Genomic DNA, 57,212 nt, shown 5'->3' with positions numbered 1-57,212 from the left:
CCGTCCGTCAGCGGCTAACGTCATAAGCGGCAACCCTTACCGGAAGGAAAAGTCCCCTTCCTTCGGGTGTGCCCGCTTATGTATATACTGCAAAGCGGGCGGCCTCCCCTTTGCTATTGCCCGTTGCGGGATCTGGCTTCGTCGGGGCCTTCCATTCTGGCTGCGCCTTTGTATGATTGCTGCTGATCCCTGTCTGATTCAACCCGGCGTGCCTTTTTTAATTTTTTCTCCTGGCGGTCCTGTCCCATGTCAATATCCCTCCTTCACCTATAGCTTCCAGTCGTTAGGCCTTTTTTATGCAAAGCTGTTCCCTGGCAGGGTTAAACTTACATAATCTGCACCATAATGGAAACTATAGGGTGGTGAATTAAGTTGGAAGGCATCTTTTTCTACTGGTTTTTTTGGATGTTCTGGATTATCGCGGCCTTTTTTATGAAACAGGGTGCCTCGAGCCGGTTAATGAGTGCAGCAGTCCTGTTTGTGCTGGCAGCCAGCGGGAGCGAAATAACAATCGGCGGAAGGGAAATCAATGCAGCCGCGGCTGTACTGCTTCTGATTTCTGTAGGGACAGCTGCTTCCTCACCACAGGAGCGCACCCGGCTTTTTGCGGCAGCAATGGTTTCTACACTTCTGATGGCAGCAATCCGGTTTCTTCAGCTAGTCGATCCTGCAATCATATTATTAAATGAATCGCTGATTCCTGCAGTTGCCGGTAGTATGATTCCTTTCTTTTTCCTGCGAGCGCCTTTAATAAGAGCTGCTGCTTTTTCCATCTCAGCTGCACAGGCCGAGATGATTTATGAACTTCAGCTTGGACGAATGGGATTGCAATACATTCCCGGCACACTGGGGTTTCTTGATTTGGCGGCAATTGGCTTAGCAGTCATCATAACGTTGTCAGTTTTCGAATCTGCAGCCGCATTTTTTGAACAGTCCTTGCAAAAATATAACAGACAAAGGCAGGGGAAAATATGAATGAGTATACATATCCAATATTATTGGGCGTTATAATCGGCACAGCTACTAGAATCTATATGCTTAAGACAGATTATCGCCAGTATCCTACATATTTGCACGGAAAAATTATCCATGTAGCCCTTGGATTCATTGCGGCGGGCCTGGGGACAGTTGCAGTGCCTGCAATCATGGAGCAGGAATTCACGGCCATAACTTTTTTGGCACTGGCTGCAAGCCAATTCCGTGAAGTGAGGAATATGGAGCGGAATACACTTACCGGCCTGGACGGGTATGAGCTTGTCCCCCGGGGAGAGGCTTATATTGAGGGCATTGCCATTGCGTTTGAAGGACGTAACTATCTTGTCATCTTCACTTCGTTTTTGACGACGCTTTTTTATCTTGCATTTAACATATGGGCTGGCCTTGCTGCCGCGGCGATAAGTTTTTACATTACCAATAAAATGATGAGCGGAGGCAAAATGAGGGATATTGTAGAGATTGAACAGGCACCCCTGACATTTGAAGGAGCAGGACTGTATGTTGATGATATTTATATCATGAACATTGGTCTGCCGGCACGCCAGCAAGAAATCATCGAAAATGGACTCGGTTTCATTATGAAGCCGAAAAATTTCGATGTGCGGTCAACGATCGCCAACCTTGGCCAGCGCCAGGCGATTCTGCATGATATCTCTGTGTCATTAGGCGTATACAGGGATTCGGGGACCCCGGCACTTGTGCCGCTGATCAAACGAGATTTGGATGATGGGAGGATTGGAATTTTCATCCTGCCGCAGGCAAAAGATGTGGAAAAGGCCATCAGCATACTCGGGGCTGTGCCGATTCTCGAAAATGCCATCCGGATGCCCACTGAGTCAAAAGCGAACAAAAAGGGGCGTAAGCTGAAGTGAATTTAGAAAAATATATATTAGCCGTTATTACAACCAATCCTAATAAAGTTTCCGGAGGGACTGCGTCGTTCATCTGTGAAACGAAAGAAGAAATGGAATTTGTGGCAGGCAACCTGGAAGCTATACTCGATGGGATCGCACATGGACTTGGCGAAGAGATGTACGTCATTGTAAAGCATTGACGGCAGTAAATTGTGCCGGCGCCTTTTTTCTGTTATGATAATTTGGATGTGAATCCCTTCTTGGCAAAGAAGGGTTTTCTTTGCTTTTAAAGAAGTTTATTCGGGAATAGTTATGTATATCGTCCGAATACATAGTGAAAGGAATGGTCTTGATGCCAAAACCAGTCGTAGCCATTGTCGGAAGACCCAATGTGGGAAAATCGACCATTTTCAACAGAGTTGTGGGAGAGCGGATCTCCATTGTGGAAGATATACCGGGTGTTACCCGCGACCGCATATACAGTAAAGCCGAATGGCTGAACAGAGATTTCAATCTGATTGATACAGGCGGCATAGAAATCGGCGATGAACCTCTCCTCGTACAGATGCGCCAGCAGGCTGACATTGCAATTGAGGAAGCGGATGTCATCATTTTCTTGGTGAATGGACGAGAAGGGATTACGGCCGCCGATGAAGAAGTGGCTACCCTCTTGTTTAAATCGGAAAAGCCGGTCGTCCTGGCTGTCAATAAGATGGACAACCCGGAAATGCGGGCTGAAGTTTACGAATTTTTTTCCCTTGGTTTCGGGGAGCCTTATCCGATTTCAGGATCGCACGGCACCGGGCTTGGTGACCTTCTCGATGCTGTCATCTCTCATTTTCCCGGTGAAGAGGAGGATGGCCTTGATGAGCACGCCATTAAGTTTTCCCTGATCGGGCGCCCTAATGTCGGCAAGTCATCGCTAGTCAATGCCATCCTCGGAGAAGAGCGTGTGATTGTAAGCAATATACCGGGGACGACCAGAGATGCAATCGATACGACGTTTGAAAAAGAAGACAATGAATATGTCATCATTGATACCGCGGGAATGCGGAAACGCGGCAAAGTTTACGAAAGCACTGAAAAATACAGCGTTTTGCGTGCGTTGAAAGCAATTGAGCGATCTGATGTCGTACTTGTCGTCATAGACGGAGAAGAAGGGATCATCGAGCAGGATAAAAAGATTGCCGGTTATGCTCATGAAGCCGGCCGGGCCGTCGTCATTGTCGTGAACAAATGGGATGCAGTAGAGAAGGACGACAAAACGATGCGGAATTTCGAACAAAAAATCCGTGATCATTTCCAATTCCTTGATTATGCACCAATCGTATTTCTGTCGGCAAAGACGAAAAAGCGTGTACAGACCCTGCTGCCGATGATCGATCTCGCTGCAGAAAATCATGCGCTGCGCGTGCAGACCAATATATTGAACGAAGTGGTCATGGATGCTGTTGCAATGAATCCGACACCTACTGAAAACGGCAGAAGGCTGAAAATTTATTACAGTACCCAGGTTTCGGTGAAGCCGCCCTCATTTGTCGTTTTTGTAAATGATCCGGAGCTTATGCACTTTTCCTACCGGCGCTTTCTCGAAAACAGAATCCGGGAAGCGTTCGGATTTATTGGCACGCCAATCAAAATTTTCGCAAGGGCAAGAAAATAATAAGATTTGGAGTGGTAAAAATGGAAAAAGCGGCGATACTCGGAGCAGGAAGCTGGGGGACTGCTCTTGCAATGGTGCTTGCAGATAACGGCCATGACGTCAGGCTTTGGTCACACAGAAGTGAACAGGTTCGTGAAATAAACGAAAATCATACCAACGAAAAATATTTGCCGGGCATTGAACTTCCTGAGAATATTGAAGCGTTTGAGGATATGAAAGAAGCGGTTCTCGGTGCTGACTATATCGTTCTTGCAGTGCCTACGAAAGCGATGAGGGAAGTGGCCGGCAAATTGAAAAACACGCTTGACGGCCCAAAAACAATCGTCCATGTAAGTAAAGGCATCGAACCAGGCACCTTCCTCAGGGTTTCAGAAGTAATCGAACAGGAGCTGCCGGAAAAGCTGCGCTCCGGTGTGGTTGTCCTATCTGGCCCAAGCCATGCCGAAGAAGTGAGCCGCAGGCAGCCGACAACTGTTACCGTCTCTTCCAAAAATTTAAAAGAGGCTGAAAAAGTGCAGGACTTGTTCATCAACCAGCATTTGCGGGTGTATACCAATCCTGACATCATCGGTGTTGAAATTGGGGGGGCATTGAAAAATATCATTGCGCTCGGCGCCGGCATCTCTGACGGACTCGGTTACGGGGATAATGCGAAAGCGGCACTAATCACCAGGGGGCTGGCTGAAATCGCCCGTTTGGGGACAAAATTGGGAGCAAATCCAATCACGTTTTCAGGACTGGCCGGAATCGGGGACTTGATCGTAACCGGAACGAGCCAGCATAGCCGCAATTGGCGGGCCGGAAATCTGATTGGAAAGGGTAAGTCCCTTGATGAAGTGCTGTCAGGCATGGGGATGGTCGTAGAAGGCGTCAGAACGACGAAAGCCGTATATGAGATGGCACGGGAATATGACGTGAAAATGCCGATAACAGATGCGCTCTATCATGTGCTGTTTGATGCAATGGATCCGAAAGAAGCAGTCGACGGATTGATGACACGGATGCGCACCCACGAGATGGAGGATTTATCGGCAATGTATGGAGAGATAATAAAGTAAGATCTGGGTGTATTCACCAATTCTGCCGTCCGTTCATACACTATCTTTGAACATTACAAAGAGGAGGACGTAGGACGGTGCAGCAGAATAACGGAAATTTCTTCGACTTTATTGAAAATAAGGCTAACGTGAAACAGCAGGATATTTTCCAGATCGCTGATTCAGTAAAAAACGCAGATTTCAACGATGACCAAACCATTCGCCAGCTTGTCCGCCAGCTTTCTGCACTGACAGGAATGCCGGTCACAAAAGAAAAGGAAGACGAAATCGTCAAGGCGGTAACACAAAAGAATATGCCCCTGAACTTTGGCTCGCTTAGCCAAATGGTAAATCAGGATAACAATGATAATAAAATGGGCTAATGAAGAGGCAATCAGAAAAGGAATGCATAAGTTAGAGTGAAAGGCTATGAATGTCAAGGGAATCGTTAGTCAACTAGACTGGAGCAAGACCGCCCTCTTGCTTCAGTCTTTTTCTGTGCAGTGATAAACTGGAAGTTTTTTGCGGCAGTTAAATGCAGGGGCAAAAAACCAGTTTTGAAGCCGGAGAGTAGACATGCCAATCTTTGTGCTTCTTATAACTGGTTTTGTGGTTCAGTGCCTGTATTTTGTTCATTCAGCTGATTAACAGCACTGAATGGAGGTTCAGTGCGTTTACTTGCGGGTTTTAGCTAATTAGAGGTACTGAATTTTGGTTCAGTGCCTGTATTTTGTTCATTAAGCGGATTAACAGCACTGAATGGAGGTTCAGTGCGTTTACTTGCGGGTTTTGGCTAATTAGAGGTACTGAATTTTGGTTCAGTGCCTGTATTTTGTACATTCAGCGGATTAACAGCACTGAATGGAGGTTCAGTGCGTTTACTTGCGGGTTTTGGCTAATTAGAGGTACTGAATTTTGGTTCAGTGCCTGTACTTTGTACATTCAGCTGATTAACAGCACTGAATGGAGGTTCAGTGCGTTTACTTGTGAGTTTTGGCTAATTAGAGGTACTGAATTTTGGTTCAGTGCCTGTATTTTGTTCATTCAGCTGATTAACAGCACTGAATGTAGGTTCAGTACGTTACCTTGTGTTTTTCTCCTAATTGGAGGCAGTTAGGTGCGCTCTCTTGTTCAAGATCTCAAGCGCTAAAACTCCTTCGGTTCTTTCGTTTCGATAATTTATACTCATCAGACCTCCTCCTTTACCTTTAATTTTACCCTCTCGTTAACAACAGTTACACCGCTATAACTGATAACAATACTGCGATCATTATCAATACCGGATTATATTTAGAAAACAGGACCGGATAGTCACCGGCATGATTGCCGTGCGGTATTCAGCACTTTTTCACCTCCTTCACGTTACTGCCTGAGGATCTTATCAATTCGTCAACGTCAACCCGGACCTCGCATTTTATGTGAAAGATCCAGCGGGTGACATCTCATGAAAATGCCCTTTCCGAGCTCGCATATCTCGTATGTAATCGTGCAACACGCCCTTCTCCGTATCTCCATTGTCAGGTTCCAGGTCTAGCATGCCCTCGCCATAAGCCGTGCCGCTACAGAAAAACCACCTTCTCGCGGGCGTGTCCGCTTATAATGTAAGCGGCCAAACGGAGCCTGGCACATTTCATTTTTCCTGCATAGAAAAAAATGTGCTATAATTTAACCCGTACTTAAGGGATGTGTGGGATGAAAGGAAGAGGTTAATGTCAATTGCATTACTGAAGATGTGGTTTTCACTCGGCGCAATATTCGCCATGTTCATATCCGTTGTGCTGATACTTATCAGCAGGACTAAACTAAAAGGGGTATTCCGATTTGTTGTATCATTTATAGCATATGTGCTGGTCTTTTTAGCTGGGATTGTCATGATTTTTGTCGTCTTCAGCGGACCGGTGCCTGAATAGAAGGATGGTAGCATGATGAGATTTGCACTTTTACTGATAATGTTGTTATCTACAGCGATGTTAAGCGGATGTCTTTATCCCGAAGAAGAACGTGCAGGAAACCGGGTTCCGTATGAGGACCAGCTGGCAGCGGTGCAAAAGGCGGTGGATCAATACAGGGAAACGGAGAACGGCCTTCTTCCAATTAAAACAAGGGACATGTCGACTCCGGTGTACCGGAAGTATCCGATTGACTTCAACAAGCTTATTCCTGCCTATATGCAGGACGCACCCGGTAATTCTTTTGAAAGCGGAGGCATTTATCAATACGTGTTGATAAATGTTGAGACAGATCCTGAAGTGAAGCTCATAGATTTACAGACCGCGGAATATATACGGGAGCTTAAGGTCAATCTCAATTTGCACCGGAAAAAGCACGGCTATCCGCCGTTCAGCGAAGTACTTGCCAACGGCCGTTATACGCTGGATTATGAAAAACTGGGATACAGCAGTCCTCCAAAGGTGCCAAGCCCATTTTCGGACAGTTTCCTGCCGCTGATTATTGATAACAAAGGTGAAGTATTCGTTGATTATCGGATTGACCTGAACAGGAAGCTTCAATCCGGGGAATACGATTTCGAGTATGGGGACGATATCAGAAGCATACTGGTGGAAGATAGTCCGTTTGTCCCTGCTTTTTCGGTTCCATATACCATTAAAGACGGGGAGCCGGTTTTTCTGACAGAAGATGCCGGGAACGCTGATAAACATAAGTAGGGGGACCCGTTCATCCGGTAAGAGCTTAAGACGTGGAGAATAAGCGAAAAAGCAATTTAAGAGCACCACTAATGACACATAACTTGCATTTTATAAACATAAGTTACACTACAAACGCCTGGTAAATAATCCAGGCGTTTTTTATTATGAATAGGGATAATTTTATCGAAGTATCCTTTTACATCTTACATTCAGATAAATAGGCGTGAACAAACAAGCCCGCACATCGGCAAAAAGGTCACGAATAGAGTTATGCGTGTCCGAAAAAAGCCTCCCCATCAGCCAAAGGACCACAATCCAGTTCTTCTTTTGAAAATCTTCCTCTTTAATTGACAACACAATACTCAAGACACTTATAAAATATAACCTCTTTGCCATAACACCCTCCTATTAATACAATAAACAACAACAGGATGAATGCCCGGCCCCGATTAGCGCCACGACAACATATATGACAGCAATGCTATTTTGCAGGCTGCAAATAACTCGCTATGTGATATCAGGTGTTTCGCCAGATTAACGAATCTGCTTTGTTTCTTCTGGTCATTTTCTTTTTTTGTCATAATAGGCGGATCCTGAAATAAAATACAGTAGGTGCCGGCATGTTCTATTTTCATTAAAAATTCAGTCATAAGAGAGTAGGACAACGTCATAGATATATAATGTCTTAGATTAGCTGTGGCCTTGGATTTATAAATCCCTAATTTCGGACCGGGAGGGATCACATGGAAAAGGTAGATATTTTTAAAGATATTGCGGAACGAACGGACGGAGATATATATCTCGGTGTCGTGGGAGCCGTCCGGACAGGCAAATCAACATTCATTAAGAAGTTCATGGAGCTTGTCGTTCTGCCAAATATCGAAAGTGAATCAGACAGGGCGAGGACCCAGGATGAGCTGCCTCAATCAGCTGCCGGGCGGACGATCATGACGACAGAACCGAAATTCGTCCCAAATCAGGCAGTGTCACTGGATGTAGACGAAGGGCTGGAGGTGCGGGTGCGCCTTGTCGATTGTGTCGGGTATACCGTGCCGGGAGCAAAGGGCTATGAAGATGAAAATGGGCCTAGAATGATCAATACCCCATGGTACGAAGAACCGATTCCGTTCCATGAAGCGGCGGAAATCGGAACCCGAAAAGTTATTCAGGAACATTCGACGATCGGTGTTGTCATCACAACTGACGGCACGATCGGCGAGATACCGAGAAGCGACTATTTACAGGCGGAAGAGCGGGTCATTGAAGAATTGAAAGAGGTTGGAAAGCCGTTCATTATGGTCGTTAATACTGTCCAGCCCCATCATCCGGATACTGAGGCACTCCGTCAGAAGCTGAACGAAAAGTATGACATCCCGGTTCTTGCGATGAGCATTGAATCGATGAGGGAACAGGATGTGAATAATGTTCTGCGGGAAGCGCTTTATGAATTCCCTGTACTTGAGGTGAATGTCAATCTGCCGAGCTGGGTAATGGTTCTGAAAGAGGATCACTGGCTCAGGCAAAGTTATCAGGAAGCGGTCCAGGATACGGTCAAGGATATTAAACGGCTCCGCGATGTCGACTTTGTAGTTGGCCAGTTCAATGAGTATGAGTTCATCGACAGAGCTGGTCTCGCCGGCATCGAAATGGGGCAGGGCATAGCAGAAATCGACCTTTATGCACCTGATGACCTTTATGATCAGATATTGAAAGAAGTGGTCGGTGTCGAGATCCGCGGAAAAGACCACTTGCTTGAAATCATGCAGGATTTGTCTCATGCCAAGTCGGAATATGACCAGGTTGCCGACGCATTGAAGATGGTAAAGCAAACAGGCTATGGCATTGCCGCTCCAGCCCTTTCTGACATGAGCCTCGATGAACCTGAGATCATCCGCCAGGGTTCAAGGTTCGGAGTCCGCTTGAAAGCGGTCGCGCCGTCCATTCATATGATTAAAGTGGATGTGGAATCGGAATTTGCGCCGATTATTGGCACCGAGAAGCAGAGTGAAGAGCTTGTACGCTATTTGATGCAGGACTTTGAAGATGACCCGCTTTCCATCTGGAGCTCCGATATTTTCGGCCGTTCTCTGAGCTCAATTGTGAGGGAAGGCATTCAGGCGAAGTTATCGCTCATGCCGGAAAATGCGCGCTATAAGTTGAAAGAAACTCTTGAACGAATCATCAATGAAGGATCCGGAGGCTTGATCGCGATCATACTTTAAATAGAGAAGATTCCTTTTCACAGTAAGTGGTTCCGTTTCGATAGAGAATAAGCATCCGAATAAACTGACCAAATCGCCTATGATTTGGTCTTTCCTTATTTCTATACATCAGCGATTATTAGGTTTAAATAGATGAAACATAGTAAATACGCAACCAATATAACACGTTGACAACAGCTGCGTGTTATTTTCTATGTTGATGTCAATATTGAAAAAGTCAAGGTGTAAATCCAGGGCTGGATGGGCTTCTTCGAATCATTATCTCAAGAAGGAAATACAGAGCATTTCCGAGGTGTCTCATGATTTTTGCTTCAATCCACTAAGTTTGTATATTCCTATTGGCAAAAGATATACTGAATAGCTGTGATAATGGGGTCCCTCCTGCCATACCCTTGTTTTTTCGGATATTCAAGAAAAAACAATGCCAACTATCTTAGAATAAGTGCCTAATAAGAATACTATTGAATTGAAAGATTATCGTTTGAATTTCAACAAACCAGATTTTTTCGGTAACAGAGTGTCCTTTTCAATACAATAACCGTTACATGTGGTGCTTAATTTTCTATGTTGTAGTATGATATTAAACTGTTATGTTACATTTTCTCGATAGTATCGGAACTGCTTTTTTTCACAGAGGGCCTTTATTTCTCCTAAATGCTGCACGGTCGACTCTGCGGATTTCATCAGGCGCGTATCAGAGGGAACGTGATGCTAAATGCGGGGAGAAGCATTTTATGCAGAAATTTCGAGAATAATGTGTAAAAAGAGAAATTATTGGCAAATATGTAAAAAAACGCACCATTCCTTTGATAACCGCTGATTTAGCTATTGCAAAGGCTTCCGCTGTTGTGATATGTTTTATACGTAATGTGCGGCAATGCTGGAAATTTTTTTTAGAAAAACGGTGAATATTGTTGAAAGTTATTGAATTTCCTTTTATTCTCGTTTATTATAAGGCTTGTCAGCATTTAGCCTGCACAGTTTTAAAGCTTTTTCTTGAAAAGTGAACAGAATGGAATAACCTCAACTTAATTGGGAGGAGGTGAATTGGCATGAACAAGACAGATTTGATCAACACAGTAGCTGAGCAAGGAGAACTTTCCAAAAAGGATGCTACGAAGGCTGTAGATGCAGTTTTCGATGCCATCACTGGAACTTTGCAAAAAGGCGACAAAGTACAATTGATCGGTTTCGGTAACTTCGAAGTTCGTGAACGTGCTTCCCGTAAAGGACGCAACCCTCAAACTGGTGAAGAAATCGAAATTCCAGCCAGCAAGGTACCGGCGTTCAAACCGGGCAAAGCCCTTAAGGATGCTGTAAAATAATACATAAAAGGGCTGAAAAGGCTGCACACTGTGTGCAGCCTTTTTTACTGTTAAGGAAATTATAAAATAATTGCGTTCTGGATAAAAAGCGAGAAGGGAGTCATCCAGCTCCAGGCACCAGCGGCTTCCTTGCCCTTGCTTGCCGCATCATGAGCGAGGAAGTATTTCAACGCAGGGGCCATTTTTTAAGAATATCGATTAAGTGCAGCTGCCCCTCTGTCATCGCCTAAAGGCTTTCCAATCGGAGGTTTTCTTCACTAAACAGCTTAAAGGTGCGATCGGGCGAGGGTGCTGCGGAATCAGGGAGCAGGTGACATCCTGCCGAAGTGACGGCTATGGCGGGGCTCAAATAATTAGAAGGCACCTATGCTGAGCTGCCGTGTAAGTGCAGCGATAGACCGGCACATCCTTTAAAAGTGAAAAGAGCGAGTACCCGCAGCAGAATTCCCCCCCTCTTTTTGAAATAGCAACAATGGTGACGAAACAGCCTTTTAATCTGCTGTTTCACACAACAGGACAGGAAGAAGGTGCACATACAGTGTTTTTGTTCCATAGGGGCGGGATTTATCACGAAAGCGGATCAAGCCGTGTCGGGACATACGCCAACTTTACCAATCGTTGGCCCTGTGCTAGAATCATCTTGTCGACTTTTGGAGACATTCTTTGAGAGCGGGGGAAAAAGAGCATGTCAAATGTTAATCATAAACAGATTGAAGAAGCAGTCAGGTTGATCCTGGAAGCGATTGGAGAAGACCCGAACCGTGAAGGGCTGCTTGATACACCAAAACGGGTGGCGAGAATGTATGGAGAGGTCTTCGAAGGACTGAACCAGGATCCTTCTGAGCATTTTGCCACGATCTTCAGTGAAGACCATGAAGAACTAGTGCTTGTGAAAGATATTCCGTTTTACTCAATGTGCGAGCATCATCTTGTTCCGTTTTTCGGCAACGCACACGTCGCCTATATTCCAAAAGGCGGTAAAGTGACAGGGCTTTCAAAATTGGCTCGTGCCGTTGAGGCGGTTGCGAAACGTCCACAGCTCCAGGAAAGAATCACTTCCACGATCGCAAACACCATTGTCGAAAAGCTTCAGCCGCATGGTGTCATGGTTGTAGTTGAAGCTGAACATATGTGCATGACCATGCGCGGTGTCAAGAAGCCGGGTTCAAAAACCGTAACTTCTGCAGTCAGAGGTATTTTTGAGCATGATCCGGCTGCAAGAGCGGAAGTTTTATCCCTTATTAAAGAGTAAGCCGGCAAACCTGTTTCCAGTTCGCAAAACGTTGACAATTTATTGTAGTTACGAGATATTTAAATATGTATAGTTAAGGGGGCTGCATGTATGAAACAGGAAGACAAAACCGATTTTTTTGTCGTGAAGGCGAAAGAGGACGGCGTGAATGTAATCGGATTGACCCGGGGCTCGGACACGAGATTCCACCATACCGAAAAGCTGGACAAAGGTGAAGTGATGATCGCCCAATTCACAGAGCATACATCAGCCGTCAAGATCCGCGGCCGCGCGGTCGTTCAGACCAGCCACGGCGAAATGGATACAGAAGTCAACGATTAATCCAAACAAGAAGAGACAAGGATGATGATTGTGCAGGCATTCAAAAAACGGGAAAGGGACATCCAGGAACTTAAAGGCGACCTCTTTGACAAGATTAAGCATCCCTATCTTATGAAGTTCATCACCGAGCCTGTAGTGGATGTGGATAAATTACATCTTCTCTATTATATGTACAGGGACACGGCTTTCAGCAAAGAAGAAAGCCGGTCATATATAATACCTACCATGCTTGTTCAGGTTGCACTTGATACGCACGAAGCCGTTCAGACCGGCACTGTCAAAAACAGCAGTGATAAAACCCGCACCCGTCAGCTCACCGTCCTTGCCGGTGATTATTACAGCGGGCTTTATTACCACCTGCTCGCACAAATGAATGATATATCCATGATCAACCGGCTGGCAGGCGCCATTAAAGAAATGAATGAAGCAAAAATACTTCTGTACAGGCGTGATGCCTCCACAATCAGGGATTTACTGGCGGGCGTCAGGGCTATTGAAGCGCGGCTTCTGCAGAACACAGCAGATTTTCTCGATTTGCCAGGGTTGAAAGAGGCGGCGGGCGAATTTTTCTTTATCAAGCGCGCCCAGCAGGAAATGCAGCTTCTTGCCGAACGTTCCTTTTCACCGTTTTTTGCCGCACTTTCAAGCATCCTCGGCATGCCGGGGCCAGACATGCAAACGGCCAGTGAAAGGGCCGAACTGGAAGGGATTGCCGGTCATCTTATAGAAGACAGCAAAGAAAGGCTCCTTGCTGCAGTTCCTGCTGAAGGAGAGTTGTATCATTATGTACGAAAGCGCCTGGTAGAGCTTGAAACCGGGCTGGAAAAAGTTGCGGAAGAAGGGTAGCCATGGCACAGTCAAAAGAAGAACGTGTTCATCAAGTGTTCGAAAAAATTTATGAAAACTATGACAGCATGAATTCTGTGATCAGTTTTAACCGCCACAAGGCCTGGCGTAAAGATACAATGAAACGAATGGGTGTCAAAAATGGCGCAAAAAGCCTCGACCTCTGCTGCGGTACAGGGGACTGGTCCATCGCAATGGGTGAAGAAGTCGGGCCGAACGGCGAGGTGGTCGGTCTCGATTTCAGTGAAAACATGCTGAAGATCGGAAAAGAAAAGCTTAAGGGTATGGACATGGATAATGTCTCCCTGATTCACGGTAACGCGATGAGCCTCCCTTTTGAAGATAACAGCTTTGACTATGTAACAATCGGTTTCGGTTTGCGTAATGTGCCGGACTATATGCAGGTCCTGAAAGAAATGCACCGTGTTCTGAAGCCTGGCGGAAAGGCGGTTTGCCTGGAGACGTCCCAGCCGACAATGCCGGTATTCAAGCAATTTTACTATTTTTATTTTAAGAAGGTCATGCCGGTCATGGGTAAATTGCTGGCCAAAAGCTATCAGGAGTATTCGTGGCTGCAGGAGTCAGCGAGTGAATTTCCCGACAGCCGCAAGCTGGCGGAGATGTTCAAGGAATCCGGATTTGTGAATGTGGAAGTGAAACAATATACAGGCGGCGTAGCCGCAATGCACCTCGGCTATAAACCGAAGGCGTGACAGCGGACCGGACCGCCCTTTCTATTTATGTATATACTGCAAAGGGCATCCGATAAGGGTGTCACTGGCTGAATGGTGAAGAGGAGTGCCGGATTCTGCCGGTATTCTTCTGAAAAATCGTATTGGACGGATTTTAGGTGATTCCAGATGAAATTAAAAATGTTATATGCTTATCTTAATTCAGATTTAGATGCCATTGAAAAAGAGCTGTATCAAACTATCCAGGCGCGGCATCCCCTCCTCCGTGAAGCATCTGAGCATTTATTGAGTGCAGGCGGAAAACGGATCCGGCCTGCTTTTGTTTTGCTTTCAGGGAAGTTCGGCGATTACGATATCGAGACGATGAAAAAAGTCGCGGTTTCCCTGGAGCTCATTCACATGGCTTCCCTCGTCCATGATGATGTTGTGGACGATGCGGAACTTAGAAGAGGCAAGTTGACGATAAAGTCAAAATGAGATAACCGGATTGCGATGTATACAGGTGATTACATATTTGCCAGATCCCTTGAAATGATGACAGAGCTAAACAAACCTGAAGCGCACCAGATTTTATCTAAGACGATTGTGGAAGTCTGTATCGGTGAAATAGAGCAAATCCGCGACCAGTATAACTGGAATCAAAACTTGCGAAATTATTTGCGCCGTATCAAACGGAAGACGGCTTTACTAATTGCGGTCAGCTGTGAGCTGGGCGCTGTCGCTGCCGATGTATCGAAGCAGGAGCAAAGGCTGTTGTATCAGTATGGATACAATGTCGGAATGGCATTTCAGATTACCGATGACATTTTGGATTTCACCGGGACTGAAAAAGAGCTCGGTAAGCCTGCAGGCGGGGATCTTAGGCAGGGAAATATCACCCTTCCGGCCCTATATGCAAGGCAAGATGACAGGATCCGCGCTGAACTGCTTAAAGTGGGGCCCGACCCGGCATCATATGATCTTGATCATGTCCTCTCCCTGATCAGGTCTTCCGGAGGCATTGAATACGCGCGGGAAATCAGTGACCGGTACCTTGCCAATGCATATGAAGCCCTTGAGCTGCTGCCTGAGAACAGGGCCAATCAAACGCTCAGAAAGATAGCTGAATTTATTGGGAAACGCAAGTATTAGACCGGTTGCATCTGTTCAAGTTTGATAATGTTGAGAAAATTTGATAAAATCTACAAGGGTTTAACCCATGGGAAAACCCTTTCTTTACATAGTTTTTAAAAGGATAGGAGAGAAAATCATGGAAAAAACATTTGTAATGGTAAAACCTGACGGCGTCCAGCGCAACCTGGTCGGTGAAATTGTCTGCCGTTTTGAGAAAAAAGGGTTTCAGCTTGCCGGTGCCAAACTGATGCAGATTTCCCAGGAGCTTGCAGAAGAACATTATGGTGAGCATAAAGAGCGTCCGTTCTTCCCTGAACTGGTTGAATTTATCACATCCGGTCCGGTTTTTGCAATGGTATGGCAAGGCGAGAATGTCATCTCTACTGCCCGCCAGATGATGGGGAAAACAAACCCGGCGGAAGCTCTTCCTGGAACGATCCGCGGTGATTTCGGACTTACAGTAGGCAAGAATGTGATTCACGGCTCTGATTCAACTGAGAGTGCCGAAAGGGAAATCGGATTGTTCTTCAAAGGGGACGAACAAATCGACTACAAAAAGAATTCCGACAGCTGGATCTATTAATTTTATAATTTGTAACCGCTTAACCTTGCCTTTCCGTTATGGAAAGGCATTTTTTCGTATAGGAAAGTATATTTTATCAGCAAGGAAGCTTCAACGCCGCTCCTCTGTTTTCACCTTACGCTCGCCAATCGGTGAGTTTTCTTTAATAGGTAAGAAAGTATTCCTTTTTTAGTTTTTAAGTAAGATTAATGTCCAGCTGCGAGCCCTAGCGGCTATCGTCATAAGCATTGCCGCCCCATGAAGGGGAAAAGCGCCCTTCCTGGTGCAGCCCTGCTTATGCGTACGCCGCTGAGCAAGGGCTCTCCGCATCTCTTTTGCCATGGGGATTGCAGGATTGCCGCATCCAGTTCGTGTGCAGAAAGCGAGTCCAGGCCGCGGAGATCGAGAGAGACGTTTTATCCTTTGTTTATCGGAACTGCCTAAAAGGAATTCCGATAAATATGTAAAATGTTCTGGATAATCTTCCGGAAGTGTGATAAATATTAGAAAAGCATTTTTCATTCATGTAAGGGAGACGGACTGATGGCAGGAAACGATTACAGCAGGTTTGTTGAAAAAGTGAAAAGAAAAAGCGGGATTGATTTGTCGCTGTATAAAGAAGCGCAGATGAAGAGGCGCCTGACATCGCTCAGGGATAAAAAAGGCTTTGCATCTTTTGATGAGTTTTTCGATGCGATTGACAGGAATGTTCCGCTGTTTGAAGAGTTCCTGGACAGAATGACGATCAATGTTTCAGAGTTTTACAGGAACTATAAACGGTGGGAGGTCCTCGAGAACAAAATCCTGCCGATGCTCATTCGGGACGGAAACAGGCTAAAAGTATGGAGTGCAGCCTGTTCAACAGGGGAAGAACCGTATACACTGGCTATTATGCTGTCAAACCTGCAGCGGCTGCATCAATTTGATATACTTGCGACTGACCTTGATGAAAACGCATTGCAGCGTGCCCGCCTTGGCGTATATCCGGAAAGGTCGCTTCAGGAAATGCCGAACCCACTGAAGGAAAGATATTTTACAAGGGACGAGTCCGTATATACAATTGGAGATACTATAAAGCAGGCGATATCCTTTAAAAAGCATAATCTGCTGGCAGATTCCTTCGATTCAGGCTTTGATCTCATCGTTTGCAGGAATGTGATGATCTATTTTACCGAGGATGCGAAAGATGAGCTGTACCGGAAATTCAGCAGTGCGCTAAGGCCGGGCGGTGTTTTATTTGTCGGCAGTACAGAGCAGATCTTTAACCCGGGACATTATCAATTGGAGTCGGAAGATACGTTTTTTTATCGGAAAGCAATGCCAGAAAGGGTTCACTTTTAAAAAGTGATGCCTTTTTTTCTATATCGGTACATATTAAACAAGCAAAAGGAGTTGGTCGTATGCGTTACATAACAGCCGGAGAATCACATGGCCCCCAGTTGACCGCCATTATTGAAGGATTGCCCTCGCTGATGCCGCTAGCCGAAGAAGATATAAATTACGAATTGCAGCGGAGGCAAAAGGGTTATGGGAGAGGAAGGCGGATGCAGATTGAAAAGGACCAGGCCCGTATCTTGAGCGGTGTCAGGCACGGCCGGACGCTCGGGTCGCCCGTTACGCTTGCCGTCGAAAATAAAGATTGGACCCATTGGACGCATGTCATGGGCGCCGAGCCTATCAGTGAAGAAGAGGAACAGGATGTGAAAAGGAAAATCTCAAGGCCGCGCCCGGGGCACGCCGATTTGAACGGTGCAATCAAATACGGCCACCGCGATTTGCGCAACGTCCTCGAGCGTTCTTCTGCGCGTGAGACAACGGTACGTGTCGCAGCAGGAGCAGCAGCCAAGAAGCTTCTGAAGGAATTGGGGATATCTGTTGCCGGCCATGTCGTGGAAATCGGCGGTGTGAAAGCAGGAGAAGAGGGTGTGCAGTCAATGGATGAAATCCGGGAACGGACAGAAGCATCGCCGGTCCGCTGTCTCGATAAGAAAGCTGAGCAGTCCATGATGGAAGCCATTGATCAAGCGAAAAAAAACGGAGATTCGATCGGCGGCATCGTTGAAGTTATTGTCTCTGGTGTACCGGCAGGAATCGGCAGCTATGTCCATTATGACCGGAAACTTGACGCGAAAATCGCGGCGGCCATTGTAAGTATCAACGCCTTCAAAGGTGTTGAGTTCGGGATTGGCTTTGAAGCGGCCCGCTTGCCGGGCAGCAAGGTGCATGATGAAATCACCTGGAGCGAAGAAGGCGGCTATGAACGGAGCACAAACCGGCTTGGCGGTTTCGAAGGCGGGATGACAACCGGCATGCCGGTTGTTGTACGCGGCGTCATGAAGCCGATTCCGACACTTTATAAGCCTCTGAAAAGTGTCGATATCGAAACGAAGGAACCATTTGAAGCGAGCATTGAACGCTCGGACAGTTGTGCTGTTCCAGCCGCTAGTGTTGTTGCTGAAGCCGTGGTAGCATGGGAGATTGCAGCTGCGATAGTTGACCAGTTTGAAAGCGATAGGATGGATGTGCTGAAAAAGCATATCGATGAAGCGAGGGAGAGGGCGAGAGACTTTTAAAATGGAAAAATTACTGATTGAAACACCTTCGTCAACCTACCCTGTCTATATTGGTGCCGGCATCAGAAGAAACTCAGCCGGCCTGCTCGGGTCCGCTCTTGCCGGCGCTTCCTCTGTGCTGATAATAACTGATGCGAATGTAGCGCCCTTATATTTGGAAGAGGTAAAGGCCAGTTTTTCTTCATATGCAAAGATCCATGTACACATTGTGGATGCAGGAGAACAGGCTAAATCGTTCGAATCCTATTACGGCTGCCTGACCGCAGCCCTTGAAGCCGGTCTGGACCGTAATTCGCTCATCGCGGCTCTTGGAGGCGGTGTGATCGGCGACCTGGCTGGATTTACAGCGGCAACCTTTATGCGAGGTATCCGGTTTGTTCAAATTCCTACGACACTTCTTGCCCATGACAGCGCAGTCGGCGGCAAGACCGGCATTAACCATCCGGCTGGGAAAAACCTGATTGGTGCATTCCATCAGCCGATTGCTGTCGTTTATGATGTCGAAACATTCCGAACGCTTCCGGAACGGGAATGGCTGTCCGGATTCGCCGAAGTCATCAAACACAGCTTGATCGGAAGCAGATCATTTTATGACCATCTCAGAAATCAAATTTCCGATCTCGAAGATTTGAAAAGCGGCGGCCTGGCCTCTATTCTGAAGCAGGCGATCGCGATCAAAGCGGATGTTGTAAGACAGGATGAAAAAGAGCAGGGGGTCCGCGCCTATTTGAATTTTGGCCATACGCTCGGTCATGCAGTCGAAGCTGAATTAGGTTATGGCGGAATGTCTCATGGAGAGGCTGTAGCGATCGGAATGAAATACGCACTTTCATTAAGTAAAACGATAAGGGGGATGGGGACGGAAGCGGATGAAGCCGTGCGCTGGATCGATTCCTTTCCTTTTCCGGAGTTTCCGAAAAGTCTGGATGCCGGAAAAATGATTGATCGGATGAAAAAGGATAAAAAATCGACATCAGGAAATATCAACATGGTCCTGCTTGACGAAATCGCGAAGCCGGTGAAACAGCCGGTTTCGGAAGACGTGCTTTCAGATGCCATCAACAATCTGGGGGAGGAATGACATGATACGGGGAATCAGAGGAGCAGTTACGGTAAAAGAAAACAATGGTGAAGAAATCGTGGAAAACGCCCGGCGCATGCTTGAAGAAGTCATAAAGCAGAACGGGGTGAAGGCGGAAGAAGTCGTGCATGCTGTCTTTTCTGTGACGAATGATTTGAATGCAGAGTTTCCGGCGAGGGCACTTCGCGCCGTCGAAGGCTGGAAATTCGTGCCGGTCATGTGTACAAGAGAAATTCCTGTACCTGGTTCACTGCCTATGTGCATCCGCCTGATGCTGACGGTAGAAACCGAGGCGAAACAGCATGAAATCAATCATGTTTATTTGGAAGGCGCAGTCAACCTGCGCCCTGATTTAACTAAGCAGTGACAATAAGGCTATGTTAAAGTATGTTGTTGATTTTGCCCGGTATGAATGGAGTGCATGAGCAGCGGAAATATGGATCAAACAGGAAAAATGTACATTGGGAAAGTTGCACTTTTTCGCTTTACCATAACAAAGAATGTGCTACAATGAAACGAAAAGCATCCTTCTCGGGCGGTAGATGCGTGAGAAAAGGGAAGGTGGATAACTGTGGAAGTAAAAAGCAGCATTACGAAGTTAAATCCTTATCAGCCCGGTAAATCGGTGAAAGAAGTAAAGGATGAATTAGGGCTCGACACGATCACGAAACTGGCGTCGAATGAAAACCCGTTCGGCTGTTCCAGCTATGCAAGCAGCGCTGTGAAAAAAGCTGCAGACATGCTTGCCGTATATCCGGATGGATCTGCACAGGATCTCCGGAAAAAAGTGTCGTCAAGATTGGGTGTTTCCGAAGGGCAGCTCATTTTCGGAAACGGCTCCGATGAAGTGATTCAAATCGTATGCAGGGCTCTGCTTGACGGCAATTCGAATACGATCACGGCTTCACCGACTTTTCCGCAGTATCGGCATAATGCGGTAATTGAGGGTGCCGAAGTAAGGGAAGTCACGAACGTTGACGGTGAACATGACCTTGATTCGATGGTGGAGGCCGCCGATGCAGAGACGAAAATCATCTGGCTCTGTTCCCCGAATAACCCGACGGGCACTTATATCGGCGAAGAAAAGCTTCAGCGTTTCCTGGAACGGGTTCCTTCTGATATTCTTGTCGTCCTGGATGAGGCGTATTATGAATACGTGACGGCAGAGGATTACCCTGAATCCATCCCGCTGCTTGACAAATACTCGAATCTGATGATTCTCAGGACATTTTCAAAAGCTTACGGACTTGCCGGACTCCGTATCGGCTATGGCGTCGGTAATGAAGAGTTCATCCGCCGGCTTGAGCCGGCAAGGGAGCCGTTCAATGTGAATTCGATCGCTCAGATTGCGGCCGCAGCTTCTCTCGACGATTCAGGCTTCTTGCAGGAAACCAGGGATAAGAACCGGGATGGAATCACGAAACTAGAGGCGTTTTGTAAGCGGGTCGGCCTTGATTACTTTCCGTCTCAGGGGAATTTCGTGCTTGTTGATTTTCACCGGAGCGGTGATGAAGTATTCGATTACCTTCTTAAAAATGGTTTTATCGTCCGTTCTGGATCTAAACTCGGGTATCCCACCAGCGTCCGCATTACAATCGGGGATGAAAAGACGATGGATGATCTGATCAGCGTGCTTGAACCGTTTGTGTTGGAGAAAGCCGGGAACAGCGTTGACTAAAAAGGTACTCATCATCGGATTGGGATTGATAGGCGGATCCATTGCGCTTGCTATTAAAAAAGCGCATCCTGATGCGGATATATGCGGCTATGATGTGAACGAAGAACAGCTGCGGCTTGCTGCTGCGGGCCATGTCATTGACCGTTACGAGATGAGTCTTGACCGGGCTGCCCCGGATTCGGACTTGATCGTCATTTCCGTGCCTGTCTTGCAGACAGAAGAAATTATCGACAGACTTGCCGGCCTGCCTTTGAAAAAAGATGCGCTTATAACGGATGTGGGTAGCACGAAACAGCGCATAATGGAGCAGGCGGCTATTTTCGAAGATAAAGCGGTCTTTTTTGTCGGCGGTCATCCTATGGCAGGCTCACATAAAAGCGGTGTGTCGGCAGCAAGGGCACACTTGTTTGAAAATGCCTATTATATCCTGACCGCTGCTGCGGGCGAGAATGAGTACGTATATGACCGGATGGAAGAATGGCTGAAAGGAACCGGAGCTAAGTTTCTTCGGCTAAATCCGGAGGAACATGACTATGTTGCGGGAGCCATCAGCCATTTCCCGCATATTGTCGCAGCAGGACTCGTTCATCAGATCGAGAAACTGAACGGCCGCAATGCACTCGTAGCCCGGCTTGCAGCTGGCGGATTCCGTGATATCACAAGAATCGCATCAAGCAGCCCGGTCATGTGGAGGGATATCCTTGTACATAACAGAGATGCGCTTCTGTCGATGTTCGAAGATTGGAAACGGGAAATGACAGCTATCGAGAAAATGGTTGCAGAAGGTGACAGCGAGAGTATTCACAATTATTTCAAGGAAGCGAAAGGGTTCCGGGACTCCCTGCCAAGCCGTACCAAGGGAGCGATTCCATCCTATTATGACCTTTATGTGGATGTGCCAGATTACCCGGGGATCATCTCTACGGTGACAGGCATCCTGGCCAGAGAAGAACTGAATATCACCAACTTAAGAATTCTTGAAACGCGTGAAGACATTCTCGGCGTCCTCCGGATAAGTTTCCGGTCAGATGAAGATCGGAGCAGGAGCCAGAAACTGCTCCGGCAAAACGGTTATGATACTTTTATTGAAAGTTGAAGGGGGATAAAATTGAAAGCGATCCGTTTAAAGCCTGCTGAAGCCGGCTTGCATGGAACAATCCATATACCAGGTGATAAATCCATCTCACACCGTGCTGTCATGCTCGGTTCCATTGCCCGGGGGAAAACCGTCATCACAAACTTCCTGGCGGGTGCAGACTGCCTGAGCACGATTTCCTGTTTTCAAAAGATGGGCGTAGACATTCAGCGGTTCGGAGACAGGGTCGAAATTTCCGGTTCCGGCAGAGAAGGCCTAAAAGAACCGGAAGAGGTTCTGGATGTTGGAAACAGCGGTACAACGATAAGGCTGATGCTGGGAATTTTGGCGTCCAGGCCGTTTCATGCCGTTATAACTGGAGATGCGTCAATTGCAGGGAGGCCGATGCGCCGCGTTACCGGTCCGCTTGAACAGATGGGCGCCGTTATAGACGGCAGGAAAAACGGCGGTTTCACCCCCCTTTCCATTAGAGGAGGAAGTTTGAAAGGTCTGAACTACACATCTCCTGTTGCCAGTGCCCAGGTCAAGTCAGCCGTAATGCTGGCCGGACTTGGAGCAGAGGGGGTTACTTCTGTCACGGAGCCGTTCCAGTCCAGGGATCATACCGAACGGATGCTCGCTGCATACGGTGTGAACATAGCGAAAGACGGTTTGACTGTCAAAGTGTCCGGCGGCCAGACGCTGCAGGGAAGAGTGATAAATGTTCCCGGGGACATTTCTTCGGCCGCATTCTTTCTTGGTGCCGGCGCCATCACTCCTGACAGTGAAATCATCTTGAAAAACGTGGGGATTAATCCGACAAGAGCTGGTATTCTTGAAGTTTTGGACAAGATGGGTGCAAACCTCACTGTAACAAATGAACGGTCACAAAATGAAGAGCCCGTTGCAGATCTGCACATCAGGACTTCCGACTTGAAAGCAGTGGAAATCGGCGGTGATCTTGTACCTCGTTTAATCGATGAAATCCCGATGATCGCCCTTCTTGCAACCCAGGCGGACGGTCAAACGGTAATCAAAGACGCATCAGAGCTGAAAGTGAAAGAAACAAACAGGATCGATACCGTTGTAAGTCAGTTGAAAAGGCTCGGTGCAGACATCCGGGCAACCGAAGGCGGAATGGTCATAAACGGTAAAACCCCATTGACAGGTGCTGTTACGGACAGTTTCGGCGACCACCGGATCGGAATGATGAATGCCGTCGCTTCATGTATCGCAGACGGGGTTGTCACAGTCATGAACAGTGATGCCGCCGCTGTCAGTTACCCGGATTTTTATGAAGACTTCGCGTATTTAAAAGGAGAATGATCGGTACAGCTGCAATTTTTGCAGCTGTTTTTTTCGGCAGCATTTCATGTTGTCCGGCTCCAGGCGCCAGCGGCTATCGTCATAAGCGCTGGCCACTTCAAAGCAAAGAGTGCCTTCGGGCAGATACCTCCCGCTTATGAACACACCGCTGAGCAGACGCCTTCCGCCTACCTTTTTTGACCAGAATGATCTAATTCCCTCATAGAATACGGAAAATTCTCATATTTTTTCATTAGGGAAGTGTATTTGGACAAGGAGGGCTATATGGAGATTATTCTGGAAAAGGCAGAAGGTACTGGCAGTGACCGGGGGCTCAGGTGTTTAATCAAAGGTGAGAAAGTGATCATGCGGCGGACCCATGATCTGCGGCTGAATCATTTGAAAGTGGACCTGTCATCTTTTAGGATAGAACCTGGCATCGTATCATATGTTCCGCAAATTAATGAAGGAATGTCACCGACAAGCTTCAAACAGGAACAGGCGTCCTTGATTAAACACGGAGTAACAACTGTCGTCATAACGGCTGAAGTCCGGCGGGAACGGGAATTGGAGAGGGCTGGAAAAATCGCCAGACACCGGATGGTGAACAGTTCGCTCGACTATGTGATCGGTGTGTCGGTCCCATTAAAAACGCTGACACCGTCTTTCATCAGAAACTGCAGGAAAAACGCCATTCCGTTTATCCAGGTTTGCATTCACTCGCATGATGAGATCAATTCGGCAAAATGGGGCTGGATTAAACAAGCGCTTTATCCCAATCCTCCCGCACTTTATCCTCATTTCAAAAACATACCATCAAAGCGGGGCAGGATCAGGATAGAAAAAGAATGGGACAAGCAAATGGACGACCATGGGATAAACGGGAAGCTGCGCCTGCAGGAAGGCCCGCTTCGAAAACCGGTTCTCAAGCAAATCGGAATCTATCCGCATAAAGGGGAATTGATTCAGCAGGCGGATCTGGATTACAATTTATATTATACAGGTGACCCGGTGAAGAACGGGGCTGATGGGGCATCGGAAGCAGACATCCCGGACTCCGTCTCTCCTGATGTCACCTATTTGCGTGGTGTCATGCTTCGAGCTGGACAGGATGTCAGGCTCCGCCCGGGTTACGGAAAGGAACTCACCATTCGGCTGCCGGGGTACTTCGCAAGCTACTGACACGGCAGCATGGACATTGAAAGGAAGTCGGATATGGCACGAATAGAAGAAGCATTGCAATTCATTCAACAGGGGGATGCCGAAAAAGGACTGTTTCTCCTTGAAGAGATCAATAAAAATGGAACCCATGAAGAACAGTATGAAATAGCGAGAACGTATTATGAACTCGGTCTGGCGGATCGGGCAAAAGCGATTGTCGAAAGCTTGCTGCTCCTCTATCCGGATGAAGGTGAATTATATATGTTCTCAGCCGAACTATTGATTGACCTCGAACAGGAAGATGAGGCCCTGGATATGCTGAATGAAGTGAAGGAATCTGATCCTGTATATGTCCAGGCACTGCTTTTGATGGCAGATTTGTATCAGATGCAGGGACTTGACGAAGTGGCAGAGCAGAAGCTGCTCGCCGCCCGTCGGATTATGCCGGACGAGCCGATCATCGATTTCGGACTCGGGGAGTTTTATTTGGCCCAGGGGGATTACCAAAAAAGCATACCCGCTTATCGGAGAGTGCTCGAAAGCCAGGATAAAATCGGCGATGTCAATGTACACCTCCGGCTTGCCGAAGCATTGAGCACCGGCGGGGATTTTGATGAAGCGCTTGCTCATTATGAGAAGGGCCTTGGCGATAAACTCGAAATCAACGCTCTGTTCGGTTATGCGTTCACCGCCTTCCAGGCAGAGCGGTACAGAACAGCTATCCAGAAATTTGAAGAGTTGAAAGACATCGATCCGGCGTATACACCGCTGTATTTATTTCTTGCCAAAGCGTATGAAGAAGAGGGGGCAAATGATGAAGCTTATGAAACAATCAAAGCCGGCCTTGAACAGGATGAGTTCAACAAGGAAATGTATTATTACGCTGCCCAGGCCGCTGTCAGGATGAAGAATCAGCAAGAGGCAGAAACATTCCTGAAACAGGCAATCGCGCTTGATCCGGGCTATACTGATGCGCTGATCATGCTGTCTGACCAGTATTTCAAGGAAGACCGCCATGAAGACGTGATCGATCTGCTCGAGCATGCCGGATCATTCGGCGAAACAGACCCCCGTTTCGAATGGTACCTGGCACGCGCGAAAAATCAGATGGAATATTATGGGGAAGCATTAAACCATTATGAGTCTGCATATACTTTCTTTAAAGAAAACGCATCTTTTTTGGCGGAGTATGGAGCTTTCCTATTGGAAGAAGGGCGCCGCCCCGAAGCGCTGAAAGTGATGAAGAGCGCGTCAGCCATCGATCCGGATAATATGGAAATCCAGGATATTGTCCGCAGGCTGACTGATGAATTAAACAACTGAAGAAAAAGAAGGAATTGCCGGTTGTCCATCGAATTATTATTCTAAGAGGGTTGGACGAGGAGGGAAGAGGAATGACCAGTTCAGTCACCGTGAGTGAAAAGAAGGATTTCATTCGCTGGTTTTTGAATCACCATCAGCTGAAAAAAAGAGAATGTGTGTGGATTTTGAACTACTTAATGAGTCACGAACAGCTTTTGCAGCAAGTTCATTTTGTTGAAGAAGCTCGCTATACACCAAGAGGAATTGTCATGTCAACGGATGATGTGGAAGATGTGCCGTTCCGGTTCTATAAAGAAAACATTATGACTACAGACGTAGAAAAGTCCTTTCACGATATTCGCCTAAACCGGGATGAACCGGTATATATCCAGTTGAATTTTCAAGGAGCCTTCCACTCTCCTCATTACGTACTCGTGTTAGAAGATAACCCTTATGTACCTTCCATAGCTGTCACTACTGAAAAGGACAGGATCGTCGCCGAACAGTTCCTGCAGGAATCAATCAATTCTTTCCGCAAAAAGGAAATTTTGAGAGAAATCGATGATGCACTGGACAAAAATGACCGCGATACGTTTAAAAAGCTGACCAGGGAATTAAGAATGCTTTAAGCCTCCGGATGAAGCCGGGGGTTTGTTTTTTGTCTTTGCACATGGTTAAATGGAGAGGAAATGATGTCAGCAAGGGGCGAATGAAATGAATTGGAACCCGAAAGATGTAGATATGTTTTTGCAGGCGAAGGAGTATGTCGACACAGCAGTCATTCCGCTATTGCCCGTTTCTCTTGGGAAAAGAGCCAGGGAAACAGCGGTGATGGGCGAATTCACTGCAGCACTTGCTGCGGAAGTCGAGCGCGAATACAAGGGACGCATTTTACACATGCCGCCATTCACTTATTTGAGCAGCGAAGGCCGGGAAGAGCTTATGAGCCGTCTTAAAGCATGGGAAGGCGAAACACATGCGGAAGATGTCTCGCACATTTTTTACATAACAGCTGACGGTATGTGGAAGAGTATGGAAGACGAGCTTGCCGGTGATTTGATCTGGGTCCCATCAGTGGATCTCGGGTCAATTGAAGGAGCGGCCGCCCGTCAGCTTTTAACCGGGCAGGCCGCACAACTGCAGCAGCTCATCAGGGACACGTGGAAAGAAAAGGAAACATCTTCAAATTAATGGTTTCCATCGTTAACGGCATGATAATATTATTGACCGATAACAAATATTGCGCTATCATAGGTATGTCCTAGTTATATGTGTGTTGTTGAACAGTGTCCGACCGGACTTATTTCAGCAATAGAGGGGGGAAAACCATGAGCGAAAAACAGCATCGGGTATCGAGACGCCAATTCCTGAACTACACGCTGACAGGTGTGGGCGGTTTCATGGCTGCCGGTATGTTAATGCCGATGGTCCGTTTTGCCGTTGACCCTGTTTTGAAAAAGGGAGAAGGCGGCGATATGGTTGCGGTGATGGACGTGGAAAAGATCACCACCGAGCCGCAGCGTGTCGATTTTAAAGTGGAACAGGTCGATGGATGGTATGAATCTGAAGAACCGAAATCCGCATGGGTGTTCAAGCAGGAAAACGGTGATATCCTGGCGTTATCTCCGGTCTGTAAACACCTTGGCTGTACGGTCGACTGGAATACGGATCCTGCCAATCCAAATATGTTCTTCTGTCCGTGCCACTACGGCCTATATGAAAAGAACGGCGACAACGTGCCTGGCACTCCGCCTCTGCAGCCGCTGGATATTTTTGAAATGAAGGTACAAGACGGCAAACTTTATCTTGGTCAACCAAAAGAACGAGAGGAGGTGTAATGCACAATGCTTACAAAGATCTATGATTGGGTTGATGAACGGCTTGACATTACACCGCTATGGCGTGACATTGCCGATCATGAAGTGCCTGAGCACGTCAATCCAGCCCATCACTTTTCCGCATTCGTATATTGCTTTGGCGGGCTGACCTTTTTCATTACGGTTATTCAAATTTTATCAGGTATGTTTTTGACCATGTATTATGTGCCGGATATCAAAAATGCTTGGGAATCCGTATATTACCTTCAAAATGAAGTCGCATTCGGGGTAATCGTCCGCGGAATGCACCATTGGGGCGCGAGTCTAGTCATTGTCATGATGTTTTTACATACACTGCGCGTCTTTTTCCAGGGAGCGTATAAAAAGCCGAGGGAGCTTAACTGGGTTGTAGGGGTGCTTATTTTCTTTGTTATGCTTGGCCTTGGGTTCACAGGTTACCTCCTGCCATGGGATATGAAAGCGTTGTTTGCGACAAAGGTAGGCCTTCAGATTGCCGAGGCGACTCCTGTAATCGGTACGGCGGTCAAAACGCTGCTTGCAGGTGACGCGACAATTGTCGGCGCCCAGACGCTGACACGTTTCTTCGCGATCCATGTATTCTTCCTGCCGGGAGCTTTGCTGGGCCTGATGGCGGCACATTTCCTGATGATCCGCAAACAGGGCATTTCCGGTCCGCTATAAGAATCGGTTTTCAATCATAAAGGAGGGAAGAATATGCACCGAGGTAAAGGGATGAAGTTTGTAGGCGATTCCCGTATTCCGGCTGAGCGCAAGCCGAATATCCCGAAGGATTATTCTGAGTATCCCGGGAAAACGGAAGCCTTTTGGCCAAACTTCCTCTTGAAAGAGTGGATGGTTGGCGCTGTATTTTTAATAGGGTATTTAAGTTTGACAGTTGCACACCCGTCGCCGCTGGAACGTGTGGCCGACCCGACGGATACCGGGTACATACCGCTCCCGGACTGGTATTTCCTGTTTCTGTACCAGCTTTTGAAATATGAGTTCGCTGCCGGACCGTATACAATAGTAGGTGCGATTATTATGCCGGGTATCGCTTTTGGTGCCCTTATGCTGGCTCCCTGGCTTGACAGGGGCCCTGAACGGAGGCCGTCCAAACGCCCGGTTGCCGTAAGCTTGATGCTCCTTGGTCTTGTTTCAGTCGTTTTTCTCACATGGGAGTCCGTTGTTACACATGACTGGGAGCAGGCTGAAGCTCAGGGGCAGATCGTCACCGCAGAAATCGATAAAGAATCCGAAGGGTATCAAATATACAGCCAGCAAACATGTTTAGGCTGCCATGGTGATAATCTTGGCGGCGGTGCTGCCGGCCCATCTTTGATCGGTACAGGGCTTAGTCCTGAAGAGATTGCCGATATCGCCGTAAACGGTAAAGGCAGCATGCCTGCAGACCAATTCGAAGGGTCGGAAGAAGACCTGAAGAAACTTTCAGAGTTCATTGCAGGTCTGGAAGAATAAAATGACGCATGATGGAAAAGCTGACTGAAAAAGTCAGCTTTTTCCTTGTTGGGAAACACTGCCGAACATTTTCATGTTTTCATAAGGGATTTTTTTCAGGCGCAATAAAGTTCCTGTTCCATAAAGCAAGTTCAAAATAAAGGAGATTGAAGATGGCATCATACATACAGTTTTTAAGCCGCCGGCCGATCCTGCTCGCCCTGCTGGCGGTGAATATTGCCGGAACGGTATACGGATACATATGGTACGGCTACCAGCTCGCTGATACACCGCCGCTGTTTCTCATATTTGTGCCTGACAGTCCGACGGCAAGCCTGTTTTTTGTCTTCGTACTGGCTGCTTTTTTATTCAAAAAAAATGTTCCGCTTATTGAAGCGCTTGCGATACTGACACTTTTCAAATATGGGATATGGGCCGTGGTCATGAATATTCTCGTCCTGAATGTTTCCGGAAGCCTGCCCTGGGAAGGGTATATGCTGATTGCATCGCACTTCGCAATGGCTGTACAAGGAATCCTGTATGCACCTTTTTACCGGATCAAAATCCCGCATCTGATCATCGCGGCTGTCTGGACTCTCCATAACGATGTGATCGATTATGTTTTCGGGATGATGCCCAGATACAGCAGACTGAGCGAGTTCACGGCTGAAATCGGCTATTTCACATTCTGGCTCAGTATTGCGGCGATCATCATCACTTATTATTTCGGGGTGAGGGAAAACAGGCTTAAACTCAAGTTTCTTTGAAACCGGTTATATTATAGCTTATTGTATATTTAGTGTGTTGTTGATCGGTGCAGAAGGCGGGAGGCTTTTTGAAACTGCATTCGGATTTTTTCGCATGGTGAGTGATGTAACAAAAATGCCCTAAGTAGGAAGCGGATCAGGGGCGGTCCGGGACGCTCCCTGGCCCGGGTGAGACCGATCGCCTGCCGAGATAAAAACAGCAGTATGCAATAGAACGTAAATATGAGGTCTACTCTTGTCCACCTCCTCATACGATGTAGTAATCTGGAGGAGGGACAAGTATGCGAATGATAATAGCGGCCATTATCGTTATTGGATTGATAGCAGGATCATATTCCGCGTTGGCTGCGGCACCGGAAAAGTCCGACGGCATGCAGGCGGAACAGCTCAATAAACTGGCCGACCAGGCCCTAATGCTTGCTAAACAGGAGAGGTACGGGGAAGCGAAGCGAATTCTCGTCCATTTTTCCGCCCGGTTTATGGACGACCCCTCTGCATCCGGCCATTTTGATATGCACGATCTGAAGGTGGCTGTAACTGTCCATCAGCAGGCGGTGGATGCCATGACAAAGGTTCAGTTGCCGCATGAACAAAGGGTCCAGGCTATGACACAGTTCCGTTTTGTAGTCGATGCCCTTTTTTCCGAACATCAGCCGCTCTGGCTGACGATGAAAGGGGTCATCCTTGGCGACTTGCAGGAACTCAAAGCGTCGGCTGCCAGAAAAGATCATCATGAATATCAACAGCGGCTCAACCGCTTTATTGCAGATTATACCGTAATCCATCCCGCTGTTTCCCTGGACCGGCCGGAAGAGGACGTCCAGATGCTGCACTCATATATCGCTCATTTGGATAATGACAGAATGAAGAGTTCATCATATCAGGAAAAACTCAGCACACTTGCTGATCTGGAAGCTTCGCTAAACGGGATTTTTTCTGAGACCGACCTGAACAGTGCAGACCCGTCCTTGTTTGCTGTCATCTATTCCATTGGCGGTGTCATCCTGTCTGCATTATTTTATGCCGGATGGAAAAAATACCGGGCAGAGAGAGAAAAACGCCACTACCGCAGGAAATCAAATGATTGACGGGATTAGAGCCTTACATTAAAATAATATTAAACAAGCTAAGTTATCACACTAAAATAACGGAGGAATGCATAAGTGGGAATGTTCCTGATTTACTTTGCACTGTTGATGATTATCCCTCTTTGGGCTCAGAGCAAAGTGAAAAGTGCTTACCGAAAATATTCTCAAGTACCAAACTCAACTGGAATGACAGGGGCCGAGGTCGCAAGGAAAATTCTTAATGATAACGGCCTCTATGATGTACAAATACGGGAAACCCGGGGAGAACTGTCCGACCATTATGACCCGCGCAATAAAACGGTCAATCTTTCAAGCGCCATATACAGCGGGAGGTCGCTGGCGAGTGCGGCTGTCGCTTCTCACGAAGTCGGCCACGCCCTTCAGGATGCTGAAGACTATGCGTTTATGAGATTCCGGCATACGCTTGTGCCGGTAGCAAATCTCGGGTCGAATTTTTCATTTTTCCTCATTCTTGCCGGCATTATTTTCCAAGCTACCGGAATGATGCTGCTCGGCATCATCTTCATGTCGTTTGCTGTGTTGTTTCAGGTGGTTACGCTGCCAGTTGAATTCAATGCATCAAACCGGGCGATGGAGCAAATTATTTCCGTCGGCGCGATTCGCAACGATGAAGAACGGAACACAAAGAAGGTGCTGAACGCGGCAGCATTGACTTATGTTGCAGCGGCGCTTGTGGCGGTTTTGGAACTGCTCAGATTTGTGCTTATGTTTGTCGGCATGAGCGAAGACTAAGGAGATTCGATTATAAAGCTTACAAAAGCCCCTGTGCAATCAGGGGCTTTTTCAATAGGGAGGAGAATGGTTGTTTAGGGAAGGATAGTGTCCAGCGCCAGGCACCAGCGGCTACGTCATAGACGGTGATCCCTCCTGAAGGGAAACCCGCCTTCCTCCGGGTACCCTTGCTTATGCGTACGCCGCTAAGCGGGCGCCTTGTGCTTTTCTTGTTCAATAATCTGCAGGCACTCAGTGTTCCAGAGGATTTTTGTTTTCATCGAGTGTGAAACCTTCGCCCATGACGTCATGCACATCACCAACTGCAACGAATGCGTGCGGGTCGATGGAATGGATGACATTTTTCAACCTCACAATTTCATTACGCCCGACGACACAGTAGAGTATCTGCCGTTCTTCGCCTGTATAAGTGCCTTTTCCCTGTAAAAGTGTGGCTCCCCTGTCAAGCTCCTTGATGATTTTGGCTGCGATTTCTTCTGTCTTATTGGAGATGATCGTCGCACCCCTGGCTGCGTAAGCGCCTTCCTGCATGAAATCGATGACGCGGGCACCGACAAAAACAGCGACAATCGTATACATTGCCTCACGGTAATCAAGATAGAGGATAAATGAAGCGGCGATGACTCCCAGGTCAAAAAGGAACATCGTCTTACCCATGCTCCATCCGACATATTTATGTACGATTCTTGCGATGATGTCCACACCGCCAGTTGTGCCGCCGAACCGGAAAATGATGCCGAGGCCGATCCCGATGAAAACACCCGCAAACAGGGCGGCAAGTGTCAGGTCATGCTGAAGCGGCATGGAAACGACCTCGTATTTTTGAAATATCCATAGAAAAACAGACACTGAGACCGTTCCGATAATTGTGTAGTAAAATACATTTCGCCCGAGCAATTTCCAGCCGACAAAGAAAAGCGGCGCATTGAGCAGCAGGTTGGAAATAGCAGGGTCGATGCTGAACAAAAAGTATAATAGCAGTGTAATCCCGGTAAAGCCGCCTTCAGCCAGATTGTTTTCCATATTGAAATAAACAAGGCCGAATGAGAGGATTGCAGCTCCTAAAATGATGTATAGAATGTTTCTCACTTTGAGCTTTGGCAGCATGAGTGAACCCCCTTCAGTAATAAAGACATCATTATCAGTTTAAACGTTCCTTTTATAAAAACAAGCCCTGATTTTCATCTCATTGCCTTTCTTCTGATTTGTCAAACGGTTCTGTTTTGGCTAACATTAAAAGGAGACTGCATAGGGGTGAAAAACGTGGCGATAAAATCAATGGAAGATATGCAAAAGGAAGTTGATGAATATATCGGCCAGTTCAAAGAAGGCTATTTCGGTCCGCTGGCCATGACGGCTCGTCTTACAGAAGAAATCGGGGAGCTGGCCCGGGAAGTGAACCATACATACGGGGAAAAGCCTAAAAAAGATAGTGAAGCAGAAAACACGATTGAACAGGAAATGGGCGATGTCCTGTTCGTCTTGATCAGTTTTGCGAACTCACTTGAAATCAATCTGAATGATGCATTTGATATCGTGATGGAAAAATTCAGGACAAGGGATAAAGACCGCTGGACACGACATGATGAAGAAGGAGTCGAATGACATGGAAACAATAAGAATTATCCTGGCTGGACCGCGCGGAAGGATGGGTCGGGCAGCTGTGGGATTAATAGAAAACACTTCCCATTTCGAATTGGCGGCAGCAATCGACCGCAAAAATGACGGAAAAATGCTGGGTGACCTGGAAGATATGCCGGCTCTCAATGCCCGCGTTTATGAAGACATCGAACAATGCCTGTCAGAAACAGATGCAGATGTCCTTATCGATTTGACTACGCCGGAAGTTGGAAAACTGCATACCGAAGCAGCCCTCCGTCACGGTGTCTGTCCTGTGGTGGGTACAACCGGATTTTCGAGCAGTGATATCGCAGAGCTGACAGCACTTGCCGAAGAACGGGAAACGGGTGCTATCATTGCGCCTAATTTTGCGGTAGGAGCTGTTTTGATGATGAAATTCGCCAGGATGGCGGCCAGGTATTTTCCGGATGTGGAAATCATTGAAAAGCACCATGACAGGAAACTGGACGCACCTTCAGGCACCGCTGTAAAGACTGCCGAATTGATCGCTGAAATCAGGGAGTCGAAGAAACAGGGCCATCCTGATGAACAGGAGACGATGGAAGGGGCCAGGGGTGCTTCATATGACGGCATTCCGATTCACAGCATCCGGCTCCCCGGCCTGCTGGCGCACCAGGAAGTCATATTCGGCAGTGCCGGCCAAACATTGACAATCAAACACGATTCGTTTGACCGCGGGTCGTTCATGTCAGGTGTGAAAGTGGCTGTCGAAACGGTAAAACAGCTTGACACTCTTGTTTACGGCCTTGAAAATATCCTGGAATAGCTGCGAAAAGGGGGATGGAGCTATGAACATTGCATTGATTGCCCATGATAAAAAGAAACGGGAAATTATCCAATTTGCACTTGCATACAAACAGGTACTTGAGCAGCACAGCCTTTATGCAACCGGAACGACAGGCAAGAAGATCAAAGAAGCGACTGGACTAGATATTACCAGGTTCGAGTCCGGACCGCTCGGAGGCGACCAGCAAATCGGTGCTATGGTTGCGAAAAATGAGATGGATATGATCCTGTTTTTCCGAGATCCGCTTACTGCACAGCCGCATGAGCCGGACGTATCGGCATTGCTCCGTCTCTGTGATGTGTACGGCATACCGCTTGCCACCAACCTGGGCACAGCCGAAATCCTGGTCCAGGGCCTTAAAAGAGGCGATCTGCAATGGCGGAGAATCGTTCACGGGACAGATGTTTATTGATTTCAGAAGAACAGTAGTAGCTGCAGCCAGAAACTCTCATGAATGGCAGCTCATTTTCCGGCAGCTTACAAGGTTTTGAATGATAAAGATTGGTTTGGTGATAGACATGAAATTGAAGATTGGCATAACGTGCTATCCGACGGTGGGCGGATCAGGGGTAGTCGCGACGGAATTGGGAAAGCTTCTTGCCCAGCGCGGCCATGAAATCCACTTTATAACATCTGATGTCCCGTTCAGGCTCGACAGGCTTTATCCGAATATTTATTTCCATGAAGTCGAAGTCAATCAATATTCGGTATTCAAATATGCCCCGTATGATATTTCGCTGGCAAGTAAAATGGCAGAAGTGTCGAAACGGGAAGGGCTCGATTTGCTTCACGTCCATTATGCTGTTCCTCATGCGATCAGTGCAATACTGGCCAGGGAAATGACCGGCGGTAAACTGAAAGTCGTGACCACGTTGCATGGAACCGATATCACCGTCCTCGGGGAAGATCCTTCGCTTAGTGAGGCTATCCGGTTCGGGATAGAGCGTTCGGATGCAGTGACAGCCGTAAGCCGCGCGCTCATCGACCAAACAAGGGAGATGCTAATGACTGACAAGCAGATCATACCGATACATAATTTCGTTGATGAACGTGAGTACCACCCAAGGAAACATGAAGGGCTGAGGGCCGCCTACGGAATATCGCCTCACGAAAAAGTGGTCGTCCATATTTCGAATTTCAGGCATGTAAAGCGGGTGCCTGACGTGATTCGTCTTTTCGGTAATATCGTCCGCAGCATGCCGGCACGGCTCCTTTTGATCGGTGACGGCCCTGAATATTCCAAGGTTAGTTCACTTGTCAGCGAGCTGGGGCTGGAAGACCATGTTCTGTTTCTCGGAAAACAGGAAAACGTAGCAGAATTGCTTTCTATCAGCGATTTGATGCTGCTCTTGTCACAGAAGGAAAGTTTCGGCCTGGTGCTCCTTGAAGCGATGGCTTGCGGAGTACCATGCATCGGGACAGATATCGGCGGAATTCCTGAAATCATCGAACACGGCAAAAACGGTTATATTATCGACACCGGTGATATTGAAGCGGGGACACGGCATGCGCTTGGATTACTGGAAAACAGTGTTTTGCATAGCCGTTTCCGGCAGGCCGCCCTCGATACGGCAGCGCAAAAGTTCCATTCAGGAGCCATCGTGAATCAATATGAAAAAGTTTATTACGAAACGCTCGCCGAAAAACCGATGGAGGAAAAGCGATGAACAGCGTGTTTGAGATACCAGCGGCGATTATCGATCGCCTGATAGAAAACGGATATGAAGCATATTTTGTAGGTGGTTCCGTGCGAGATATGCTGCTGGGCCGGGAAATCGGAGATGTTGATATCGCCACTTCCGCACAGCCCCGGGCAGTCATGCAGCTTTTCAATAAAACCCTTCCGATCGGAATCGAGCATGGTACCGTTGTAGTTGAGCAATCGGGCCATTTTTACGAAGTGACAACCTTCCGTACAGATGGCGACTACCTTGACTACCGGAGGCCTTCGGAAGTGAAATTTGTCTCTTCCTTAAAGGAAGACTTACAGAGACGGGATTTTACCATTAATGCGATCGCACTAACAAAAGACGGCCAAATCATCGACCCTTTCAGCGGCAGGGATGATCTTCAACGGAGACGGATTTGTACGGTGGGAAATCCGTCGGAACGGTTCTCAGAAGACGCACTGCGGATGATGAGGGCCCTCAGGTTTTCAAGCCAGCTTGACTTCAAGGTGGAAGAAGAGACAGTTAAAGCGATTACCCTCCACGCAGAAATGTTGAAGCATATTGCAGTTGAACGGATTTCTGTCGAGTTTGATAAGCTTCTTCTCGGTGAGAACAGGGGGCAGGCACTAAGACTGCTCGCTGATACAGGACTGTCAGAATCCCTGCCAGGACTCGCCGGCCGTAAAGATGTGCTGCATCAGATGGCAGACAGCCGTCTTCGGGAATTGAGGGAGCTGACCGAGTTTTGGACAGTTCTTTTTCACTTTCTGGATCTTTCGGATCCTCAAAGTCTGTTTGAAATTTGGAAGTTACCGAAAAAGCGGCGCACAAATATCCGGATATTGCTGGATGCCGTTCATTCTGCATCGTCTAAAGGCTGGACAGATTGGCAGCTCTACAAATTTGGCGGGTCTTATTCACAATCGGCCGCCAGAATCACCGCGGCATTATCCGGTGTAGCTGCACAGCCGGCTCTTGAAGAAATCGCCAGAAGGTACAGCAGCTTGCCGATTCATTCCCGAAATGAACTTGAACTTGACGGCAGGAATCTTATTTCCTGGAGTGGAAAGAGACCTGGACCATGGATTGAGAAAGCGTTGTCGAGTGTCGAAAAAGCGGTAGTGGAGCAGAAATTGGCAAACGACAGGGCTGATATGAAGGAGTGGCTTGAGCAATGCAACCTGCTGTAAAAGAAACGCTGTTGAACATGTTTGCTGACAGGCCGGGGCAATTTCTATCAGGCCAGCAAATATCAGAGGCGCTCGGCTGTTCGAGAACAGCGGTCTGGAAATACATCGAGGACCTCAGGAAAGAGGGATTTCGGCTGGAAGCTGTTCCGCGTAAAGGTTACCGGATTACAGCGCTTCCAGAAACGCTGTCTGGAAGCGCTATCCGATTCGGATTGAAAACCGCCTGGTTTGGAGGTACCGTGGAAGTCCATGATGCACTGCCCTCCACCCAGAAAACCGCTCATATCCGTTCGAACGAAGGAGCAGCAGAAGGAACAGTTATTGCTGCAGAAAAACAGACGGAAGGCAGGGGACGGCTAAACCGCAGCTGGGATTCGATTGCTGGAAAGGGAATCTGGATGAGTATTATCCTTCGTCCGGATATCCCGCCCCGGCAGGCACCGCAATTAACATTGCTTGCAGCTGCGGCTGTCAGAACGGGAATACAAAAAGTGACCGGCCTCACCAGCGATATTAAGTGGCCGAACGATCTCCTAATAAACGGCCGGAAGGTGGCCGGTATTTTAACCGAGCTCCAGGCTGACCCGGACAGAGTCCAGGCCGTCATCATCGGTATCGGCTTGAACGTGAATCATGATCTGGCCGATTTTCCAGCCCATCTGCAGGATAAAGCAAGCTCCCTTGCCGCTGAAGGAGGAGTGCATTTCAACAGGAATGCGGTCATTGCCGGCATTCTTGAAGAACTGGAGTCCCTCTATTTTAAATATTTGAAAGAAGGTTTTGCACCCGTCAAACAGGCATGGGAAGAAGGAGCGGTCAGCATCGGACGGAAAATAACTGCAACAACAGTGACCAGTACACTTACGGGATATGCAGTCGGCATAACGGGTGACGGAGTGCTCCTTCTGAAAGATGAAGAAGGCGCCATTCACCAGATATATTCAGCAGATATAGAAATTGTACCCAGATAGTAAGGAATCTGTTATACTACATGTAGCCGGGCAGTATCACCTGTGAACTGCACCGCCTTGCAGTTTTGTGATTTTCATATGATTTGTCAGGGAATATTCTGCCTTGATCCAAAAATGATGGACTGGGACAGAGGGATGATTGCCGAATGCTTATTTAATCACGCCTCTTCCAGCCGGAAGAAGGCGTTTTTTTCGGTTGCTTCATCTTTCTCGCTCCCAAAGAGGAGGAGGAAAGACATGAAAGGGACAAAGGAATTTACGAAGATGAAGATTGAAAGTGAGCCGATTGTCATGGTAACCGCCTATGATTACCCATCGGCAAAACAGGTGGAGGAAGCAGGTGCTGATGTTATCCTTGTCGGCGATTCTCTCGGAATGGTCGTACTCGGCTATGAATCGACTGTGCCTGTTACGGTCGCTGATATGATCCATCATACCAAAGCCGTGAAACGGGGTGCTCCGGATACATATGTTGTAACGGATATGCCGTTTATGAGCTATCATGCCTCACGGGAAGACACAATGAAAAATGCCCGCAGAATCATCCAGGAAAGCGGCGCCAATGCGCTGAAAGTGGAAGGCGGCGGGGAAGTGATTTCCGTAATCCGGACGCTGACTGAAGCGGGTGTGCCGATTGTCGCTCATCTTGGCTTGACGCCCCAGTCGGTCGGGGTGCTCGGCGGTTATGGTGTACAGGGTAAGGATGCTGAATCAGCCCGCAGACTGATGGAGGATGCCAGGGCTGCTGAAGCAGCGGGTGCCGTGATGCTTGTACTTGAAGCGGTGCCGAAGCAGTTGTCAGCAGCTGTGACAGAGGCGCTTGCGATTCCTGTAATCGGGATAGGTGCCGGACGGGATACGGATGGCCAGGTTCTCGTCTACCATGATGTAATCACATACGGAGTGGAACGGGTACCGCGCTTTGCGAAACGTTATGCCGATGTGAATACTGCAATCAAAAATGGCATTTCACAATTTGCGGCTGAAGTGAAAAATCGTGAGTTTCCAGGTGAAGAGCACAGTTTCACAATGAAAAACGAGCAGTTGGCCGCATTATACGGAGGCCAGGAATGAAGGTAATCAACACGATAGCCGAAATGCAGCAAGAGATGGTAAAGCAGCGAAGCAGCGGCCGTTCAATCGGCTTTGTTCCGACGATGGGTTATTTGCATAAAGGGCATCTTACCCTTGTTGAAGCAGCCAGGGAAGAAAACGATCTTGTCGTGCTAAGCATTTTCGTCAATCCGCTCCAATTCGGGCCTGCAGAAGATTACGGCGCTTATCCGCGCGACTTTGACCGGGATGAGGAGCTCGCGGCAGATGCTGGTGTTGATTACGTATTTTATCCCCATGTGAAGGAAATGTACCCTTCCGAAATGACCGTGTCTTTGAAGGTGGAAAAGAGAACGGATGTGCTGTGCGGGCGGTCTCGGCCAGGCCATTTCGACGGGGTGGCAACTGTTCTGATCAAACTCTTTAACATCACCCTGCCGCACAGGAGTTATTTCGGACTGAAAGATGCACAACAGGTGGCGGTTGTAAAAGGTCTCGTTGAAGATCTCAATTTTCCGGTGGAAATCAGGGAGGTCGGCATTGTAAGGGAGGAAGACGGTCTTGCGAAAAGTTCCCGGAATGTGAAGCTGACGAGAGCGGAAAGAGATGAGGCGCCCGCAATCTACTCAGCGTTGAAAGCGGCCGGGGAAAAATTGAAAGCGGGGGAACTTGATGCCGCTCCCATCATTAAAGGCGTAAAAGATGTAATTGAAAGCAGGACAAGCGGTGTCGTGGATTATGTGGAGTTATACAAATACCCTGAGTTGACTAAAACGGAAACGTTGTCAGGAAAAATGATTTTGGCGGCGGCTGTCAAATTTTCAAAGGTTCGCCTTATCGACAATGTTATCATCAAGATCAACTGACATAGGAGGATAAACATGTTCCGTACAATGATGAATGGAAAAATACACCGTGCTGTCGTGACAGAAGCGAATCTTGATTACGTCGGCAGCATTACGATAGATGAAGATTTGCTTGATTGTGTCGGCATGACGGCGAATGAGAAAGTGCAGATTGTCAATAACAATAACGGCGCCCGCTTTGAAACATATATCATTCCCGGTGAACGGGGGAGCGGAGTCATATGCCTGAATGGAGCGGCAGCCCGCTTGGTGCAAAAGGGCGACACGGTCATTATCATATCATATGCCCTCATCCCTGAGGAAAAAGTGAAAAACCATACCCCGAAAATCGCAATCATGAATGAGGACAACAGTATCCGTGAAATGATCGGCGCAGAACCGGAAGCAACGGTCCTGTAGCGATCGCGGGAGCAATCAAAAGAGCCTTGGATTTTCTGGAACAGGACGGTTTTTGAGTGCAAAACATTAAATGCCGCATTAATTAGCAGTTCAATTCACATATGAATTGGACTGCTTTTTTTGTTGTTAAGGAAATTATAAAATATAAGCGTTGTGGATAAAAACCAGGAAGGAATCGTCCAGCTCCAGGCGCCAGCGGCTATCGTCATAAACGGTGATCCCCTCCGGGAGGAAAGAGAACCTCCCTGCGGGTACTCCCGCTTATGCGTACGACGCTAAGCGGGCGCCATGCGCATTTGTTCTTACTGATTTTTGGCTAAATTATATAAAAGCGGGACATCTATTCATGCACCAGTTGATTGGAGCGGAAAGGCGAGACTCCGGCGGGAGCAGCGGGACAGGTGAGACCCCGCAAGAGCGGGTAGCGATGACGAGGTTCACCGCCCGCCCCGCGGCAAAGAAGACACCGAGAGTGCGACCGGAGGGGAAGCAGGAACGGATATCGCACTTATGTCCGTGGCGAAAGCGATCTCCTGCAGCGAAAATCAACTCTCTGCTTCAAAAACAATTTTTACAAACACGTCAGTAACCAAGTTGCTTTCGTTCAATAAGCTTGTATAAGAAAAAGACCAAAGTTTTTAAATGTTGCACTTCTAAACCAAGCGTGCGAGAGATTTTAAGGGTTCATTAACATCGATCACGCATTTTGCAAAGCGGAGTTAACAGTATGGCATCATCTGTGCGGTTATCTTCTTTTGAGTTTCACACAAAGAAAAACTATAATGAATCTAGCATAAAATAGTGAGCAATAAAAAGCCGGGGTGTCCTTACGTGAGTAAATTTGCAGTAATTGATATTGAAACAACAGGAAACCAGCCGAAAAGCGGCGATAGTATTATAGAAATAGGGGCAGTGATCGTAGAGGATGGAATTGTTACGGGACGGTTCGAAACACTCATCAACCCGCTGAAGCCCATCCCGCCGTTCATAAGCAGTCTGACGGGTATTACTGATGCCATGGTGGCGGAAGCACCGCTGTTTTTGGAAATTGCCGCGGAGCTTCATGAAATGCTCGGAGGCTCTTTTTTCGTAGCGCATAATGTACCGTTTGATCTGGGGTTCCTTCAGCAGGAATTTGAGGAGAACGGGTATTTGCCGTTCAGCGGCCCCCGCATCGATACGGTTGAACTTGCACGGCTTTTATACCCTTCCCTTGGCAGCTATAAATTGAATGAGCTGGCGGATGTGTTCGGCTTGAACCATACAGCTCACCACCGGGCAGCCAGTGATGCTGAAGCGACAGCTGCTTTGCTTGTCAAGATGCTTGCTAAGCTTGAAGCACTTCCGATACCGGTTTTGAAAAAACTGCTTCCACTTTCCAAAAAATTAAAAAGCAGCCTGTCTGGCTTGATCCACAGCACATTGGACCGAAAGCAGCAAGAGAATTTGTATGGGCTGGATGACGGGTATGAAGAAATTGAAGGTCTCGTATTCAAAAAGACAGTCAGACAAACGGCAACATCACCGGAAATCAAAGTGGATAACCGATATGAAAAACATATAGAACACATGACAGGAAGCGGCGGCCGGCTTTCCAGGGCCATGGGCACGTATGAGAACCGGCCCGGCCAGAGGGAGATGATGGATAAAGTACATAAGGCTCTCACCAATCACAGCCATCTTCTCATCGAAGCGGGAACAGGGACCGGAAAAACGCTTGGTTACATGGTGCCGGCTGCCTTTCATTCGCATCGGACAGGGGAGCCGGTCGTCATAAGCACACAAACCGTCCAGCTTCAGGATCAGCTTCTTGAAAAGGATATGCCCGCATTAAAAGAGGCTCTGCCTTTCGCTTTTTCTGCTTCAATACTTAAAGGCCGGAGCAGGTATTTATGTCCGGCCAAGCTGGCCCGCCATTTTCATGATCTGTCGGAGGACAATTACGACAGATCGCTCATGAAAGGGCAGCTGCTTATCTGGCTTACTGAGACAGATACCGGTGATATGGATGAACTGAATCCCCCATCAGGCGGAGATAAGTTATTGAAGCAGGTGAGTGCAGCTTCCTGCACTCACCTGAATTGCCCGTTCAGCGAAAAATGCTTTTATGCCCTTGCACGTAACAGGGCGGCACGCTCTAACGTGATCATAATCAATCATGCATTATTGATGGCTGATTTGAAAGCCGGAGCCGGTACACTGCCTGACTATGGTGAACTGATTGTAGATGAAGCTCACCACCTTGAAGAAGCATGCGGGAAGCAATTCGGAATCCAGCTTGATTATGCGTCATTCCAGTCGCTGTTCCAGCTGCTCGGAACGAAAGACAACCCGCAGCTTGTCCGAAAACTTACTGAACTTGCAGATGTGCCCGAGAATCAGCTTAACCCTGGGGAATTTGAACATTTTATCGAGCAAGCCCAGTATGAACTTGATGAATTGCTGCGTCTGATTCATTCGTATGTAATGAAAAGAAGGGTAAACACGAAGAGTGAAATCGGCAGGATAAGTTATAAGCTATCAACTGAAAAGGAGAGTAATTCATTTTGGAGAACCATTCAGGAAATCGCAATGCGTGTCGATTCCCGGCTTGCAGGTATCACCAGGATTGCCGAGTCTGTAAAATCAAGGCAGGGTATTCCTGAAGCCCTCCCTGAATATGCTGCCGGATTGATGGACGATTTCTTCCTTTTTACGGATATACTTGAAGAACGCCGCATACAGCTTTCCGAAGTGTTGCTCGATTGGTCAGAAGGTAATGTGTATTGGATAGAAGTTGACCCGAAAGGAGCAAAAAACGCAATCTATTTGTACAGCCAGCCGATATCCGTAAGCGATCTGCTGGCAGACAGTCTCTTTGCAAAAAAGCGCAGTGTCATTCTGACTTCTGCCACCTTGACCGTCAGCCATTCCTTTTCATATATGATTGACCGGCTCGGCCTTTATGATATCCAGCCTGATGTCCTTGAAGTTCCGTCTCCATTCAATTTTATGGAACAAGTAAAGGTGATGGTGCCAACTGACATTCCAAACATAAAAGAAGTCGACAATATCGTTTATGTGCAGGAAATTGCTGAAAAAATCATTGACATAGCACGGGTGACAAAAGGCAGGATGCTGATTCTTTTCACCTCTTATGAAATGTTGAAGCAAACTTATTTCATCGTGAAGGGGCTTACCGCACCGGAAGAATTGATCCTGATCGGCCAGGGCATAAACAGCACCTCAAGGACGCGCCTTACAAAAAACTTCAAGCAATTTGACAATGCTGTTTTATTCGGTACGAGCAGCTTCTGGGAAGGGGTAGACATTCCCGGCGAAGATTTAAGCTGTCTAATAATCGTAAGGCTTCCGTTTGCTCCGCCGGACAATCCTGTGATCCAGGCAAAATCCAGCGCACTGAGACTGGCAGGCAAAAGCGCATTCAACTCATTTACGCTTCCCCAGGCGGTCATTCGCTTCAAGCAGGGGTTCGGCCGCCTGATCAGGTCTGGGAGTGACAAAGGTGCTGTTTTTGTATTTGACCGGAGGCTCGTTACGGCGAAATACGGAAAAGTATTCCTGCAATCGCTGCCTGATGTCGAGTTGATTGAAAAACCGTCTTCCGTATTGATCAATTTTCTTGATGAATGGCTGTGATACTTTTTCATGTTCTGAGACACCCTAAACATACTGCGCTAAAGAAAGGGACGTTCAGAATGAAAAAGTTTTTAGTCATCGCTGCTGTTTTGCTGGCAGTCATTTTCCTGCTGACGGAACGGACGGCAAAATCTGAAAAAGTGGAGAAGATCGAATTGAATCTCCAACAAAATGAAGTTGCCGTGACATTCCTTGAATTATCAAACGGTGAAGCGACGCTCATTCAGAATGCTGGCGGGCATACGGTCCTCATCAATAGCGGAGGTATAAAAACAAAAAAAGAGCTGAAGCACCAGCTTGACATGTACGGCGTCAAAAAAATCGACCTTTTGATCATAACGAATACGGATGAGCTGTATACCGGCAATGCGGATTGGCTCATTTCAGAGGAGGTCGCCGGGCGATTGGCGGGTCCCCCATCTTATATCAACAGCCTCCAAACCCGTTTCAATTATGGGGAAAACCGCTTTGACGCCTGGGAAGAAGGCGACTTGAAAGAACTGTTTTCCGGAATGGTTGTCAAAGTCCTCGCTGCCGGAGGGGAAAATGACAATAAGGAGGGTCTCATCCTGTCAATGCGTTACGGGAAGAATCATTTTCTTTACATGGGAATTGACGGGGAGGAAGTTGAAGACAGGCTCATGAAAGCGGGTGTGCCGCTGAAAGCGGAGGTCTTGAAAGTACCTGATTTTGCGGAAAGCGGAACAACCCAGCCTTTTATGGAGGAAGTCGACCCGCAATCTGCCGTCATCTTTTCAAAAAAACACTCGGAGCCGGACCGGGCAATTGTCGAAAGGATGTATGAATCGTGGATTGACGTATACCATACCCGCCGATTCGGCAATGTTTCATTTAAGTGCACAATGGATGATTATGAAGTTTTTACAATCCCTGTACGGAATGCCGGGGAAAAATGAACAGGAAGTTCTTTAAAATCTTCAAAACACTGATATAATGGATGAGAAACGGCCTGCCCCGAATATTCATGGAAGGCAGGCCTCATGAAGATTCGTTCGTGGAGGGTATGACATGGAAAAGAACAGCAAGATTGAAAAACTTACCACCGTCCGGATAAAAAACTCATCTGATTTATACAAAATTGTGGATGCGCTGAACAGGACGCTGAAAGACAGGGATTTGATGTTCGGTCTGGCTCTTGATGAACAAGACCAGGAAACAGCTGTATTCACGATTTACCGTACATAAGGACGATGTAAGATATGAAAAAATGGATATTAGCGATTATGATCGCCGTTTTAGCCATTGCAGCCGTTTCGCTTGTTAATCTTTACAGGACAACGCTGGATCCGGAGAAGGAAAGGGCGGACGAAGCTTCCTCAGTAGCACTTGAAAACACAGAAATGGAGTCGGTTGGCAAGGTTGAACATTTTCACGGCACGTCCGCTTACCACGTTGTTTCCGGGACTGACGGCAGCGGTCAGAGAATGTTCGCCTGGATTCCAGACAATCATGACGGGGAGCCTATTGTCCGTTACGAGAAAGAGGGGATTTCAAAAGGACAGGTGATTGACTTTTTCAATAAAGAAGTCAACCCGCGGAAAATCATCGATGTCCGGCTTGGCATCGAAGAGAACGTTCCTGTCTGGGAAGTATCCTATATCGACCGCAAAGACCGGATATCTTATTATTATCTTGCATTTAAAGACGGCACCTTCATAAAACGATACAGACTTTAAGTACCATTGATCACCTATAAGGGGGAGTAATTGTGAAATTGGCAAAACGCGTTTCGAACTTGACGCCGTCCTCTACACTGGCCATTACGATGAAGGCGAAAGAACTGAAGGAACAGGGGCACGATGTGGTAGGACTCGGCGCAGGGGAGCCTGACTTCAATACACCCGCCCATATCATTGAAGCGGCATACCAATCAATGAAAGAAGGCCAGACGAAGTATACTCCGTCAGGAGGACTGGCCGGCCTGAAGAAAGCGGTAGCAGAAAAGTTTAAAAATGATCAGGGCCTCGAATATAGTCCATCTGAACTGATTGTGACGTCAGGAGCAAAGCATGCGTTATACACACTGTTCCAGGTCATTCTTGACCCTGGGGATGAAGTCATCATTCCTTCCCCGTACTGGGTCAGCTATCCGGAACAGGTAAAGCTCGCAGAAGGAAGTCCTTCCGTTATTGAAGGCAAGGAAGAAAACCAGTTTAAAATCACACCGGATCAAGTAAGGGAAGCCATTACGGCCCAAACGAAAGCACTTATTCTCAATTCGCCGAGCAACCCTACCGGCATGATGTATACAGCTGATGAACTTGAGGCAATAGGAGCTGTATGCCTTGAGCACGATATTCTTATCGTTTCCGACGAAATTTATGAGAAGCTTGTATATGCGGGCAACAGACATGTTTCAATTGCCCAGCTGTCTCCCGAACTGAAAGCACAGACGGTCATAATCAACGGGGTATCCAAATCCCACAGCATGACTGGGTGGAGGATAGGGTATGCAGCAGGCAATGAAACAGTTATCAAGGCTATGACAAATCTGGCAAGCCACAGTACATCCAATCCGGCGTCAGTAAGCCAATATGGTGCCATTGCCGCTTATGAAGGGCCGCAGGATGCTGTCGAGCAAATGAGAAAGGCCTTCGAAAGCAGGCTTGACACGATTTATATGCAGCTGCGGGAAATTCCCGGGTTCACCTGTGTGAAACCCGAGGGCGCTTTCTATTTATTTCCGAATGTGAAGGAAGCGGCAGAAATAAAGGGTTTAGAAGATGTGGATGCATGGGCGAAAGCATTGCTAGAAGAAGAGAAGGTGGCGGTCATTCCAGGCAGCGGCTTTGGTGCGCCTGACAATGTGAGGCTCTCTTATGCGACTTCCCTTGACCAGCTGGAAGAAGCGGTGCGCCGCATGAAGCGTTTTATGGATTAAAACCGAGGGGAAGCTGACAGGCTGTTACCTGACCGAACCCGTCAATATTGCCTTTCGGCAATGTTGACGGCGCTTTTCGTCGAAATGTATAATGGTACTTATCACATCACGCATTTTTGATCGCCATATCATGAAAAATAGCATTCAGCATCGGCCGAATGCTGTTTTTTCATGATTGTTATGAACAGTTTCCGGTACATAATAGGATTGCATAGAAGAGTTGGAGGGAATCAGGTGAAAACGACAATTTCACAGGTCAGTCAATACGTAGGGAAAGAAGTGACAATCGGGGCCTGGCTCGCGAATAAGCGGTCAAGCGGAAAAATCGCCTTTTTGCAATTGCGCGACGGCACGGGCTTCATTCAGGGCGTTCTGGTGAAGGCAGAAGTAGATGAAGCGATTTTTCAAAAGGCAAAAAATCTTACACAGGAGTCATCACTGTATGTAACCGGTACTGTCCAGGAAGATGAAAGGTCGCCATTCGGTTATGAATTGCTGGTAACTGATGTTGAAGTGATTCATGAAGCGGTCGATTATCCGATCACGCCGAAAAAACATGGAACTGAATTTTTGATGGACAACCGCCATTTATGGATCCGGCATAAACGGCAGCATGCAGTTTTGAAAGTCAGAAATGAAATCATCCGGGCAACATATGAGTTTTTCAATAACGAAGGTTTCATAAAAGTCGATCCCCCGATCCTGACAGGGAGTTCAGCAGAGGGAACGACAGAGTTATTCCATACAAAGTATTTTGATGAGAATGCCTATCTTTCCCAGAGCGGGCAGCTTTATATGGAAGCGGCAGCTATGGCATTCGGCCGTGTATTTTCTTTCGGTCCGACCTTCAGGGCGGAGAAATCGAAAACCCGCCGCCATCTCATAGAGTTTTGGATGATCGAACCTGAAATGGCATTCATGGATCATGAGGACAGTCTTCAGGTCCAGGAACAATATGTAAGCTATGTCGTTCAGTCCGTTTTAAACAATTGCGCTCTTGAACTTAACGTTCTTGGCCGTGACACGGCCAAGCTTGAAAACGTGAAGGCGCCGTTCCCGCGCATTACATACGATGAAGCGGTCGAACTTCTTCATGATAAAGGGTTTGATGATATCGAATGGGGAGAGGACTTCGGCGCCCCGCATGAAACGGCAATCGCAGAGAGCTTCGACAAGCCCGTTTTCATTACGAAATATCCTGCGGCTATCAAAGCGTTTTACATGAAGCCAGATCCGGAGCGGGAAGAAGTCGTCCTTTGTGCGGATTTGATCGCACCTGAAGGATACGGTGAAATCATAGGCGGATCACAGCGAATTGATGATCTCGGGTTAATGGAACAGCGTTATGAAGAGCACGGCCTGACAGGTGACGCTTACAAATGGTATCTTGAACTCCGCAAATTCGGTTCAGTTCCTCATTCCGGCTTCGGGCTTGGCTTGGAACGGACTGTTGCATGGCTTACAGGTGTGGAGCATGTCCGGGAAACAATCCCGTTCCCGCGTCTTTTGAACCGTCTATATCCATAGGATTTGTTATAGCACAATGTTGATGGAGAGGAAGGCACGGGCCTGCCAGAACTCACTCCGCATATTCTCCGTTAGCTAAAGGGTTCGAGGAAGCATATTCAACATCATGCTGGAGATGCATACCAGAGGGTGGCCCCTGGGGTATGCAGCGTCAGGGATGCATAATGGAGATGAAGAGCATCTCTAAGGTCTGCTCCGTCTTGTGGCAAACCCGGGGAGCAGCACATCCTGTGCAAGGGGAGAGTGAGTGCCTGGAGCAGGAGTCAATATCCGTGTTTAACCGAAAGATCCATAAAAAGAGATGCGGCCCCCATCTGAACAATATGGGGGCCGTATTGTTGGGGCATGCATTGATTTTTCACACCAAGAAGCCAGTCCGGGTGCCAAATATAATTACTTCGCCGGGACCGGGGATGCCAGCTGGCATGTTATAATGGATGAGAGGTGGACAGGATGAAAAGAGATATATTAATTGATTTTTTACAGGATGGGCCGGTTTCATTGCCGAAACTGCTTTTTACACATTATCGCAGCTTGAATATAAATGAAACGGAAGTCATGCTGCTTATACATCTTCATATTTTCATTGAAAGCGGCAACTCTTTTCCGACACCGGGTGAGCTTTCTGAGCGGATGTCTGTCTCTGCAGAGGAGTCGGCTTCTTTATTGAGGAAGCTCATGCAAAGAGGCCTCCTCGCCATTCATGAAAGTAAGGATGATTTGAATGTAAGATTTGAGACGTATTCACTGCGCCCGCTGTGGGAGCAGCTCGTCTATCAGCTTGAAACGGCTGATGCACAAGCGGCGGAAAAGGACCGGGCAGAAAAGACAATCAACCTTTATACACTGTTTGAAAAGGAATTCGGCCGGCCGCTGTCTCCGATTGAATGCGAAACGCTGAATATGTGGGTAGATCAGGATGGCCATGATACTATCCTCATCAAGGCTGCATTACGCGAAGCCGTCGTTTCCGGAAAATTGAATTTCCGCTATATCGACAGAATTTTATTTGAATGGCAGAAGAATCGGATACATACAGTCGAACAGGCAAGGTCATACAGCCAGAAGTTCCGCAGAGGAACGAACAAAAGGGAAGCGGGCGAACCCGTTAATAGTGATGGAAAACGGGAAGTGACGTTTTACAACTGGCTTGAACAATGAGGGGTGGTAACAATGCTCAATAAGAAACAAGTCCGCTATTGCCTGGATGTTATGGGGGAAATGTTTCCGGTGGCGCAATGCGAACTCGTTCACAAAAATCCTTTTGAACTGCTGATCGCTGTTGTCCTTTCAGCACAGTGCACTGATGCGCTGGTCAATAAAGTGACAGCAGAGCTTTTTAAAAAATATAATGAGCCGGAAGATTATCTGGCAGTCCCGCTGGAAGAGCTCGAAAACGATATCAGATCCATAGGTCTTTACCGAAATAAAGCGAAAAACATCCGAAATCTTTCTCAAATGCTGATCGAGGATTATGGACGGCAAGTTCCTGATTCAAGGGAAGAGCTGGTGAAGCTTCCGGGAGTCGGGCGCAAGACTGCCAATGTTGTGATGTCCGTCGCATTCGGCAAACCGGCGATTGCGGTGGATACCCATGTAGAACGGGTTAGCAAGCGCCTTGCATTCTGCCGTTGGAAGGACAGCGTACTTCAGGTCGAAGAGACGCTCATGCGTAAAGTTCCGGAAGAAGAGTGGGGATTGACACACCACCGCATGATCTTCTTCGGACGTTATCATTGCAAGGCCCAGTCGCCGAAATGTGAAGTTTGCCCGCTTCTAGACGTGTGTCGGGAAGGCAAGAAGCGGATGAAACGGAAGGGAAATGCGTGATGGCAGAAAAACTTAACGTTCCCGCGGCTTTTATCCATCCCCCATTTTTCAAGGATGATTCAGTAAAAAATCAGGATGAAACTCCGTTTTTGGCCGAATTGCTTTTTCTAAACGGCTTGTGTGACAAAGGTCCGTGGCAGGATCCGGCAAATGAGGTCCCTGATCTTTTCATCTGCTGGGATAAAGAGCGGCAGGGGATTGCCGTCCTGTTCAAGAAGAAACGGAAACAGGAAGCGAGGGCGCAAATGGTTAAATGGACTGCCCGCTATCTGCAGTCCCTGTTCTGGACGAACGGGCTGCCCGTAAGCGGAGTATCCGATCTTTCGGCAGCACTCGGAAATCTTGGCCATAAGCCGGTCAACGCCGGGGAACGGCTTGGTTTTATCCTTGAAAGTCCCGATCATTACCACTCTTTCATTCAGCTGACACAGCTGTTTGATGAAACGAAAAAACTTTTTTATAAAAAGCTTGCACTGCAAAAATAAGCACGCTCTGGATGGCCAGAGCGTGCTTATTTCATTGTTAAGGAGATAAAAAGCCAGAAGGGAATCATCCAGCTCCAGTCGCCAGCGGCTATCGTCATCCCCTCCGGTAGGAAAGGAGCATCTCTCTGCGCTTATACGTACGCCGCTGAGCGGGCGCCTTGCGCATTTGTTCTGTTTTGGTAATTTAGCAGCTAAACGTACGCCTTGTGTTTTTTTATTGGCTTAAGAGGGGAGGGGGATTGGTGCCGGTATCATCCCCTCCCTGATCATCATCTTCACCGGTTCCGGTGTCACCGCCGCCGTCCCCGGTATCGGTGCCATCATCCCCGCCGTTCCCATTGCCGTTCCCATTGCCGTTCCCGTTGCCGTCATCCTGTCCGTCCCCGCCGTTTCCTTCATCGTCATCCTGTTCATCACCTTCTCCGGGGATATCCGGAAACGGTTCTTCTTCTTCGGTTTCAGGGACTTGAATCTGGGCCATGACTGACTCGCTGCGGAGGTCGCTGTCATCACTTACAGCGGTCACCTGAATTTTGTAAAGGCTGCCTGGCGTTACATTTTCAATTCCGATTGCGGTATCTTTGCCTTTCATGACTTCCTGATACTCACCGTCATCAACGGCAAGCTTCACCTCAAATGATACGTTCTCACGTTCATCTTCCGGATAGGACCACTCGACAAATACCTGGTTCATTTCTTCATCATATTTTGCCTTCAGGTTCTGCGGAGGCGTGAGCTCCTTATATTTTTCAGATACTTCTTTTGGTGTGGTGCCTTTTACAAACAATTCATACGTGATTTTATCTTTTGGCGTGAAATCACTCGGCAGCTTCGCCGGATTGGACCCTTTCTCGATGCCGACTTTAACGACACTCTTCGGCATCTTGAAATCAGCCGTTTTCACGTCTTTTGATGCTTCGTTCATTATTTTTGAGAAAATGTCTTTTGCAAGGCCTTTTTCAGCGGATGTTTCAAGGTTGCCCTTGCCTTCATAGCCGGTCCAGACCGCTGCAGTATACTTTGTCGTATAGCCGACGAACCAGCTGTCCCGGTAATTATTCGTCGTTCCGGTCTTGCCGGCAACAGGCAAGCGGCCGACCTTTCTGCCGACAGCGGAACCAGTACCGTTCCTGACCACACCTTTCAGCATATCCGTAATCATATATGCCGTATAGTCATGCATGACAACTTCCGGCTCAGGGGCAAGTTTGACTTCCCGGCCATCCGGGAAAACGACTTTTGTGACAGCATGCGGGGTATTATAAACACCGCCATTCCCGAATGCACTGTAGGCACCCGCCATTTCAAGGGGCGATGTTCCGTCAAAACCGCCGATTGCACTGGATTCATAGGGAACATCCCGCAAGTCATCGATGCCGAGTTTATGTGCGAACTCACCGGCACGCTCGGCTCCGACTTCCTGGAATGTTTTTACTGCGGGTATGTTTCGAGATTGTTCGAGTGCCGTACGGATTGACATCTGCCCCAAATGCCTGTCATCCCAGTTTCCGACTTTTTCCCCGTTTGAATACTTGTAAGGCTCATCGACAATTTGATGATAAGTCGACCATTTCATATGCTCAATCGCCGGGCCGTAATCAAGAATCGGTTTTATTGTGGAACCCGGCTGCCTGTTCAGGTCATAGGCAAGGTTGATGCCTCTGGAGACGTTGCGGTTGCGGCCATCGCCGACAGCGCGGACTTCACCGGTCTGGGTATCAAGCAGCACGACGCCAGCCTGGACTTTATCATTAGGATAATTGATGATTTCATTGCCATTCAGCATTTCTTCCATATATGACTGGGCGTTCGGGTCAAGCGTCGTATATACTTTCAAACCTGCTGTATACACATTCACGTCACCGAATAGATCTTCATTCGCTTCAATCTCATCGATGACAAGGTCAACAAATGACCCGTATTTTTCATCTTCCTGTTTATTCTGGACCAGGGTGCTTTGTATGGGCGTCTTTTTGGCAGCTTCTGCCTCCTCGCTGCTGACAAATCCGTGTTTTTCCATTAAAGTAAGGACGATGTTTCGCCGTTTTTCGGCAGCTTCAGGATGCCGGAAAGGGTTATAGCGGTTCGGGCTCTGCGGCAGGCCGGCAATCATTGCCGCTTCATGGAGCTCAAGGTCTTTCAGCTCTTTTCCGTAATATTCCTCAGCTGCCTTTGCTACTCCGTATGCCCCTTCAGAAAAGAAAATTTTGTTCAAGTACATTTCAAATATTTGTTCTTTGGAATATTTTTGTTCGAGCTTTATGGCAAGCCATTGCTCCTGTACCTTCCTCGAGATCGACTTTTCAGGGGAGAGGAAGGAATTTTTCACAACCTGCTGAGTGATGGTGCTGGCGCCCTCAGCGCCAAACCCTTCATTTATATTGGCGAGCACGGCTCCGCCGATTCGCCTGAAATCAATACCAAAATGCTCGAAGAAGCGGACATCCTCGACCGCTATGAATGCATCTTTAACGACATCAGGGACTTCATTATAGTCCACCTTTTCGCGGTTCTGCTTTCCGAGCTCCCTGAATACTTCCCCGTTCGCATCGAATAGCTGGGAAGCGAGCGGGTCCTGGAGCAGGGTCTCATCAAGGTCAGGGGCATCCTGGATCATTGCAAAAAATGTGACTCCGCCTGCAATGATGCCGACCAATCCAAGCAGCAGCAGGGCAATAATGGTTTTCTTGAAAAGCCCGCGTTTTTTCCGCGGCTTCTTTGCAGGTTTTGTTGCCTTCTTTCGTTCTTGTCTTGAGTTGTAATCGTTTTTCATTTTATGTCATCTGCCTTTCAGTCAGAAAAATACAATTCATTGACAGCTTTCAAATAATCAATGCGTGGATGAAAACCAAGCGGAATATGATATCCATATTTTTCAATATCTTTTTTTGGAATGGATTTTCGGCCTCCTTTTTCCTGCACGTCCCAGTAAACAAATAGATGTGCCGCATCAAGAAGATACACTTCGTCAATAGATGCGAAGCGCAACAGCAAAAAACAGATGCCGTCCTGTGCTTTCACTTCTTTCATATGGGCAATCTGGTGTTCATGGAAATTCTTAAGCGGAAATGAAGTTTTATTCCTCGTTTCCTTTGCTTCGAAATCGATATACTTCCCCTGATAAACTCCGTTATAGTCAGTTGTTGATGCTTGTTTGAAATAGGCCTCTTTTATGACAGCGGCACTTCTTTTAGGATAATCAACGTTGACGATCTGCACCGGGGTCGGTTTTTTGTGGATGACCGCGACCCTGTGTTCCCGGTAATAAATATTCGAAGCATTAATATCTTCTTCGAGTGTCATCCCCCGGTTTCCGTACGTCTTCATTTTACTGCCTCCGGTATGCCGCTCTCCATTTGGCTCCGAAGGCTGATAGGCTTTTCCATTGGGGTAACGAATAGCCAAGGTAAACACCTCTTTTCTTGCCTGAATTGATTGCAGACTTTCTTATTTTATCATATCAGCCCAAATTTTTCCCTGTCTGAGGAGGCTGGTATAGCAGTCTCCGTTAAACGAATACTATCTGTATAACAAAAACCGGCCGGATGGAGGGAGGACGTGTGACAGCAGATAATAAAGAAATCATACAAATAGTAAAAAAAATGACAGACCGTAAAAACATTGATAATATTACCAGGACAAAAGCGTATGAGCGGTACTATTCCCGTAATCCAGAAATCCGCTGGGCGCTGCTCGCCGGGATGGTTTCCCGGAATGCCGGCTATAATATGACGGATCTTGAGAGCAAATGGTTTCAAAGGAGTCTCAAGCCGGATAGGAGAGAGCAGTTATTTCTGACGTATGAACGCGCCAACTGGCTCATTTTTTCTGATGCGTTTCCGCAGCTCCTTTTATACAGGATCTCAAAGGATTTAGGCAAGCCGATGTTCGGGCTGCTGAACCAATTCAATGTCTCGGTGTTCATGGAAAGGGAATGGAACCGTTTCTGGGTGTCCGGCGACATTGAGAGGCTTGTATATGCACTGATCATAAATGAACAGCATGTGATTCAAAAACCGGTTATCGAGCACCCGGTTTATGAAAAGGCGGTATTCCGGTCACTTGCCTTCAAGTTTGAGGAAAGGCTTCATTTTTCAACAGTGCTTTTCCCGACGAGGGAGGGGGAACTGTTCGGATACTCCGTGCACGGCTTCAAAAAAGTCAGCAACCGGATCAAGCTCGGCAAGCGGCTCGCCGGCTTGCTGTTTCATCCCGGCTATTACAGAGCCATAATTGATTTTTCGAACAATACGGAGCACACCGGATCAAGGAATGATTACGGAAGGTTCCTGGGTAGAAGCGGAAGGATGTTTTCCACTCCGATGCTGCGGTTGTGCCAGCCTGTTGTCGAACATAGCAGGAATCCACTTCCTGATTGGTATAAAGGCCGCATGCAGAAATGGTGGTTCAGGAAAGAACAGCAGGCAAAAAACATCAGGCTTACTTCCTGGTACATTGACAAACAGCGGCAGCTCCACACATTGATCCGTTTGGAGGAAAAAATATTGCCGAAAGGTAAACTTTTTTAAAAGCTGCACGTTGTCGATTTGCCCCAAAATCCACTTTCTTTGCCGAACACCTTCTAGTTTTGTCACACATGAAGGGAGAATGAATTGCGCATCGAATATGTGAGCAAAACGACCGGGAGGGGATCCGTGATGGAATACGCAATGAAAACGAAAGAGGCTGCGGAATATTTAGGTGTCGATCCGAAGACGATCCGGAACTGGACGAAGCAATATGAAATTCCATGCAAAAAAAACGGGTATGGCCACTATGTGTTTGAAGAAGAGGGGATGCGCATGCTGCATTCCATCAAGAGTGAAAAGACAGGAATGCCCGAACAAGACGGTGCTGTACAGGTAACACAGAATCTGAAGACTGATGCCGTGGAAGAAAAAATCCAGATGCTGATGGACAGGATTGATTATCTGGAAAAAAAGCTTGAAAGCAAAGCCGATGAAGTTGTTGCCGTCCAGTTATTGAATCACCGTGAAGAAATAGAAGAAACGACTAAAAAAGTAGAAGAAGTCATAGGAAGAATAGAGGAGTTCGAGAATAAAGTAAACGAGAACAAACAGGCACTTGAAGAAGGCTTTAAAGTCGAAAAACCGAAAAAACGGAAAGTACTGAGCTTCTTCAGCTTTTAACTACTCCCGCAGCGTCTGCCGCGGTATTTTTTTGTCTTTAGAGGGGCGGCGCGCTGGATTCCTGCTGGATCATTCTGATATAGTGGCGGTGGAGGGATATGAAGATGCACAATCAAACCCGGGAACTAAAAAAACTGACAAACGAACTGCTCGGCTTTGTGGCTGAAGCACTTGAAATATACGAAAACCCTCAGGAAGGCAGGGAAGTCGATTTTTACGGGGAAGTCAAGCCGTTTGCCGACAAGATGAAAGCATCTGCTGATAAATGGCAGGAACTTGCCGAAACATGGCTGAAAGAAAACAAACCTGATTATTTACATATGCCGCAAATCGTTTCCACTCATGAAAACCTTAAGATCATGTCCATACAGGCATTTTACCGTGATACAAGGAAAAGGAAGTTTCAGGAGATGGTTCAATCTGTACATTATGTGTTGAAAAGCCTTGATGAGAAAATTTGAAATGCATCGTAAAGCTCCCGCATAATGCGGAAGCTTTTTTTGTTCAAGCGTTGCTTTCCCGGCTGCTATCCGATTCGTAAAGTTCTTTTTTGGACTTAACGACACCGTTCGGGTGCTGGTTCGCTTCTTTTCTTGTCCTTGCCATCCGTTCTTTTGTCTGTTTGGATTTTCCCATGTCCTTCATTCCTCCGTTTTTTGAACGTATTTCGGCCGGTCGCCTTCAGATGCAACAGGTTCGATCATTAAAGGTTCTTCCTGTTTTGGCTGCCGGTGTTCGTGATTTTGTTTTTTTTGATTGAACGATTTGCCTCTGCCCATTTTTCACACTCCTTTTTGTAACGCTCCTGTTAGTGTTCCCCTCCACCATAAAAAACATGACAGCGGTCCGGTTTAAATCGGCTTGATAAGTAATTCCAGCGTTACACATCCATTTCCTGTCATACATAAAATAGAAAGAAAAGCAGCCAATGGGGGTGAAGATGTTGTATAGAAACAATCCATACCGGCCCAGGCCGTTTCCGCCGGAAGCTGGATCGATGACGATGCCGCCTTTTCCGCCGTTTTACGAGGTGAATCCGTATGTGCAGCAGCAGATGACGCCATATCAAACCGATTTCCTGCAAAACACGGCATTTTATGGAGGAAGCGAAAACTGGCAGCAGCCGTTTCCGCCGGCTGGAAAGAGGCCGATGGACCATATTCTGGGTGCGTATAAAACGAAAGAAGGATATTACGATGTCGACAAAATCGTCCAGACGTTCGGGCAAGTCATGAATACCTTCAATTCGGCGGCACCCGTCATGAAGCAATTCGGAAGCCTGTTTTTAAAATGAAGGCTGTGTTAAAGCTCAATGTTGATTGTTTACACTAGTTGATTTGAATGGAAGGTGCGGGACTCCTCGAAAATAAAAACCAATTTTCTTCGTGCGGTGTCTTTTCAAAGAAGTTTATTCAACGTCCTGCGGGACTAGCGGGACAGGTGAGACCCCGCTAGTGCGATAGCAATGAGGGAGGCTCACCGCCCGCCCAGCGGC

Annotated in this window: 61 protein-coding genes and 2 pseudogenes (1 of these 63 running past the window's edge); 56 read left to right on the top strand and 7 right to left on the bottom strand. The window is 47.4% G+C overall.

Annotation, left to right across the window (positions count from 1 at the left end; translation table 11 throughout):
- Positions 1-26 carry the final stretch of a hypothetical protein gene (locus A4U59_RS13955; RefSeq protein WP_070121155.1) on the top strand. It extends 160 nt beyond the left edge of the window, so 26 of the gene's 186 nt are visible here — the last part of the coding sequence; the start codon falls outside the window, past its left edge; it ends in the stop codon at positions 24-26.
- Between the two features lie 87 nt (positions 27-113).
- Here the strand turns inward: A4U59_RS13955 and A4U59_RS13950 are convergent, their stop codons facing one another.
- Positions 114-248: a YpzI family protein gene (locus A4U59_RS13950; protein WP_070121154.1), complete on the bottom strand. Its 135-nt coding sequence runs from the start codon at positions 246-248 to the stop codon at positions 114-116.
- 124 nt (positions 249-372) lie between these two features.
- Here A4U59_RS13950 and A4U59_RS13945 point away from each other — a divergent pair, with 124 nt between their 5' ends.
- The 10 genes from A4U59_RS13945 (at position 373) to A4U59_RS13895 (ending at position 10,745) form a co-directional block, all read left to right on the top strand.
- Positions 373-975, top strand: coding sequence for a YphA family membrane protein (locus tag A4U59_RS13945; RefSeq protein WP_070121153.1), 603 nt, complete (start codon positions 373-375; stop codon positions 973-975).
- Positions 972-1,868, top strand: a complete 897-nt coding sequence (locus tag A4U59_RS13940) for a YIEGIA family protein (RefSeq protein WP_070121152.1) — start codon at positions 972-974, stop codon at positions 1,866-1,868. The genes A4U59_RS13945 and A4U59_RS13940 overlap by 4 nt, the downstream gene beginning before the upstream one ends.
- A complete protein-coding gene (locus A4U59_RS13935) occupies positions 1,865-2,050 on the top strand; it encodes a capping complex subunit for YIEGIA (RefSeq protein WP_070121151.1) in 186 nt (61 codons plus the stop codon). The genes A4U59_RS13940 and A4U59_RS13935 overlap by 4 nt, the downstream gene beginning before the upstream one ends.
- A 152-nt stretch (positions 2,051-2,202) precedes the next feature.
- Positions 2,203-3,513 (top strand): ribosome biogenesis GTPase Der, encoded by a 1,311-nt coding sequence (gene der, locus A4U59_RS13930; RefSeq protein WP_070121150.1) that lies wholly within the window; start codon positions 2,203-2,205, stop codon positions 3,511-3,513.
- Positions 3,514-3,533: 20 nt separating this feature from the next.
- On the top strand, positions 3,534-4,571 hold the full coding sequence (locus A4U59_RS13925; protein ID WP_070121149.1) for an NAD(P)H-dependent glycerol-3-phosphate dehydrogenase: 1,038 nt from the start codon (positions 3,534-3,536) through the stop codon (positions 4,569-4,571).
- 77 nt (positions 4,572-4,648) lie between these two features.
- Positions 4,649-4,933: a stage VI sporulation protein F gene (locus A4U59_RS13920; RefSeq protein ID WP_070121148.1), complete on the top strand. Its 285-nt coding sequence runs from the start codon at positions 4,649-4,651 to the stop codon at positions 4,931-4,933.
- Between the two features lie 1,326 nt (positions 4,934-6,259).
- Entirely contained in the window at positions 6,260-6,460 is a 201-nt protein-coding gene (locus tag A4U59_RS13915; protein ID WP_070121147.1) for a DUF2768 domain-containing protein, read from the top strand.
- Positions 6,461-6,475: 15 nt separating this feature from the next.
- Positions 6,476-7,216 (top strand): hypothetical protein, encoded by a 741-nt coding sequence (locus tag A4U59_RS13910; protein ID WP_070121146.1) that lies wholly within the window; start codon positions 6,476-6,478, stop codon positions 7,214-7,216.
- Between the two features lie 725 nt (positions 7,217-7,941).
- The gene (gene spoIVA / locus A4U59_RS13900; RefSeq protein WP_070121144.1) at positions 7,942-9,420 is read left to right on the top strand and encodes a stage IV sporulation protein A; all 1,479 of its coding nucleotides are present in this window, start codon (positions 7,942-7,944) and stop codon (positions 9,418-9,420) included.
- 1,052 nt (positions 9,421-10,472) lie between these two features.
- Positions 10,473-10,745, top strand: a complete 273-nt coding sequence (locus A4U59_RS13895) for an HU family DNA-binding protein (protein ID WP_070121143.1) — start codon at positions 10,473-10,475, stop codon at positions 10,743-10,745.
- A gap of 59 nt (positions 10,746-10,804) precedes the next feature.
- On the opposite strand, the gene A4U59_RS22430 is transcribed toward A4U59_RS13895, so the two are convergent.
- Positions 10,805-10,927 (bottom strand): hypothetical protein, encoded by a 123-nt coding sequence (locus tag A4U59_RS22430; RefSeq protein WP_281183673.1) that lies wholly within the window; start codon positions 10,925-10,927, stop codon positions 10,805-10,807.
- A 503-nt stretch (positions 10,928-11,430) separates the two neighbouring features.
- Here A4U59_RS22430 and folE point away from each other — a divergent pair.
- The 23 genes and pseudogenes from folE to A4U59_RS13780 all read left to right on the top strand — a co-directional run bounded on the left by folE (position 11,431) and on the right by A4U59_RS13780 (position 31,607).
- Positions 11,431-11,997, top strand: a complete 567-nt coding sequence (gene folE / locus A4U59_RS13890) for a GTP cyclohydrolase I FolE (RefSeq protein WP_070121142.1) — start codon at positions 11,431-11,433, stop codon at positions 11,995-11,997.
- 90 nt (positions 11,998-12,087) lie between these two features.
- A complete protein-coding gene (gene mtrB / locus A4U59_RS13885) occupies positions 12,088-12,318 on the top strand; it encodes a trp RNA-binding attenuation protein MtrB (protein WP_070121141.1) in 231 nt (76 codons plus the stop codon).
- 21 nt (positions 12,319-12,339) lie between these two features.
- Positions 12,340-13,164: a heptaprenyl diphosphate synthase component 1 gene (locus A4U59_RS13880; protein WP_070121140.1), complete on the top strand. Its 825-nt coding sequence runs from the start codon at positions 12,340-12,342 to the stop codon at positions 13,162-13,164.
- A 2-nt stretch (positions 13,165-13,166) separates the two neighbouring features.
- Positions 13,167-13,877: a demethylmenaquinone methyltransferase gene (locus A4U59_RS13875; protein ID WP_070121139.1), complete on the top strand. Its 711-nt coding sequence runs from the start codon at positions 13,167-13,169 to the stop codon at positions 13,875-13,877.
- Between the two features lie 147 nt (positions 13,878-14,024).
- Positions 14,025-14,987: pseudogene (gene hepT, locus A4U59_RS13870) on the top strand (heptaprenyl diphosphate synthase component II).
- 118 nt (positions 14,988-15,105) lie between these two features.
- Positions 15,106-15,552, top strand: a complete 447-nt coding sequence (gene ndk, locus A4U59_RS13865; RefSeq protein WP_070121138.1) for a nucleoside-diphosphate kinase — start codon at positions 15,106-15,108, stop codon at positions 15,550-15,552.
- 522 nt (positions 15,553-16,074) lie between these two features.
- Positions 16,075-16,872: a CheR family methyltransferase gene (locus tag A4U59_RS13860; protein WP_070121137.1), complete on the top strand. Its 798-nt coding sequence runs from the start codon at positions 16,075-16,077 to the stop codon at positions 16,870-16,872.
- Between the two features lie 59 nt (positions 16,873-16,931).
- On the top strand, positions 16,932-18,104 hold the full coding sequence (gene aroC, locus A4U59_RS13855) for a chorismate synthase (RefSeq protein WP_070121136.1): 1,173 nt from the start codon (positions 16,932-16,934) through the stop codon (positions 18,102-18,104).
- 1 nt (position 18,105) lies between these two features.
- A complete protein-coding gene (gene aroB, locus A4U59_RS13850; RefSeq protein WP_070121135.1) occupies positions 18,106-19,185 on the top strand; it encodes a 3-dehydroquinate synthase in 1,080 nt (359 codons plus the stop codon).
- A gap of 1 nt (position 19,186) precedes the next feature.
- Positions 19,187-19,552, top strand: coding sequence for a chorismate mutase (aroH, locus tag A4U59_RS13845; RefSeq protein ID WP_070121134.1), 366 nt, complete (start codon positions 19,187-19,189; stop codon positions 19,550-19,552).
- A gap of 204 nt (positions 19,553-19,756) precedes the next feature.
- Positions 19,757-20,863: a histidinol-phosphate transaminase gene (hisC, locus tag A4U59_RS13840; RefSeq protein ID WP_070121133.1), complete on the top strand. Its 1,107-nt coding sequence runs from the start codon at positions 19,757-19,759 to the stop codon at positions 20,861-20,863.
- Positions 20,856-21,959, top strand: coding sequence for a prephenate dehydrogenase (locus tag A4U59_RS13835; RefSeq protein WP_070121132.1), 1,104 nt, complete (start codon positions 20,856-20,858; stop codon positions 21,957-21,959). The genes hisC and A4U59_RS13835 overlap by 8 nt, the downstream gene beginning before the upstream one ends.
- A 12-nt stretch (positions 21,960-21,971) precedes the next feature.
- The gene (gene aroA / locus A4U59_RS13830; protein WP_106406344.1) at positions 21,972-23,264 is read left to right on the top strand and encodes a 3-phosphoshikimate 1-carboxyvinyltransferase; all 1,293 of its coding nucleotides are present in this window, start codon (positions 21,972-21,974) and stop codon (positions 23,262-23,264) included.
- 264 nt (positions 23,265-23,528) lie between these two features.
- A complete protein-coding gene (locus A4U59_RS13825; protein ID WP_070121131.1) occupies positions 23,529-24,425 on the top strand; it encodes a hypothetical protein in 897 nt (298 codons plus the stop codon).
- 33 nt (positions 24,426-24,458) lie between these two features.
- Complete coding sequence (locus tag A4U59_RS13820; protein ID WP_070121130.1) at positions 24,459-25,727, top strand: tetratricopeptide repeat protein; 1,269 nt, start codon at positions 24,459-24,461, stop codon at positions 25,725-25,727.
- A 71-nt stretch (positions 25,728-25,798) separates the two neighbouring features.
- The gene (locus A4U59_RS13815) at positions 25,799-26,335 is read left to right on the top strand and encodes a ReoY family proteolytic degradation factor (RefSeq protein WP_070121129.1); all 537 of its coding nucleotides are present in this window, start codon (positions 25,799-25,801) and stop codon (positions 26,333-26,335) included.
- Between the two features lie 85 nt (positions 26,336-26,420).
- Positions 26,421-26,897 carry a YpiF family protein gene (locus A4U59_RS13810; RefSeq protein ID WP_070121128.1) on the top strand — a complete coding sequence of 159 codons (477 nt, stop codon included), beginning with the start codon at positions 26,421-26,423 and terminating at the stop codon, positions 26,895-26,897.
- 137 nt (positions 26,898-27,034) lie between these two features.
- Positions 27,035-27,544: a QcrA and Rieske domain-containing protein gene (locus A4U59_RS13805; protein ID WP_070121127.1), complete on the top strand. Its 510-nt coding sequence runs from the start codon at positions 27,035-27,037 to the stop codon at positions 27,542-27,544.
- Positions 27,545-27,550: 6 nt separating this feature from the next.
- Positions 27,551-28,225 carry a menaquinol-cytochrome c reductase cytochrome b subunit gene (qcrB, locus tag A4U59_RS13800; protein WP_070121126.1) on the top strand — a complete coding sequence of 225 codons (675 nt, stop codon included), beginning with the start codon at positions 27,551-27,553 and terminating at the stop codon, positions 28,223-28,225.
- Positions 28,226-28,258: 33 nt separating this feature from the next.
- The gene (locus A4U59_RS13795; protein WP_070121125.1) at positions 28,259-29,020 is read left to right on the top strand and encodes a menaquinol-cytochrome c reductase cytochrome b/c subunit; all 762 of its coding nucleotides are present in this window, start codon (positions 28,259-28,261) and stop codon (positions 29,018-29,020) included.
- 152 nt (positions 29,021-29,172) lie between these two features.
- Positions 29,173-29,766 (top strand): lipoprotein heptaprenylglyceryl N-acetyltransferase LhaT, encoded by a 594-nt coding sequence (gene lhaT, locus A4U59_RS13790; RefSeq protein WP_070121124.1) that lies wholly within the window; start codon positions 29,173-29,175, stop codon positions 29,764-29,766.
- A gap of 281 nt (positions 29,767-30,047) precedes the next feature.
- Positions 30,048-30,854: a sporulation protein YpjB gene (locus tag A4U59_RS13785; RefSeq protein ID WP_070121123.1), complete on the top strand. Its 807-nt coding sequence runs from the start codon at positions 30,048-30,050 to the stop codon at positions 30,852-30,854.
- A gap of 81 nt (positions 30,855-30,935) precedes the next feature.
- The gene (locus A4U59_RS13780; RefSeq protein ID WP_425388907.1) at positions 30,936-31,607 is read left to right on the top strand and encodes a zinc metallopeptidase; all 672 of its coding nucleotides are present in this window, start codon (positions 30,936-30,938) and stop codon (positions 31,605-31,607) included.
- A 231-nt stretch (positions 31,608-31,838) separates the two neighbouring features.
- On the opposite strand, the gene A4U59_RS13775 is transcribed toward A4U59_RS13780, so the two are convergent.
- The gene (locus A4U59_RS13775) at positions 31,839-32,714 is read right to left on the bottom strand and encodes a YitT family protein (RefSeq protein WP_070121121.1); all 876 of its coding nucleotides are present in this window, start codon (positions 32,712-32,714) and stop codon (positions 31,839-31,841) included.
- Between the two features lie 98 nt (positions 32,715-32,812).
- On the opposite strand from A4U59_RS13775, the pseudogene A4U59_RS13770 reads away from it, so the two are divergent.
- From A4U59_RS13770 to A4U59_RS13675, 18 genes and pseudogenes are all read left to right on the top strand, one after another.
- A pseudogene (locus A4U59_RS13770) lies at positions 32,813-33,212 on the top strand (nucleotide pyrophosphohydrolase).
- A gap of 1 nt (position 33,213) precedes the next feature.
- Complete coding sequence (dapB, locus tag A4U59_RS13765) at positions 33,214-34,014, top strand: 4-hydroxy-tetrahydrodipicolinate reductase (protein ID WP_070121120.1); 801 nt, start codon at positions 33,214-33,216, stop codon at positions 34,012-34,014.
- A 22-nt stretch (positions 34,015-34,036) separates the two neighbouring features.
- On the top strand, positions 34,037-34,447 hold the full coding sequence (mgsA, locus tag A4U59_RS13760) for a methylglyoxal synthase (protein ID WP_070121119.1): 411 nt from the start codon (positions 34,037-34,039) through the stop codon (positions 34,445-34,447).
- A 106-nt stretch (positions 34,448-34,553) separates the two neighbouring features.
- Positions 34,554-35,702 (top strand): N-acetyl-alpha-D-glucosaminyl L-malate synthase BshA, encoded by a 1,149-nt coding sequence (gene bshA / locus A4U59_RS13755; protein ID WP_070121118.1) that lies wholly within the window; start codon positions 34,554-34,556, stop codon positions 35,700-35,702.
- Positions 35,699-36,895 carry a CCA tRNA nucleotidyltransferase gene (locus tag A4U59_RS13750; RefSeq protein WP_070121117.1) on the top strand — a complete coding sequence of 399 codons (1,197 nt, stop codon included), beginning with the start codon at positions 35,699-35,701 and terminating at the stop codon, positions 36,893-36,895. The genes bshA and A4U59_RS13750 overlap by 4 nt, the downstream gene beginning before the upstream one ends.
- Positions 36,880-37,866: a biotin--[acetyl-CoA-carboxylase] ligase gene (locus tag A4U59_RS13745; protein WP_070121116.1), complete on the top strand. Its 987-nt coding sequence runs from the start codon at positions 36,880-36,882 to the stop codon at positions 37,864-37,866. The genes A4U59_RS13750 and A4U59_RS13745 overlap by 16 nt, the downstream gene beginning before the upstream one ends.
- 237 nt (positions 37,867-38,103) lie before the next feature.
- Entirely contained in the window at positions 38,104-38,940 is an 837-nt protein-coding gene (gene panB, locus A4U59_RS13740) for a 3-methyl-2-oxobutanoate hydroxymethyltransferase (RefSeq protein ID WP_070121115.1), read from the top strand.
- A complete protein-coding gene (gene panC, locus A4U59_RS13735; RefSeq protein WP_070121114.1) occupies positions 38,937-39,785 on the top strand; it encodes a pantoate--beta-alanine ligase in 849 nt (282 codons plus the stop codon). The genes panB and panC overlap by 4 nt, the downstream gene beginning before the upstream one ends.
- Positions 39,786-39,800: 15 nt before the next feature.
- Entirely contained in the window at positions 39,801-40,184 is a 384-nt protein-coding gene (panD, locus tag A4U59_RS13730; protein ID WP_070121113.1) for an aspartate 1-decarboxylase, read from the top strand.
- 831 nt (positions 40,185-41,015) lie between these two features.
- On the top strand, positions 41,016-43,823 hold the full coding sequence (dinG, locus tag A4U59_RS13720; protein WP_070121111.1) for an ATP-dependent DNA helicase DinG: 2,808 nt from the start codon (positions 41,016-41,018) through the stop codon (positions 43,821-43,823).
- Positions 43,824-43,882: 59 nt separating this feature from the next.
- Complete coding sequence (locus A4U59_RS13715) at positions 43,883-44,740, top strand: ComEC/Rec2 family competence protein (protein WP_070121110.1); 858 nt, start codon at positions 43,883-43,885, stop codon at positions 44,738-44,740.
- Positions 44,741-44,852: 112 nt separating this feature from the next.
- The gene (locus tag A4U59_RS13710; protein ID WP_070121109.1) at positions 44,853-45,029 is read left to right on the top strand and encodes a YpmA family protein; all 177 of its coding nucleotides are present in this window, start codon (positions 44,853-44,855) and stop codon (positions 45,027-45,029) included.
- A 14-nt stretch (positions 45,030-45,043) separates the two neighbouring features.
- Complete coding sequence (locus A4U59_RS13705; RefSeq protein WP_070121108.1) at positions 45,044-45,520, top strand: cell wall elongation regulator TseB-like domain-containing protein; 477 nt, start codon at positions 45,044-45,046, stop codon at positions 45,518-45,520.
- A 32-nt stretch (positions 45,521-45,552) separates the two neighbouring features.
- Positions 45,553-46,725 (top strand): pyridoxal phosphate-dependent aminotransferase, encoded by a 1,173-nt coding sequence (locus A4U59_RS13700; protein WP_070121107.1) that lies wholly within the window; start codon positions 45,553-45,555, stop codon positions 46,723-46,725.
- Positions 46,726-46,959: 234 nt separating this feature from the next.
- The gene (asnS, locus tag A4U59_RS13695; RefSeq protein ID WP_070121106.1) at positions 46,960-48,252 is read left to right on the top strand and encodes an asparagine--tRNA ligase; all 1,293 of its coding nucleotides are present in this window, start codon (positions 46,960-46,962) and stop codon (positions 48,250-48,252) included.
- Between the two features lie 453 nt (positions 48,253-48,705).
- On the top strand, positions 48,706-49,413 hold the full coding sequence (locus tag A4U59_RS13685; protein WP_070121104.1) for a DnaD domain-containing protein: 708 nt from the start codon (positions 48,706-48,708) through the stop codon (positions 49,411-49,413).
- Positions 49,414-49,425: 12 nt separating this feature from the next.
- Complete coding sequence (gene nth / locus A4U59_RS13680; protein ID WP_070121103.1) at positions 49,426-50,082, top strand: endonuclease III; 657 nt, start codon at positions 49,426-49,428, stop codon at positions 50,080-50,082.
- A complete protein-coding gene (locus tag A4U59_RS13675) occupies positions 50,082-50,567 on the top strand; it encodes a YpoC family protein (RefSeq protein ID WP_070121102.1) in 486 nt (161 codons plus the stop codon). The genes nth and A4U59_RS13675 overlap by 1 nt, the downstream gene beginning before the upstream one ends.
- 214 nt (positions 50,568-50,781) lie before the next feature.
- Here the strand turns inward: A4U59_RS13675 and A4U59_RS13670 are convergent, their stop codons facing one another.
- Entirely contained in the window at positions 50,782-53,340 is a 2,559-nt protein-coding gene (locus tag A4U59_RS13670) for a PBP1A family penicillin-binding protein (RefSeq protein WP_070121101.1), read from the bottom strand.
- A 17-nt stretch (positions 53,341-53,357) separates the two neighbouring features.
- A complete protein-coding gene (gene recU / locus A4U59_RS13665) occupies positions 53,358-53,972 on the bottom strand; it encodes a Holliday junction resolvase RecU (protein ID WP_070121100.1) in 615 nt (204 codons plus the stop codon).
- Between the two features lie 155 nt (positions 53,973-54,127).
- On the opposite strand from recU, the gene A4U59_RS13660 reads away from it, so the two are divergent.
- From A4U59_RS13660 to A4U59_RS13650, 3 genes are all read left to right on the top strand, one after another.
- Entirely contained in the window at positions 54,128-55,096 is a 969-nt protein-coding gene (locus A4U59_RS13660; RefSeq protein ID WP_245680562.1) for a DUF2515 domain-containing protein, read from the top strand.
- Positions 55,097-55,225: 129 nt separating this feature from the next.
- A complete protein-coding gene (locus A4U59_RS13655) occupies positions 55,226-55,717 on the top strand; it encodes a helix-turn-helix domain-containing protein (protein WP_157888188.1) in 492 nt (163 codons plus the stop codon).
- 104 nt (positions 55,718-55,821) lie between these two features.
- Entirely contained in the window at positions 55,822-56,178 is a 357-nt protein-coding gene (locus tag A4U59_RS13650; protein WP_083270851.1) for a YppE family protein, read from the top strand.
- A 43-nt stretch (positions 56,179-56,221) separates the two neighbouring features.
- Here A4U59_RS13650 and A4U59_RS22425 read toward each other — a convergent pair whose 3' ends face one another.
- Entirely contained in the window at positions 56,222-56,353 is a 132-nt protein-coding gene (locus tag A4U59_RS22425) for a hypothetical protein (protein ID WP_281183671.1), read from the bottom strand.
- 5 nt (positions 56,354-56,358) lie between these two features.
- Positions 56,359-56,496 (bottom strand): hypothetical protein, encoded by a 138-nt coding sequence (locus A4U59_RS21395; protein ID WP_157888187.1) that lies wholly within the window; start codon positions 56,494-56,496, stop codon positions 56,359-56,361.
- A gap of 149 nt (positions 56,497-56,645) precedes the next feature.
- Between A4U59_RS21395 and A4U59_RS13645 the strand changes: the two genes are divergently transcribed.
- Entirely contained in the window at positions 56,646-57,011 is a 366-nt protein-coding gene (locus A4U59_RS13645; protein WP_083270850.1) for a YppG family protein, read from the top strand.
- Positions 57,012-57,212: the final 201 nt, after the last annotated feature.

The sequence above is a fragment of the Bacillus marinisedimentorum genome (assembly GCF_001644195.2).
In the GTDB taxonomy this organism is placed as follows: Bacteria; Bacillota; Bacilli; order Bacillales; family Bacillaceae_O; genus Bacillus_BL; species Bacillus_BL marinisedimentorum.
Note: the sequence above shows the minus strand (reverse complement) of the source record. Positions and strands in the feature narration are given on the sequence as shown.

What these genes read in the sequence shown, in the direction of transcription:
- A4U59_RS13950 (WP_070121154.1), bottom strand. Translation starts at nt 248, where the DNA reads ATGGGACAGGACCGCCAGGAGAAAAAATTAAAAAAGGCACGCCGGGTT.
- der (WP_070121150.1), top strand. Translation starts at nt 2,203, where the DNA reads ATGCCAAAACCAGTCGTAGCCATTGTCGGAAGACCCAATGTGGGAAAA.
- A4U59_RS13940 (WP_070121152.1), top strand. Translation starts at nt 972, where the DNA reads ATGAATGAGTATACATATCCAATATTATTGGGCGTTATAATCGGCACA.
- A4U59_RS13910 (WP_070121146.1), top strand. Translation starts at nt 6,476, where the DNA reads ATGAGATTTGCACTTTTACTGATAATGTTGTTATCTACAGCGATGTTA.
- A4U59_RS13810 (WP_070121128.1), top strand. Translation starts at nt 26,421, where the DNA reads ATGAATTGGAACCCGAAAGATGTAGATATGTTTTTGCAGGCGAAGGAG.
- A4U59_RS13650 (WP_083270851.1), top strand. Translation starts at nt 55,822, where the DNA reads ATGCACAATCAAACCCGGGAACTAAAAAAACTGACAAACGAACTGCTC.
- A4U59_RS13860 (WP_070121137.1), top strand. Translation starts at nt 16,075, where the DNA reads ATGGCAGGAAACGATTACAGCAGGTTTGTTGAAAAAGTGAAAAGAAAA.
- A4U59_RS13710 (WP_070121109.1), top strand. Translation starts at nt 44,853, where the DNA reads ATGGAAAAGAACAGCAAGATTGAAAAACTTACCACCGTCCGGATAAAA.
- mgsA (WP_070121119.1), top strand. Translation starts at nt 34,037, where the DNA reads ATGAACATTGCATTGATTGCCCATGATAAAAAGAAACGGGAAATTATC.
- folE (WP_070121142.1), top strand. Translation starts at nt 11,431, where the DNA reads ATGTCAAATGTTAATCATAAACAGATTGAAGAAGCAGTCAGGTTGATC.
- aroH (WP_070121134.1), top strand. Translation starts at nt 19,187, where the DNA reads ATGATACGGGGAATCAGAGGAGCAGTTACGGTAAAAGAAAACAATGGT.
- A4U59_RS13785 (WP_070121123.1), top strand. Translation starts at nt 30,048, where the DNA reads ATGCGAATGATAATAGCGGCCATTATCGTTATTGGATTGATAGCAGGA.
- A4U59_RS13925 (WP_070121149.1), top strand. Translation starts at nt 3,534, where the DNA reads ATGGAAAAAGCGGCGATACTCGGAGCAGGAAGCTGGGGGACTGCTCTT.
- A4U59_RS13805 (WP_070121127.1), top strand. Translation starts at nt 27,035, where the DNA reads ATGAGCGAAAAACAGCATCGGGTATCGAGACGCCAATTCCTGAACTAC.
- A4U59_RS13780 (WP_425388907.1), top strand. Translation starts at nt 30,936, where the DNA reads ATGTTCCTGATTTACTTTGCACTGTTGATGATTATCCCTCTTTGGGCT.
- A4U59_RS13825 (WP_070121131.1), top strand. Translation starts at nt 23,529, where the DNA reads ATGGAGATTATTCTGGAAAAGGCAGAAGGTACTGGCAGTGACCGGGGG.
- panD (WP_070121113.1), top strand. Translation starts at nt 39,801, where the DNA reads ATGTTCCGTACAATGATGAATGGAAAAATACACCGTGCTGTCGTGACA.
- A4U59_RS13875 (WP_070121139.1), top strand. Translation starts at nt 13,167, where the DNA reads ATGGCACAGTCAAAAGAAGAACGTGTTCATCAAGTGTTCGAAAAAATT.
- bshA (WP_070121118.1), top strand. Translation starts at nt 34,554, where the DNA reads ATGAAATTGAAGATTGGCATAACGTGCTATCCGACGGTGGGCGGATCA.
- A4U59_RS13880 (WP_070121140.1), top strand. Translation starts at nt 12,340, where the DNA reads ATGATGATTGTGCAGGCATTCAAAAAACGGGAAAGGGACATCCAGGAA.
- A4U59_RS22425 (WP_281183671.1), bottom strand. Translation starts at nt 56,353, where the DNA reads ATGGGAAAATCCAAACAGACAAAAGAACGGATGGCAAGGACAAGAAAA.
- panC (WP_070121114.1), top strand. Translation starts at nt 38,937, where the DNA reads ATGAAGGTAATCAACACGATAGCCGAAATGCAGCAAGAGATGGTAAAG.
- dapB (WP_070121120.1), top strand. Translation starts at nt 33,214, where the DNA reads ATGGAAACAATAAGAATTATCCTGGCTGGACCGCGCGGAAGGATGGGT.
- nth (WP_070121103.1), top strand. Translation starts at nt 49,426, where the DNA reads ATGCTCAATAAGAAACAAGTCCGCTATTGCCTGGATGTTATGGGGGAA.
- A4U59_RS13815 (WP_070121129.1), top strand. Translation starts at nt 25,799, where the DNA reads ATGACCAGTTCAGTCACCGTGAGTGAAAAGAAGGATTTCATTCGCTGG.
- spoIVA (WP_070121144.1), top strand. Translation starts at nt 7,942, where the DNA reads ATGGAAAAGGTAGATATTTTTAAAGATATTGCGGAACGAACGGACGGA.
- A4U59_RS13645 (WP_083270850.1), top strand. Translation starts at nt 56,646, where the DNA reads ATGGGGGTGAAGATGTTGTATAGAAACAATCCATACCGGCCCAGGCCG.
- A4U59_RS13685 (WP_070121104.1), top strand. Translation starts at nt 48,706, where the DNA reads ATGAAAAGAGATATATTAATTGATTTTTTACAGGATGGGCCGGTTTCA.
- A4U59_RS13655 (WP_157888188.1), top strand. Translation starts at nt 55,226, where the DNA reads ATGGAATACGCAATGAAAACGAAAGAGGCTGCGGAATATTTAGGTGTC.
- A4U59_RS13795 (WP_070121125.1), top strand. Translation starts at nt 28,259, where the DNA reads ATGCACCGAGGTAAAGGGATGAAGTTTGTAGGCGATTCCCGTATTCCG.
- A4U59_RS13915 (WP_070121147.1), top strand. Translation starts at nt 6,260, where the DNA reads ATGTCAATTGCATTACTGAAGATGTGGTTTTCACTCGGCGCAATATTC.
- aroB (WP_070121135.1), top strand. Translation starts at nt 18,106, where the DNA reads ATGGAAAAATTACTGATTGAAACACCTTCGTCAACCTACCCTGTCTAT.
- aroC (WP_070121136.1), top strand. Translation starts at nt 16,932, where the DNA reads ATGCGTTACATAACAGCCGGAGAATCACATGGCCCCCAGTTGACCGCC.
- A4U59_RS22430 (WP_281183673.1), bottom strand. Translation starts at nt 10,927, where the DNA reads ATGGCCCCTGCGTTGAAATACTTCCTCGCTCATGATGCGGCAAGCAAG.
- A4U59_RS21395 (WP_157888187.1), bottom strand. Translation starts at nt 56,496, where the DNA reads ATGGGCAGAGGCAAATCGTTCAATCAAAAAAAACAAAATCACGAACAC.
- ndk (WP_070121138.1), top strand. Translation starts at nt 15,106, where the DNA reads ATGGAAAAAACATTTGTAATGGTAAAACCTGACGGCGTCCAGCGCAAC.
- A4U59_RS13820 (WP_070121130.1), top strand. Translation starts at nt 24,459, where the DNA reads ATGGCACGAATAGAAGAAGCATTGCAATTCATTCAACAGGGGGATGCC.
- mtrB (WP_070121141.1), top strand. Translation starts at nt 12,088, where the DNA reads ATGAAACAGGAAGACAAAACCGATTTTTTTGTCGTGAAGGCGAAAGAG.
- A4U59_RS13745 (WP_070121116.1), top strand. Translation starts at nt 36,880, where the DNA reads ATGCAACCTGCTGTAAAAGAAACGCTGTTGAACATGTTTGCTGACAGG.
- A4U59_RS13670 (WP_070121101.1), bottom strand. Translation starts at nt 53,340, where the DNA reads ATGAAAAACGATTACAACTCAAGACAAGAACGAAAGAAGGCAACAAAA.
- A4U59_RS13715 (WP_070121110.1), top strand. Translation starts at nt 43,883, where the DNA reads ATGAAAAAGTTTTTAGTCATCGCTGCTGTTTTGCTGGCAGTCATTTTC.
- A4U59_RS13750 (WP_070121117.1), top strand. Translation starts at nt 35,699, where the DNA reads ATGAACAGCGTGTTTGAGATACCAGCGGCGATTATCGATCGCCTGATA.
- A4U59_RS13675 (WP_070121102.1), top strand. Translation starts at nt 50,082, where the DNA reads ATGGCAGAAAAACTTAACGTTCCCGCGGCTTTTATCCATCCCCCATTT.
- panB (WP_070121115.1), top strand. Translation starts at nt 38,104, where the DNA reads ATGAAAGGGACAAAGGAATTTACGAAGATGAAGATTGAAAGTGAGCCG.
- A4U59_RS13705 (WP_070121108.1), top strand. Translation starts at nt 45,044, where the DNA reads ATGAAAAAATGGATATTAGCGATTATGATCGCCGTTTTAGCCATTGCA.
- A4U59_RS13895 (WP_070121143.1), top strand. Translation starts at nt 10,473, where the DNA reads ATGAACAAGACAGATTTGATCAACACAGTAGCTGAGCAAGGAGAACTT.
- A4U59_RS13775 (WP_070121121.1), bottom strand. Translation starts at nt 32,714, where the DNA reads ATGCTGCCAAAGCTCAAAGTGAGAAACATTCTATACATCATTTTAGGA.
- lhaT (WP_070121124.1), top strand. Translation starts at nt 29,173, where the DNA reads ATGGCATCATACATACAGTTTTTAAGCCGCCGGCCGATCCTGCTCGCC.
- qcrB (WP_070121126.1), top strand. Translation starts at nt 27,551, where the DNA reads ATGCTTACAAAGATCTATGATTGGGTTGATGAACGGCTTGACATTACA.